This window comes from Streptosporangium sp. NPDC051023 (assembly GCF_040689595.1).
Classification (GTDB): Bacteria; Actinomycetota; Actinomycetes; order Streptosporangiales; family Streptosporangiaceae; genus Streptosporangium.
The window spans coordinates 1-40,374 of the sequence record NZ_JBFBCE010000088.1; the positions used below are offsets into that span (position 1 = coordinate 1).

General features: G+C 69.4%; 29 protein-coding genes. 8 read left to right on the forward strand and 21 right to left on the reverse strand.

Annotated features, from left to right (window positions below):
* Positions 1 to 158: 158 nt before the first annotated feature.
* The 7 genes from AB0395_RS38585 to AB0395_RS38615 form a co-directional block, all read right to left on the reverse strand.
* On the reverse strand, positions 159 to 920 hold the full coding sequence (locus AB0395_RS38585) for an amino acid ABC transporter ATP-binding protein (protein ID WP_366290066.1): 762 nt from the start codon (positions 918 to 920) through the stop codon (positions 159 to 161).
* Complete coding sequence (locus tag AB0395_RS38590; protein WP_366290069.1) at positions 917 to 1,744, reverse strand: amino acid ABC transporter permease; 828 nt, start codon at positions 1,742 to 1,744, stop codon at positions 917 to 919. Before AB0395_RS38590 ends, AB0395_RS38585 begins: the two co-directional genes overlap by 4 nt.
* A 289-nt stretch (positions 1,745 to 2,033) precedes the next feature.
* Positions 2,034 to 2,393, reverse strand: coding sequence for a hypothetical protein (locus tag AB0395_RS38595; RefSeq protein WP_366290071.1), 360 nt, complete (start codon positions 2,391 to 2,393; stop codon positions 2,034 to 2,036).
* A 2-nt stretch (positions 2,394 to 2,395) separates the two neighbouring features.
* Positions 2,396 to 11,224 carry a DNRLRE domain-containing protein gene (locus AB0395_RS38600; RefSeq protein WP_366290074.1) on the reverse strand — a complete coding sequence of 2,943 codons (8,829 nt, stop codon included), beginning with the start codon at positions 11,222 to 11,224 and terminating at the stop codon, positions 2,396 to 2,398.
* A 612-nt stretch (positions 11,225 to 11,836) separates the two neighbouring features.
* Positions 11,837 to 12,559, reverse strand: coding sequence for an ABC transporter permease subunit (locus AB0395_RS38605; RefSeq protein ID WP_366290077.1), 723 nt, complete (start codon positions 12,557 to 12,559; stop codon positions 11,837 to 11,839).
* A 98-nt stretch (positions 12,560 to 12,657) separates the two neighbouring features.
* The gene (locus AB0395_RS38610) at positions 12,658 to 14,715 is read right to left on the reverse strand and encodes an ABC transporter substrate-binding protein (RefSeq protein ID WP_366290080.1); all 2,058 of its coding nucleotides are present in this window, start codon (positions 14,713 to 14,715) and stop codon (positions 12,658 to 12,660) included.
* Between the two features lie 160 nt (positions 14,716 to 14,875).
* Positions 14,876 to 15,436: a helix-turn-helix domain-containing protein gene (locus AB0395_RS38615; protein WP_366290083.1), complete on the reverse strand. Its 561-nt coding sequence runs from the start codon at positions 15,434 to 15,436 to the stop codon at positions 14,876 to 14,878.
* A gap of 164 nt (positions 15,437 to 15,600) precedes the next feature.
* On the opposite strand from AB0395_RS38615, the gene AB0395_RS38620 reads away from it, so the two are divergent.
* Both AB0395_RS38620 and AB0395_RS38625 read left to right on the forward strand, forming a co-directional pair.
* On the forward strand, positions 15,601 to 16,152 hold the full coding sequence (locus AB0395_RS38620; protein WP_366290086.1) for a DUF4242 domain-containing protein: 552 nt from the start codon (positions 15,601 to 15,603) through the stop codon (positions 16,150 to 16,152).
* Positions 16,153 to 16,213: 61 nt separating this feature from the next.
* Positions 16,214 to 17,314 (forward strand): acyl-CoA dehydrogenase family protein, encoded by a 1,101-nt coding sequence (locus AB0395_RS38625; RefSeq protein WP_366290089.1) that lies wholly within the window; start codon positions 16,214 to 16,216, stop codon positions 17,312 to 17,314.
* A gap of 5 nt (positions 17,315 to 17,319) precedes the next feature.
* Here AB0395_RS38625 and AB0395_RS38630 read toward each other — a convergent pair whose 3' ends face one another.
* The 7 genes from AB0395_RS38630 to AB0395_RS38660 form a co-directional block, all read right to left on the reverse strand.
* Positions 17,320 to 20,757, reverse strand: a complete 3,438-nt coding sequence (locus tag AB0395_RS38630) for a DUF87 domain-containing protein (protein WP_366290091.1) — start codon at positions 20,755 to 20,757, stop codon at positions 17,320 to 17,322.
* Entirely contained in the window at positions 20,754 to 21,425 is a 672-nt protein-coding gene (locus tag AB0395_RS38635) for a hypothetical protein (protein WP_366290094.1), read from the reverse strand. Before AB0395_RS38635 ends, AB0395_RS38630 begins: the two co-directional genes overlap by 4 nt.
* 4 nt (positions 21,426 to 21,429) lie before the next feature.
* Positions 21,430 to 22,605 (reverse strand): DUF559 domain-containing protein, encoded by a 1,176-nt coding sequence (locus AB0395_RS38640; RefSeq protein ID WP_366290097.1) that lies wholly within the window; start codon positions 22,603 to 22,605, stop codon positions 21,430 to 21,432.
* A gap of 279 nt (positions 22,606 to 22,884) precedes the next feature.
* On the reverse strand, positions 22,885 to 24,195 hold the full coding sequence (locus AB0395_RS38645; protein ID WP_366290100.1) for a M20/M25/M40 family metallo-hydrolase: 1,311 nt from the start codon (positions 24,193 to 24,195) through the stop codon (positions 22,885 to 22,887).
* Complete coding sequence (locus AB0395_RS38650) at positions 24,192 to 24,929, reverse strand: GNAT family N-acetyltransferase (RefSeq protein ID WP_366290103.1); 738 nt, start codon at positions 24,927 to 24,929, stop codon at positions 24,192 to 24,194. Before AB0395_RS38650 ends, AB0395_RS38645 begins: the two co-directional genes overlap by 4 nt.
* Positions 24,930 to 25,164: 235 nt before the next feature.
* Positions 25,165 to 26,004 (reverse strand): ABC transporter permease subunit, encoded by an 840-nt coding sequence (locus AB0395_RS38655; protein WP_366290106.1) that lies wholly within the window; start codon positions 26,002 to 26,004, stop codon positions 25,165 to 25,167.
* Positions 26,001 to 26,963, reverse strand: coding sequence for an ATP-binding cassette domain-containing protein (locus tag AB0395_RS38660; RefSeq protein WP_366290109.1), 963 nt, complete (start codon positions 26,961 to 26,963; stop codon positions 26,001 to 26,003). The genes AB0395_RS38655 and AB0395_RS38660 overlap by 4 nt, the downstream gene beginning before the upstream one ends.
* A 124-nt stretch (positions 26,964 to 27,087) precedes the next feature.
* Between AB0395_RS38660 and AB0395_RS38665 the strand changes: the two genes are divergently transcribed.
* On the forward strand, positions 27,088 to 28,407 hold the full coding sequence (locus AB0395_RS38665) for a histidine kinase (RefSeq protein ID WP_366290112.1): 1,320 nt from the start codon (positions 27,088 to 27,090) through the stop codon (positions 28,405 to 28,407).
* Positions 28,404 to 29,051 (forward strand): response regulator transcription factor, encoded by a 648-nt coding sequence (locus AB0395_RS38670; RefSeq protein ID WP_366290115.1) that lies wholly within the window; start codon positions 28,404 to 28,406, stop codon positions 29,049 to 29,051. The genes AB0395_RS38665 and AB0395_RS38670 overlap by 4 nt, the downstream gene beginning before the upstream one ends.
* Before the next feature lie 91 nt (positions 29,052 to 29,142).
* On the opposite strand, the gene AB0395_RS38675 is transcribed toward AB0395_RS38670, so the two are convergent.
* Positions 29,143 to 29,769 (reverse strand): hypothetical protein, encoded by a 627-nt coding sequence (locus AB0395_RS38675; RefSeq protein ID WP_366290118.1) that lies wholly within the window; start codon positions 29,767 to 29,769, stop codon positions 29,143 to 29,145.
* Positions 29,770 to 29,993: 224 nt separating this feature from the next.
* Here AB0395_RS38675 and AB0395_RS38680 point away from each other — a divergent pair, with 224 nt between their 5' ends.
* The 4 genes from AB0395_RS38680 (at position 29,994) to AB0395_RS38695 (ending at position 33,530) form a co-directional block, all read left to right on the forward strand.
* Positions 29,994 to 30,581 (forward strand): helix-turn-helix domain-containing protein, encoded by a 588-nt coding sequence (locus AB0395_RS38680; protein ID WP_366290120.1) that lies wholly within the window; start codon positions 29,994 to 29,996, stop codon positions 30,579 to 30,581.
* Positions 30,578 to 31,765, forward strand: coding sequence for an MFS transporter (locus AB0395_RS38685; RefSeq protein WP_366290122.1), 1,188 nt, complete (start codon positions 30,578 to 30,580; stop codon positions 31,763 to 31,765). The genes AB0395_RS38680 and AB0395_RS38685 overlap by 4 nt, the downstream gene beginning before the upstream one ends.
* Positions 31,766 to 31,869: 104 nt before the next feature.
* The gene (locus AB0395_RS38690) at positions 31,870 to 32,895 is read left to right on the forward strand and encodes a sigma-70 family RNA polymerase sigma factor (protein ID WP_366290124.1); all 1,026 of its coding nucleotides are present in this window, start codon (positions 31,870 to 31,872) and stop codon (positions 32,893 to 32,895) included.
* A 221-nt stretch (positions 32,896 to 33,116) separates the two neighbouring features.
* Positions 33,117 to 33,530, forward strand: coding sequence for an SgcJ/EcaC family oxidoreductase (locus AB0395_RS38695; RefSeq protein ID WP_366290126.1), 414 nt, complete (start codon positions 33,117 to 33,119; stop codon positions 33,528 to 33,530).
* Between the two features lie 250 nt (positions 33,531 to 33,780).
* Here AB0395_RS38695 and AB0395_RS38700 read toward each other — a convergent pair whose 3' ends face one another.
* The 6 genes from AB0395_RS38700 to AB0395_RS38725 all read right to left on the reverse strand — a co-directional run.
* Positions 33,781 to 34,938 (reverse strand): 50S ribosomal protein L11 methyltransferase, encoded by a 1,158-nt coding sequence (locus AB0395_RS38700; RefSeq protein WP_366290129.1) that lies wholly within the window; start codon positions 34,936 to 34,938, stop codon positions 33,781 to 33,783.
* 4 nt (positions 34,939 to 34,942) lie between these two features.
* On the reverse strand, positions 34,943 to 36,103 hold the full coding sequence (locus AB0395_RS38705; protein ID WP_366290132.1) for a cytochrome P450: 1,161 nt from the start codon (positions 36,101 to 36,103) through the stop codon (positions 34,943 to 34,945).
* Positions 36,084 to 37,835, reverse strand: a complete 1,752-nt coding sequence (locus AB0395_RS38710) for a non-ribosomal peptide synthetase (RefSeq protein ID WP_366290135.1) — start codon at positions 37,833 to 37,835, stop codon at positions 36,084 to 36,086. Before AB0395_RS38710 ends, AB0395_RS38705 begins: the two co-directional genes overlap by 20 nt.
* A complete protein-coding gene (locus AB0395_RS38715; protein ID WP_366290138.1) occupies positions 37,832 to 38,587 on the reverse strand; it encodes an alpha/beta fold hydrolase in 756 nt (251 codons plus the stop codon). The genes AB0395_RS38710 and AB0395_RS38715 overlap by 4 nt, the downstream gene beginning before the upstream one ends.
* Positions 38,587 to 40,035 (reverse strand): condensation domain-containing protein, encoded by a 1,449-nt coding sequence (locus AB0395_RS38720; protein WP_366290141.1) that lies wholly within the window; start codon positions 40,033 to 40,035, stop codon positions 38,587 to 38,589. Before AB0395_RS38720 ends, AB0395_RS38715 begins: the two co-directional genes overlap by 1 nt.
* A partial coding sequence (locus tag AB0395_RS38725; RefSeq protein ID WP_366290144.1) for a phosphopantetheine-binding protein occupies positions 40,025 to 40,374 on the reverse strand: 350 nt, incomplete at its 5' end. The genes AB0395_RS38720 and AB0395_RS38725, both read right to left, overlap by 11 nt.

Consider the following 40,374-nt stretch of genomic DNA (forward strand, 5'->3'; position numbering starts at 1 on the left):
CGGGGGGCGGGGCGGCGGGCCCCCCCCCCCCCTCCGCCGGGGGCGCCGCCGACGTCGTGGCCTGCGGGGCCGAGGTCCCGCATCCGGCGAGTACGGCCACGGCGGCGACCAGGACGGAACCACGGGTTATGACAGACATGGACATGTCGCTCCTTGCTTTACAGGACGTGGGCCAGGAACGCGGCGGTGCGCTCCGAAGCGGGCGAACGCAGTACCTGCTTCGCCGGGCCCTGTTCTTCGATGACGCCTCCGTCGAGGAACACCACGGTGTCCCCCACTTCCTGGGCGAACCCCACCTCGTGCGTGACGACGAGCATGGTCATGCCCTGGCCCGCCAGGTCGCGCATGACCCCGAGGACCTCGCCGACCAGCTCCGGGTCCAGCGCGCTCGTCGGCTCGTCGAACAGCAGCACCGACGGGTCCATCGCCAGCGCGCGGGCGATCGCCACCCGCTGCTGCTGGCCGCCGGACAACTGCGCCGGACGTTTGTCCGCGTGCGCGGCCAGTCCCACCCGCGCCAGCAGCTCCCGTGCCCGTTCCCTGGCCACGTCCCGCTCGCGCCGCAGGACCGTCACCGGGCCAAGCATGACGTTCTCCAGCGCGGTGAGGTGCGCGAACAGGTTGAACTGCTGGAACACCATGCCCATCCTGCGACGGGTCATGGCCAGCCGCTTCGGCGACGACTCGACCAGCCTGCCGTCGCGCGGCTCATACCCGACCAGCTCGCCGTCGACGGCCACCAGCCCCGCGTCGAGCGTCTCCAGATGCGCGATGCAACGCAGCAGCGTGCTCTTGCCGCCGCCGGAGGGGCCGAGGAAGCAGACCACCTCACCGGGCGTGACATCGAGGTCGATGCCGCGCAGCACCGGGATGCCGCCGTAGGACTTGCGCAGACCCCGTACGCTCACCGCGCCCTTCACCGCAGCCCCCGCTCCAGGTAGTGCTGACCGATCGAGGCCAGGCTGACCAGCGCCAGGTACCACAGGGAGGCGACCAACAGCAGGGCGATGACCTGGTAGTTCTGGCCGTAGATCTGCTGGGCGCGGGTCAGCAGGTCACCGCCGCCGATGACCGAGACCATCGAGGTGCCCTTGAGGATGAGGATGAACTGGTTGCCGAGCGCGGGCAGGATCACCCGGATGGCCTGCGGCACGATGATCCGCCTCGACGCCTGCCCCGGAGTCATGCCGATCATGAGCGCGGCGTCCACCTGACCGCGCGGGATCGCGAGGAAACCACCTCGGATGATCTCCGCCATGTAGGCGGCCTCGTGCAGGGCCAGCCCGAACAGCGCGGCGATGAACGGGGTGATGAGAGTGTTGGCGTCGCCGTACCAACCGAGCGAGGTGCCGGGAATCCCGATGCCGATCCTGGGGAAGAGCAGGGCGAGGTTGAACCAGAAGACGAGCTGGACGAGCAGCGGCGTGCCTCGGAAGAACCAGATGTAGGCGGCGTAGGCCGCGCTGAGCACCGGGTTGCCCGACTGTCTCATCAGGGCCAGCAGCATTCCGATGAGCAGGCCGAGCAGCAGCGTGGACACGGTGAGCAGTAGGGTGACGCCGACCCCACTGAGGATGGGTTCGGCGAACAGATAAGACCCGATCACCGCCCAGTCCAGGTTGGGGCTGGTGACAACCGTCCAGAACAGCCAGGCGGTCAGTGCGAGCAGCACCGCGCCGAGCCCCCAGCGCGAACCCAGGCGCCGCCGCGGCGCTATGGGCATCTTCGAGAGTTCGTCGAGCACGCGACGAACGTAGGACCGCTCTCAGTGCCAAGGCTTGACGCTGGCTGCACTCTTGTGGGATCTCCCGGCACAAATGCCACGTCCCACTTGATCGTTTCGTCCGCTCACCCACCGAAGATCCGGTCGTACGGGCTTCTCGGGAGACCTACCGTCCCAGCACGCCTCTCTTGCGGTAGTGCCCTACAGGAGTCAAGTGATCAGGAGATGCAGGTGCCGCCCCACACTCACGATGCGAGGCGGCACACATTGCATTGCTCTCGAATATGAGTTTCGGAAAAGCAGCTCTAAGCTACTCGGTTCCCCTCAAGGGGCCGAACCTCGAAGGAGTGTGATGATCCCCTGCATCCTCATGCCAGGAGAATCCACCAGCCACCACATAGCTAGCTTTTCCATCGAGCAGGAAAAGTTGCTTCCCGATCACCTCTTCTGACTCATTTACGAGTATTTCCCTCTTTTCATCACCTTCGACACAGAAGATGATGAGCTTACTGTACGTTGGCCGAATCAGCATAAGTTCGACCCCTACGAATACCACATCGATTCGAGTCGAGAACCCCGCGACATTGACGCTCCGCAGGAGAAGAGTCGAATGACTCACGGAGTACTGCCAAACCTGGAATCCCCGATGCCACTCAGCGATCTTCTGCATTTTTATTTTCCCGGCTTAGGCCATGCCGCCGGTTCCGGAATGCTGACCGGGCGACCCTTCTGGTAAAAGGTGATGCTACTCCACGGCCGGTTTCCGAGCCGCACCGCCTTACCTATAATATACATCTCCCGCTCAGTGGCGAACCAGTTATCCCCCATCCCGTTCTTGTAGGCGGCCATAAAGAGCTCCGCAGGACTATTCCCCCCGGCAAACCCATCGAGCGATACGTGGATGTTGACACTGGGATCATTGGCGGCACGATGAACCAGACTCTGCCAGTTTGGATCATCCAGGTAATGCGTAAATCCATTGTCCGTGGCGAACTTCTCCAAGTTGTTCGCCTTTATCCCCAGCGCCACGTCAGAGCAAGGAACGGCGTTGTGAACCAGCAGGCTTTGACTGCCGGCCGCCACATAATATGTATGAAGGTCGGCAACCGTGAAGTTGTAGACCTGTTGATATGCGGTCCATTTTTTGATCGCGGTGATCTGGACGTAGGTGCCGGCCGATGTGCGCAGGGACATGCCAGGTTTAAGGTCCTTGGCGTTGACCCACTTGTGCAGTTCAGATACCCAGAAGGGGTGGATCTCGGTGGCGATGACCAGGCCGGTCTTGTTCCCCTTCCTTCCGTCGGTGTCGACGGTGATCTGGACGAGGTTCTTGTCGTCCTCACCGGTGATCAGCGCGATGACGGGTTTGGCCTCGGTCTTTCCTGTTTCAGGGTCGGTGGCCAGGACCTCGTCGCCGACCTTGACGTCCTCGATCGCCTTGCGGGTGCCGTCGGCCATGAGCACCTCGGTGCCCGGAACGAAGCTCTGCCGGCACGCCTTCGAGACCTTTCTGACCCTGTTCCCGGCACGAGCCGCCCTGCTGCCCGCTCGGAGGGCACGGGCGCCCACCTCTGCGACTTTGCCGAGCACGCCGGTGATGACGCCCACGGCGGCCCAGGCACAGCTGGTGCCGTCACCGTTGGCGCAGTCGACGTAGTCCGCCACGAAGAGGTCGTAGAGTGCGGCTACCTCGGACTTGCCCCAGTTGCACTTGTTCATCCCGATCTTCTGGCAGTGCTTGAAGTACGCGTTGATGTCCTCGCCGGGCTGGGGACTGGGAGTCACCTCCGCGGAGGTGGAGGACTGCTTCTTCGCGGGTTTCGGCGGTGATACCGGAGGCGGTGGGGTGGGTTTCGGAGTCGGTTTCGTGGCGATACCGCCGCCGTCCGACGAGGCCACGTTGAAGTGGCCGTCGATTTCCACGATGCCGACCGGGTTGCCGCCGGTGAAGGCGTAGCGGTTGGACGTCCAGGGGTCGAGGCCGAGGCCGAGGTCGTCCAGGGCTCCGTCGTAGGAGTCGAGGGTGAGGAAGCGGTTCAGGCCCGGGCTGTAGTCGCGGAAGCCCATGTCGTAGGTCTCGGTGGAGTTGTCCCACCGTTTGGCGTTGAACCGGTAGGGGTTGTACTCCTCCTGGGCCGTGGGATTGGCCGGATCCGGTTTGTCGATGCCGGTGAAGAGTTTGTCGTCGTTCTTGCCGTAGGCGGTGTAGCCGTAGGTGGCGCGGGTGTCACCGGTCTCCGAGGTCAGGGTCTCGACGTCGGTGTGGGCGTTGTAGCCGTAGTAGGAGGACTCCTCACCGCCGTCTGCCTTGGCCTTCACCTGGGACAGGCGCTCGCCCCACGGGCTGTACTGGAAGGAGCGGGTGAGCCTGCCCGCTACCTCCTCGTCCAGGACCTCGTCCGACATGCCGAGGTAGGAGTACGCCGTGGTCTTCGCCGCGGCCGTACCCGTCTTCTCGGTCTTGCTGGTGGTGCGGTCGAGCGGGTCGTAGGTGTAGGTGGTGACCGTGCCGGCGCCGTTCTCGCCGAGCTTGTCGTGCCTGACGATGTGGTCGAAGCCGTCGTAGGTGTACTTCTCCAGGGTCTGGCCGCCGCCGGTGACGGTGCGCAGCCTGCCGTACGGGTCGTAGGTGTAGGTCTCGGTCGCGCCCTCGGTGGTCGAGGTGGTCAGGCGGTCGCGGTCGAAGGTGAAGGTGGTCTTCTTGCCGCCGACCTCCTCCTCGTACACGTTGCTGTTGGCGTCGTGCAGGTAGGTCTCGGTCGTCGCCGCGCCACCACCGGCCGGAGTCTTGACGGACTTGGCGATCCGGTCGCGGGGGTCGTAGGTGTAGGTGTAGTCGTTCTCCAGGTAGGCGCCGGGGTTGTCGGCGTTCTGGATCTTGGACAGGTCGCGGGAACGCTGCAGGTTGCCCTGGTAGCCGACGGTGTGCTCGGACACCAGCGTGCCGTTGGGCTTCTTCTCGATGGAGTGCCGCAGCAGGCCGTCGAGGAAGTAGTCGTAGTCGACGGTGTTGCCGTTGGCCTTGGTCTCCCGAAGGCGTTCGGCCCTGGCGGTGTAGGTGTAGGAGGTGACCTTCGGCGCGGTGTCGGTCGCGGACTTGGCGTTGGTCACCCGCTCGACGAGGTCGCGCACGTCGTAGTCGTAGGTGGCGACGGTCTTGTCGTGGGTGCGCCTGGTCGGGGCGCCGTTCTCGTTGTAGGTGTAGGCGGTGGTGTTCTTCACCACGTCGTCGAGCTTCTCGACGATCCGATCCACCTGGTTGAGGCCGGTGTAGCCGATGTCCCAGGTGTCGATCTTGGCGGTGGCGGAATTGTCGAGGAGCCTCGTCAGGTTGGCGTTGGGGTCGTAGGAGTAGACGAAGTCCTTCTTCTCGCTGTCGGCCGCGCCGTTGTCGTGCACGAGCTTGACGGAGTCCGCGGCGACGATGCCGTTGGCCCTGTCGGTCAGGGTGACGCTCTGGGCGCCGCCCTCGGTGAAGGTGAAGGTGCCGACGCCGACCCACTCTCCGGCGCGGGCGCTCTGGTCGACCTTCGCGGTGTTCTCCGCGCCGTCGTGCTTGATCGTGTACGCGGCGTCGGTCGCGGTGGCTCCGGCCGGATACTTCACGTAGACCTTGTAGGCACCCCGTACCGGAATGGTGAGGTTCCAGGTGAAGGTGCTGCCACCGGAGCCCGCGGGCGCGGTGGCGTAGTCGAACCCGGTGAAATCCTTACGGAGGCCAACCGAAACGGGGGCCGCCTTCCAGGAGCCGGTCGCGGCGGTCTGGCCGGTGTCGGAGTTGTCGGCGAGCACCACGTCCACGTCGAGCGGGACGCCGTTGTCGGCGTGGGTCTTGAGTTTGCCGTCGGGGAAGTAGCTCCAGGTCACGGCTCGCTGGGAGGAGCCGCCCGCCGAGGTGACGGTGCGGTTGGTCTGCAGGCCGAGCACATTGTAGTCGTAGGCGGTGGTGATGTCCCACGGGTCGGTCGAGGTCTTGGTCCAGCCGGTGTCCCAGTACGACATCGTGGTGACGTTGCGGACGCTCTGCCCTTGCGAGGGCGGCGTCGAGATCTCCTTCAGGCGGGAGACCTCGTCGTAGACGTACTTCACCGAGTCGGGGGTGTTGTACCTCGGGTCGTCCCGGTCGAAGGGGGAGATCTCCTCGACGGGCCGGTTCAGCTTGTCGTACTTCGTCTCGGCAATGAAGTCCGTCGGGTCGTCGGTCGTCTCGACACCCCGCGGGGTGACGGTCTGCGTCTGGTTTCCGGCCTGGTCGTAGACGAACCGGGTGGTCACGTACTTGACCGCGCCGTCGGCCTCCGCGTGCGGGACCCGGGTCTCGACCACGTCGCCGCGCTTGTCCAGGGTGACGAGGGTCTTGTTGCCCTCCTCGTCGGTGGTCCCTTCGACCAGGCTGTCGAGGTCGTAGTCGGTCGTGGTCCGGTTCCCGGCGGCGTCCCTGGTCTCGACGGGCCGGTGGTCACGGTCGAAGACGTAGGTCGTGGTGTAGTCGTCCGCGTCCGGGGTGGCGTTCTTGCGCGGGTCGACGACCTTGACGGTGTTGCCGACGTTGTCGTAGGTGTAGGTGATCTTCTTCTGGTCGGCGTTGATCACGTCGGTCAGCTGGTAGATCGGGTCGTAAACGTACGTGGTGGTGAAGTCGCCCGCCTGCGCGGTGAGGTTGCCCTTGGGCTCGACCTGGGTGAGCAGGTTGCCCGCGAGGTCGTAGGTGAAGGACGCCTTGCGCTCGGGGCCGTCGTCGGCGTCCTTGGGCAGCAGCGACTCGACCAGCTGGTCGGCCCTGTCGTAGACGGCCGTGGACACCGCCCCGTTGGGCGCGGTCATCGTGGTGACGTTGTCGTTGGGGTCGTAGACCGGGGCGGGGGTGACGACGAACACCCCGGCGTCCTGGTCCTTGGGAGTCTTGCTCTCCAGGGGCCGTTCGAAGAGGTCGTAGGTCTGGGTGGTCCTCTTGCCCAGCGCGTCCGTCACCGACAGCACGTTGCCGCGCGCGTCGTAGGCGGTCGTGGTGACCTTGCCGTAGGCGTCGGTGATCGTCTGCGGATAGCCCGTCGGGTGGTAGGAGCCGTAGGCGGTCGGGTTGCCGTTGGCGTCGGTCGCCTTGGTGAGCTGGCCGAGCGGATCGTAGTCATACGACGTCGTGTAGTCACCGGCCGCGGGTGTCGAGACGCCGAGCGGGTCGACGACGGTCTTCAGGTTGCCCTTGGCGTCGTAGCCGAAGGCCCACCCGCGTCCCTGTGGGCTGGTCTTGTTCGTCAGGTCGGCGACGTAGCCGTTCAGCGCCGTCTGGTAGCCGAGCACCGTCGCGGGGGTGCCGTTCCGTACGGCCTCCGCGTCCCGCAGCTCCAGCGGGTAGCCGGTCTTCGGGTCGTACCTCCAGGTCGAGGCGGCGCCGTTGGCCTCGGTGAGCTTGGTGACGTTGTGGTCGTCGTCCCGCTCAAGGGCCGTGGTCTCGTTCTTGGCGTTGACGATCGACGCGGCTCTGCCGTACCCGTCGAGTGTGTAGGTGCTGCCGTGTGACAGCGGGTCGGTGACGGTGGCCCGTACGGCGGTGCCGCCGAGCGAGACGTAGTTCAGGCGGGTCACCCCGCCGAGCCGGTCGGTGATGGTCGCCAGCTTCGACCTGCCGCTGAAGTCGGACGGGGAGGTGTGGTAGGCGAAGCGGGTGGCGTTGCCGCGCGGGTCGGTGACGGAGGTCAGCTTGACGTTGCAGCTGCCGCGCGGAGCGTCGTAGGTGAACCGGAACGTCTTGGCCTGTCCGTCGCCCGCGCCGTCGACCAGCCTGGCCAGCTGCCCCCTGGCGCTGTAGGTGAAGGTGACCTTCCGTCCGGCGACGTCGGTGACGGAGGCGATGTTGTCGGCGATGTAGGGGTTGGTCAGCCGGGTGCCCTGCACCTCCTGCCCGTCGTCGCCGATGTAGGAGTATTTCTGGCCGCGCTTGTAGTAGTCGAGGGTCAGCGTCCTGCGTCCGGCCGCGTCGGTGATGTAGCGCAGGTACTTGCCGGGCCGGTTGCCGCACAGGGCCCGCTCGTAGGTGAACGACATGGCGTTGCCGTTCTTGTCGACGATCGCCGACTGGTAGCCCTCGTCGTCGAAGAAGAACTGGGTCCGGTCCGGCTTGGTCATCACCCAGGTGCGGCGCGGGTCCCTGGAGTCGGTCTTCTGGAGGTACAGGTGGACTCCGCGCGGGTGGACGTAGTCACAGGTGGCCGCCGTGCAGGTCCGCGCGTCGCGGCCGTGGGTGTCGAGTGTCCACAGATGGCTGGTGCCGTCCCCGTCGGTGAGCCGTACCTTCGACGGCCACGACGTGCGCCACGGCAGGAACTCCAGCGGCGAGCCGAGCCGCTGCAGCGTCGAGGTCTGCAACGACCAGCCGTGCCCCATCGCGGAGGTCGAGGTGTCCAGGGAGTTGTAGGTCGCCCTGACGAAGGTGGAGATGCCGCGCGAGGGGTTGGACAGCGCGTTGTAGTTCCAGACCAGGTTCCCGGTGTGCGGGTTGACCAGCGCGGTCGACCCGGCGCCGGTGTTCTTACCGGTGTAGGAGTAGAACTTCTCCGACCCCAGGAAGTCGCTGGTGGGCCTGACGATCCGGATGAGCTGCGGCAGCCTGGGGAGGTGCTGGGAGGAGGACTTCCAGGTGCCGGTGAGCGTGTCCTGCACATCCCAGGCCAGCGTGTACGGCTCCGCCGCGTTGTCCTCCCCTGAGCCCGCGGGGGCCTTGACCGCGGCGTCCACCATGACGGTCTCACCGGGCGCCAGGTCCCTGGGCAGCCGGGTGAGCGCCTGGTTGGAGGCGTCGGTGACGTCGGTCTCGTCCGGTAGCTGCCACCGGTAGCCCAGGGCGGTCGAGGCGGCGGGCCAGGCCTGGTCGGTGGTGTTGGTCACCGCGATCCGGACCGTCTGGCTCTCCCCGGCGTCCAGGGTGGTGGGCGTCTCCGGGGCGTAGAAGGCGGAGGCGCCGTCGGTCTTCTCCAGGTAGGTCACCCGGAGCCTGGGCCGGAGCACCGGTTCGCCGTCGGCCTCGCCGGACAGGAACGACGCCGACTGCTTGGCGCTGCCGGCCTCGTTGGCCACCTTCACCAGCAGCCCGTTCGCCGACGCGGGAGTGGCGATCCAGTCCCTGGCCGCTCCGGTGACGGCCCAGGTGCGCCAGCCGGGCGTCGCGCCCAACCCGGTCACCGTTCCTAGCGCGGCGGCGGCGAAGTCACCGCCCGGCGCCGCCCAGGCGGCCGAGCCGTCGGCCTTCGCCCAGGTGGCGTTCTCGTCGAAGGCGCGGGTGAGCTTGTGCGCGGTGAACGACGCTCCCGAGCCGGTGGCTCCCACGTTCCACAGCGACAGCGTCGCCTCGCTGACCTGCGCGTCGGCCGGGATCTCGGTGGCGAAGTCGTCGAACTTCAGCACGGCGCGGGTGGTCGCCGGAGCGGTTGTCGTGTTGCCGGCCTGCAGCAGCTTCCTGCCGCCGATCGTGTCGTGGCCGGTGGTGGGCTCGCCGGAGGCGAGGGTGGTGTCGGCGCCGCCGTACAGCATCTTGGAGATGTGGCCGGGCTTGGGCATGACCACCGTCAGGCGCTGCGACGGCGACTCCCGCCCGTCCTTCGTCCTGACCACGATCCAGTAGGTGGCCTCGTGGATGTAGGAGGGGTCGGCCACCGCCTCGGGGTCGCCGCCGCCCGTGGTGTCGGTGTAGGAGGTAACGTCGGGCGCCAACGGGGTGACCAGGGTGTCGGCTCCGACGCCGCCGCATCCCGAGGGGCACTCGCGGTGCACCTGGTACTCCACCAGGTCGTCGGAGTCATCGCCCGGTGTCGGGTCCTGGTACGGCGTCCACGAAAGGCGGGCGCCCGTCGCCGAGACCGTGGTGACCGGGTTGAGGGTGACCGAGGGGGCGCCGTAGGTCACCAGCAGGCGCGGCATGGTGGTGGTCTCGCCCGTCATGCCGTCGCCGCCGTAGACGTCCTCGCCCGCCTCGTAGACCGGCCCGGCGATCTTCGCGGCGGCGCTCTCGTCGGCCGCCTTGAGCACGAAGCCGTTGGCCGGGGTCTCGACATCGGCCAGCCACCTGTTGACCACGCCGGTGACGTTGAACGAGTGCCACCGGTTCAGCTCGCCGGGCTGGCGGGTCACCGACGCGGTGACCGTGTTCGCGAAGGCGGGCTGGTTGTTCCAGGTGACGTCGAAGGAGTTCCAGTCCGCGGTGATCTCCCGCGCCTCGACCGTGACGGGTCCCGTCTCGCCGAGCGCCTGGTCGAAGTAGGTCTCAAGCCGGGCGTCGGAGACCTGCGCGCCGATCGGCAGGTCGGTGAGGTTGAAGTACAGCAGTGCCCGGCTGACCCCGCTTGAGGAGATCCTGCCGACCGGCAGCTTCCAGGAGCCGTCGTAGTTGGTGGTCTTGGCGGCGGAGCTGACGTAGGCGTCCATCCCGCCGAAGCCGTTGGCGACGATCTTGACGGTCGGGTCGACGACCACCGGCCACTTCCGGTCGGCCACGGCCAGCCAGCCCGCGTCGGGCTTCAGGGTGATGGTCGCCTGGTCGCCCTGCTGGGCCAGGTTCTGGGCGACGGCGTCGGAGTGGCGCCTGCCGTACGGCGAGGCGGCGTCCGGCTGCGCGTCGAGCATGAACGGCCTGGGCACGGAGAACACCGGCTCGTCGCCCGCGGTGAACACGATCGACCCGTCGGGCCGCTGCTCGGCCCGCACTCCGTCGGAGCGGACGGTGAAGGCGAACGAGGCGTCCAGGGCCGGGGCCTTGGAGAGCACGATGTACTCCTTCACCCCCGCCGGGGTGACTTTGAACACCAGGTCGGCGCCGTCCCAGATGCCGCGGTAGGTGACCTTCGACCCGTCCACCTTCGGGGAGACGGGCCGGGCCGGGCCCGCGAGACCGAAGGTGACCTGCCGGTCGCCCAGCCTGACGTTCAGCAGCCTGTCGGTCGCGTTCCCGAACCGGGAGCCGAACCCGGCGTTGTCGTTGCCCGAGACGAAGCCCTCGCCCAGCCCCTTGTCACCGGCCTTTCCGCCGGGGGCCGCCGTCACGGTGGTGTCGATCTTCTGCCACTTCCCGGACGGGTCCCGGTAGTGCAGTGGCGTGGCGGACAGCTCGGCCTGCCGCCGCCCGTCCTCCAGCTCGTAGACGGAGCCGAATCGGGAACGCTGGTCGGCCAGTTCCCTGACCCGCTTGCCGGGCGGTTGCGTCCGGCCCGCCACCGTGTCACGCCCCGGCAGCTCCGCCGTCTCGCGCGCGGGGCGCATTCCGCCCGGCGGGTCGTCCGTTTCGCCGGCGAGGGCGCCGCCCGCCCAGGCGGCGGCTCCCCGCAGCAGTTCGTCGAGCTTGATCGGCAGTTCGGGAGGACCGTCCGTCTGGGCCAGCGCGGCGGTCGGGGACGCGGAGGCCACCAGCGCGCACAGCAGGACGGTGACCAGTAATCGGAGGCGGCCGGGCGGGCGCCCGTCCCGGCGACGGCCGGGTGCGGTCTTTCTTCGATACGGATTCGGCAGATTCATGTCCATCTCCAATGGATCGAAGAACACAAAACGCCGTGATCGTAAAAAACCAGTCAATTCCTGTAAACAGTGACAGTGGGTGATCTTTTATGTACACCGTAACGCCGGGGATCATCCGAGCGATAGCACAATTCAATTGACGAACTCATGGAACGTTCCATTGCGGCGACCCAAGTAATTCGCCGGACCATAATCACGGCAGGGGTGGTCACCCTTATCACGGGAAGCAATCGGATAAGCACCTAAAATCAGGGCACGGGAAAATCTTCGATGCCGAAAGAACATGCTGCATCCGCCCGCGACTCTCGGGCTCCGGACCCTGCGTAGCCGCAGGTTCTCGCTGCGTCCGACGGAAAGGAGCCGATGTGTCGACCGCGGGGAATATCCCCGGAAGCGACACCGGGAAGCGGAGAACCCGCCGGATGAATCCCCCTTCTCCAAATGTCGGTATTTGGCGGTGTTATTCGCGGCCCACCATGCTGGGCAAGCGGTTTTATGAAAGGCCCGGAAAACACCGGGCCACGGTATCGAAAACTCCACATGCCTTACGTGAATGCATAGAACATCGACCGGAGCAAGGGAGAGACATTTCTCCGCCCGCTGGTTCGTTCGTCAGTGAGAACGGTGTCCGCTGAGAATCCGGTCGAGCAGGAAACCGATCGCCCCGATGAGCAGCATCGTGGCGGCCAGCCTTTCGTAGTCGAGGTTGTCGCGCGCGTTGAGGATCAAGTAGCCGAGCCCGTCGGAGACCCCGAACATCTCGGCGGGCACGAGCACGACCCAGGCGACGCCGAGGGCGACCCGCAGCGCCGTACGGAGTGAACCGGCGAGGCCGGGGATGACGGTGCTGCGGACGACCTCCCACCGCGTCGCCCCGAGCGAGCGCGCGACCAGTGCCGCGCCGGGATCGAGCGCCCGCGTCCCCGCGGACACCCCGAGCACGATCGGCCACACCGCGGCGAGCGCGATGAGCGCGATCACGGGGGCGTCGCCGGAGCCGAGCAGAACGATCACGAGCGGCGCCCACGCCAGCGGAGACGTCATCCGCAGGAACTGGACGACCGGGGCGGTCGCGTACTCGGCCAGTGCCCTTGAACCGAACAGCAGCCCCAGCGGCACCCCCGCCGCCGTCGCGGCCAGCAGACCGAGGAGCAGCCTGCGCAGCGACGCGGTGACCCCCGAGAGGGTCGAGTGCTCGCCGAGCGCCTCCGTCAGTGCCGCGAACGCCGAACCGGGTCCCATCCGGGACAGGATGGCGTTGTCCGCGAAAACGACCCGGGTGGCCAGCCACCACAGCGCGACGACCAGCAGGACCACACCGGCACGCGCCGTCACCCGCGCCGCCGTCCCCCCGCTCCGGCCGTCTCTCGCAGGGCGTCCCTCTCCTTCAGGTTCCCCGCCGCGACAGCGCGCCACGGGTCCGGCCAGGGCGCTCACGGCTCGACGACTTCCGTGCGGGTCCCGGCCGCGCCGAAGACCCCCAGGCCGCCCGCGCGTGCGATCGCCGCGGATGAGATGTCCACGGCGACGAGGTCGCGGTGCACACTCGATGGATCGAGCGCGCCGAGCCAGCTCACGTCCGCGTCCACGGTTGTCTCCTTCATCGCCCTGACGAGTTCGTCGGTGTAGGTGGGATAGGGATGAGGCTGGAAGTCGATGCGGTTCGACCGCCACTGCGGATGCCGTACCGCGCCGGACGTGACGTAGGCCGGATCCTGATGCGCCGCGAGGGTCCGCTTCAGCGCGGGCAGGGGCTGGGGGAGGTAGCCTCCCGCCGACAGGCGTTCCGCCGCTCCGTCACGGTCATTCCTGATCGCGAGCTGCGCCGCGACGATGGCCTCGGTCGCGCGCAGCGCCACATCGGGCCGCTCGCGCACCAGCGACTCGCGCACGACCGTCACGCAGCACGCGTGGTCCTTCCACACATCGCCGGTGAACCGCAGGATCTTCCCGATCCCGCGCACCTCTCCGACGGCGCAGAACGGCTCGGCGACGATGTATCCGGAGATCGAGCCGGACGTGAGCGCGGCGGGCATGTCGGCGGGCGGGATCACGACGAGCTGGGCCGTACGGGAGGCCGCGCTCGGCGGGGTGTCGATGACGGGGGTGATGCCGGCCGCGCGCAGCAGTTTCTGCAGGACCACGTTGTGCACGGAGAACCAGGCGGGAATGGCCACGTTCGCGCCCGCCAGGTCCTCGACCGAGCCGATCCTGTGGGCGACGGTCAGCGCGGAACCGTTGGTGTGGTTCCAGGCGAGCACCTTCACCGGCACCTTGGCGTCGTAGCGCAGCTGGATCGCGAGCGGCATCAGCAGGTGGACGAGGTCGACGTTGCCGCCCTGGAACGCCTCGACGAGCGGGGCCCAGCCCCGGTAGAGGGTCGGGGGCGGGGTGGTGATGCCCCGGTCGGTGAACTGGCCCGAGTCGTGGGCCAGCAGCAGCGGGGCCGCGTCGGTGATGGGCAGGTAGCCGATACGCAGCGTCGCGGGTCCCCCACCCGCGGCCGCGGGTCCTCCTCCGAGGGCCGGGGAGCGCGCTGCGGTGTCCGCGCCCCCGCGCGTCGCGGCACCGGCCCGCTCGCCTGAGGTCAGTACGGATCCGGCGACGGGCACCGCGAGCAGGGTGAGGGCGCCCGCGACGACCAGCGCCTCCCTGCGGGTCGCGCCCGCTGCTTGCGCCGGCGTCGCGGTTTCTGCGTCCGGTGCCTGCGCCGGTGTCGCGGTTTCTGCGTCCTGGCCGCCCAGCTCGGACCGTTCCGCGTGGGAGGTGAAGTGCGCCAGGAGGGCGCGCCTGGCCGAGCCGTCGGCGAGTTCCTCACGTCGCGTCACCGGGGAGGGCAGCACCTCCAGCGGCTCACGCCCGGTGTGCAGCAGCCCGATCCGGTCACCGAGGAGCAGCGCCTCGTCCAGGTCGTGGGTCACCAGGACGGTCGAGAGCCCCAGCCTCTCGTGTACGGCGCGCAGCCAGTCCTGGAGGTCGGCCCTGGTGAGAGGGTCGAGCGCGCCGAAGGGCTCGTCGAGCAGCAGCAGCGAGGGGCTCGCGACCACGGCCCGTGCCACCGCGACCCGCTGCGCCTGTCCGCCCGACAGCTGTGACGGATAGCGGTGCGCCAGGTCGGCGATGCCCAACTCGGTGAGGACCTCATTCACCCGGCGGTCGGCCGCCGCCCTGCCCCCGCTCTCGCGTCCGCCGTTCGCGCGGTACTCCAGGCCGAGGCGCACGTTGCGCGCGACCGTCCGCCACGGCAGCAGATGCGGCTCCTGGAAGACCGAACGGGTCGCCCCGCCGTCGTCCTCCGGGCGCCGTACGGTGCCGGAGGCCGGGGTCTGAAGCCCCGACAGGACGCGCAGCAGGGTGGACTTGCCCGCTCCGGAGGGGCCCACGAGGGCGAGGAACTCCCCCGCCTCCAGGCGGAGGTCGATGCCGGTGAGGACGTCGTGACGGCCGTAGCGGACGCTGACGGCGGAGAGTTCGGCGATGTTCTGCGACATGTGACTGTCCCCTGGAAGGTGGCATGGCCGGTGAAAGCGACGGCCGCGTGGGACACCACGGCGGTGGACGCACGGCAACGGCGGACGCATGGCGCGAAAACTCGCCTGCCAGAAAAACCTACCAGACAGACCTGTTTTTATTGAAGACCCCTGCGGGGCTTCAGGAGGACAGCAGCTCGCGTGCCATCTCACGGGCGAGGGCGATCGGCGCCGTCGAGCGCGCGGCCTTCATCCCGGCGATCCCGCCGTCGTAGAGGATCTGAACGCGGTCGACCAGGGCGGCGCTCTCCGCGCCTCGCCCCGCGAGTGCCTCCGCCCATCGGGCGCGCACCCAGGCGCGGTGCGCCTCGACGGCCTCCCCGACCGGATGGCCAGGCCCGGGGAACTCGGTCGCCGCGTTGAGGAAGACGCAGCCGCGATAGGAGCGCCGCTGCGCCGAGGCGACGGCCAGGTCGAAGGAGACGAGAACCCGGTCGACCGGGTCACCGACCCCCGTGACCGCCGCCCGGTAGACGGCGCGGTCGGTGGCGTCCTGCCGTTCGAGGTAGGCGACGACGAGAGCCTCCTTCGACCCGAAGGCCTGGTACAGGCTCGCCTTCGCGACCCCGGCCTCGGCAATGATCTGATCGATCCCCACCGCGCGGATGCCGTGGAGGGGAAAGAGCAGGCTCACGGTCTCCAGCAGGCGCTCGGCGGGTCGGGGAGACGAGAGGGCGGTCACCACGGCAGTTTACGCTTCCGCGGCAGACGGGGTTGTGCCCGGCGAGGCGTGGCGTATGCTCCACTTGTTCATAGACAGATCTGTCTATGAACAAGCGCGGATTCCCGCCGCGGTTCCCCGTCCCCGCACCCGGACCGGGTGCGCCCGCCCCGAAGGAGGGCACGATGGCGCTGTACCTCATCGAGCTGAGCATCGGAGTCACCGACCGGCCCGCGGTCGAGGCCGCGATCGCCGAGGTCTCACGGCAGGCCGCAGAGACAGGTGGCGAGCTGATCGAGTCCCAGGTGACGGGAGACCTGTCGCGCGCCTACGTCGTCGTCCAGGCCGGCGCGCACGCGGACCTGCGCCTGGACCTCTCCCCGGTGCCCGGCGTCACCGCGGTCGCCGGGCCCGACGAGGTCAGACTCGTCGGCGCGGAGCTTGAGGACATCAAACGCGCGAAGGGCTCCGCGGACTATCTCGTCGAGTGGGACATCCCCGAGAATCTGGGCATGGACGACTACCTCGCGAGGAAGAAAGCCCGCGCGCCGCTGTACGCCCAGGTTCCCGAGGTGAGCTTCCTGCGCACCTATGTGCGCGAGGACACCGCCAAGTGCCTGTGCTTCTACGACGGCCCCGACGAGTCCGCGGTACTGCGGGCCCGCGAGGCGGTGTCGACGCCGGTGAGTCGCCTCTTCGAGCTCGACCGCGGACTCGACGGCGGGACGTCGCGGTGAGCGGGAGACCGGCTCCCTCACGGGCGGTCCCGCTTTCCGCATCCGCGCGGAAGGCGACGCGGTGAGCGAGAACACGACCGCTTCCCGGACGGAAGGCGAGGGAACGGCCGCTTCCGAGGACTGGCGCGAGCACCTGCCCGGTCTTCGCGAGTACGTCGCGGGCCGGGCCGCCGCAACGGACCGGGGCGAGACGGACCTCCGGGACACCCTGCGCCACCTCGGGGAACGGAACCTGCTCGGCCTGGACTCCGCAGCGGGGAGCACGGGCGTCTCCGACGTCGCGGAGGTGATCGAGCTGATCGCCACCGAGTGCCTGAGCTCGGCCTTCTCGTTCTGGGCGCACCGGATGGTGATCGAGTACCTGCGCGGGGCCGCGCGGGGCTCCGTTCTCGGACGGCTGCGGGACGGCCTCGTCGCGGGCGTCGAGGTCGGCTCGACCGCGATGGCCGCGGCTCTCCAGGAAGCCGCGGGCATGCGGACCGTCCCCATCGTCGCCACCCCCACGGGGAACGGTTTCCTGCTGGACGGCCCGATCCGATGGGCCTCCAACCTCGTGCCCGGCGCCTGTGTGGTGCTGCCCGCGCGGATCGGGGACACCGAGGACCGCGTCGTCGTGGTGGTGCGCACCGACGACCCCGGCGTCTCGGTCGCCCCGCCTCAGCGGCTGCTCGCCCTCGACGCGACGGCGTCGTCCTCGGTCGCCCTCTCCGGTGTGCGGGCCGACGCCGAGCACGTCGTCACCGACGACCTGCGCGCGTTCGTCCGGCGTGCGCGCCCAGTACTCCTGCTCCTGCAGACCGCGTTCTGTGTCGGGCTGGCGAGCCGGGCGCTCGACGAGGCCCGATCGGCCGTGACCGGCGAGGGCTCCGTGCTCGCGCCCGACGTCGAGGATCTCACCGCGCGACTGGCCGACGTGGGCGAACGCGCCCGCGACGCCCAGCGGGCGCCCGCCCTGGCCGATCCACGCGCGGTCACCCGGCTCCGCTTCGACGCCGCGGCCCTCACCCTCGCGGCGACCCGGCTTGAGGCGACCGCGCGTGGCGGGCTCGGCTACGTCACCTCAAGCCCGACGAACCGCAGGCTGCGCGAGGCGGCGTTCCTGCCCGCGCAGTCGCCGAGCGAGATCCAGCTCCGCTGGGAACTCTCCCGGCCGCCCGGCTGACCGTCTCACTCCCCTGGGGCGTCTCGCCCGTCGCACGCCCTGGCGACGACCTCCTCCGCGGTGAGAGGGGCCTTCGGATGGTGGGTGAGACACAGCGGGACCAGCGTCTTGGCGAAGGCGGTCCCCTCCGCGGCCAGGTAGAACTGGCCCGTCGTCAGCCGGGAGACGTCCGCGACCTCGCCGCCCTTCGACCTGGCCATCTCCTTCGCCGCCTCGATCTGGATGGGGGCGTTGAGCAGGCCGAAGAACTGGGTCGCGGCGTTTCCCGGGATCCAGTTGTGCAGTCCCTTGGGGGCCTGGGTGGCGAACACCAGGCCGAGGCCGTACTTGCGGGCCTGGGCGGCCAGCGCCAGTGTGCTCTGTGTGCAGGCGGTCGTCGCCCCCGAGGGCGCGAAGGTCTGCGCCTCGTCCATCACGAACAGGCCGCCCAGCGGACGGTCACCGGCCGGGTGCCTCCTGATCCAGGCGAACAGCGCCATCTGCAACTGGTTCACGAAGCCCTGACGCTGCTCGTCCGACGGCAGGCCGACAAAACTGATCACCGAGACCCGTGCCCGCTTGCCCGGCGGCGGGGTGAGCAGGACACCGGGATCGACGGGAACTCCGGCACCGGCGAACAGCGGGTCGTTGACCATCGCCGCCTTGAGCGTCTGCGCCACCTCGGCGGCGATCTTCTCAGCGTTGGCGAGCCCGCTCACGCCGTACGGCAGAGCGGCGAGCAGGTCGATGAGGCCCGGCATTCCCCGCCCGCCCCCGCGCCCGTAGTACACGACGGCCTCTCTGAGCACGGCCAGCCCGATCTGGGCCTTCCCCGTTCTGGAGTTGAGCTTGGCGCGCGGCGCGAGCGAGGCGACGGCGGCGTCGACCGCCACGCCGAACTCGTCCGGGTCGGCCGCGACGCTCGCGAAGTCCGGCAGGGGCTGGAAGCTGAGCGGCCGTCCCGTCGTACGGCGCGGCGTCCAGACGACGACGTCGGTGGCCGCGAGGTACTCCGCGGCCTTCTCCGCGTCACCCGGCCCCCACTGCGACGGCGGCTCGGGCCAGCCGTCCCCGAGCCGCGCCAGGTCGTTGTTCGGGTCGAGCACGATCGCCGAGACGCCGTTGAGCGCGCACTCCTCGACCAGGCGGCGAATGAGCACGGTCTTCCCCGACCCCGATCCGGCGAAGATCACGGTGTGTTTCCTGAGGGCTTCCAGCGCGATCCCGACGGGCCGCCCGCCGGGGAGGGTGCGGCCGAGGGGGATGTACGGCGCGCCACCGTCCGCCGCCTGCGCGGCCACGGGCCTGGTGACAGCGGGTTTGGCGGCCGTCGGCGCGGTGACCGCCGGTGTGGTGACCACGGGCTTGGCGGCGGTGAGCGCGGCGATGGAGCCGGTGCCCAGGGACGCGGTGACGGTGGGCACGGTGACAAGGGGCGTGGTACCCGCGGACGCGGTGACCACGGGCGTGGTGACGAGGGGCGCGACGGCCTGGGGGACGGAAACCTCGGGGACGACGGGCTCGGTGCGCGCAGCCTCGGTGGGCACGGGCCCGGCGGGCACAGTCTCAGTGGGCACGGGCCCGGCGAGCACGGGCTCAGTGGGCACGGGCTCAGTGGGCACGGGCTCAGTGGGCACGGGCTTTGGGTCGCTGTCGTCACCGGTGTCGCCGATGCTCTCGCACAGCAGCTTGACGTCGTGCGCGGGTTTCCGTTCGGCGAGCCAGGCCCGCAGGTTCGGCGGGTTGTCCGCGTACAGCTGCCGCAGCGCGGCCAGGATCCTGAGATCCTCCCTGTCCACCATGAGCACCCTGCCACCCGCCTGCTCGAACGCGGCGACGGCCGCGACCGTGCGGGGTCCCTTCGACCAGGGCTCGTTGCGCAGCACGAACAGCCGTCGCCGGGGAACCTGGGCGTTCAGCCCCGCCGTGACGGAGGCGGCGCGCAGGCGGCTGAGAGCGGCGATCGGATGCATGGCGGCGATGGCGCGGAAGGCCCAGTGCGCCTCGTCCTCGGTCTCCTCGTCCAGGGTGCGCCGCAGACGGGCGTGGAGCGGGGGCTTGCTGCTGGGCGGCGGATCGACGCTGAACTGGCGTCCCGCATCGCCGAGCCCGTCGATCCAGGCAGAAAGGCCCGCCGCCAGCAGGGCGGGCATCACGGTGTCCTCGACGGCGGCGTCCAGGGCGTCGTCCACCGGCGCCTGCTGCCTGAGCTCGGCGAAACGAGCGTCGAGGACCGTGAAGTCGGAGATCCCTCTGGTGCGTGAAGGACGCTGGTCGGCACTCTGGTCGAGGCGCTCGAGCTCCCGCACCTCCTGGTCGTCCTGGCAGGCGTCGATGTGCGCGTCGATCTTCACCAGGAGCTGCCGCGGGGTGTACTCGCTGGCGCCGTCGAACGCGGTCGGCCGTACGGGCCAGGTCGGATAGGGCGGCTCGAAGCCGAATTCCGCGAACCTGGCCGCGAACCGTTTCTCGACCAGGGCACGAGCGCTCTCCGCGTCGGGGAGCGGCTTGAGGTTGGGCATCTTCCTGAACCGGTCGCGCGCGGTGTCGGTGGCGAACTTCTCGACGAGGGTCCAGGTCTGCTGCAGGCAGGAGACGACCGTCAGGGTTCTGCGGGTGACCTCGCGCAGCGCCATGAAGCCGCCCGCCACCTGATCCACCACGATCAGGTCGTGCCAGTCGTGCGACACCGTACCGTCGGTGGCGGCCACGGACTGCGCGACGAGCACGTCGATCTGGTCGACGGCAATGACGGACGGGCCGGTCAGCGCGAGGAGATGGGAGAGGTCCTTGACGATCTCCTGTGGTGTCTTCGGGAGCTGCCGGATCCCCCAGGCCGCGCGCTCGCCGAGTTCCTCCTCGGGCAGCGCGGCCAGAAAGCCGTAGCCGATGTCCTGGGCGGCGTAGTCGGCGCAGGCGCGCAGCACGAGCGCGCGCAGGGTGTCCTTGGCTGCCTGACCGACGTGAGGATTGAGCTTACGCACCCCCGCGACGAAGGCCTCGAGGCTCTCACGTGTCACCGACCGGTTCCCGATCACCTCACGCTGCACCCCGCGCGGCATGTCGGCCAGCTCGGACAGGCGCCGCAGCAGGATCTTGAGCTGGCTCTCCCCCTCTCTGCCATCGCGTGACAGACCGTCGAGCATGGAGATCAGCATGCTTTCCCAGAAGGTCCGTGCGTCGAGCAGGCCGACCAGGAAGAAGTAGCCGCCCTCCTGTTGGATTCTCTCCCGGACCCAGCCGAGCAGATGGGTCTTGCCCGTGCCCCGCTGTCCGCGCAGGACCAAGCCGATCGGGCTGGTCGCGCCGCCGTTCGCCACGTCGGCGAGCCCGCTGAGGATGGCTCGTTCCACGGTCCCGTTCAAACCTTCGACGTGGAAGGCCGAGGGGCTCCACACGTCCTCGGGCCCCTCGACATAGTTGAACCTGAGCGCCTGGAGGACCTCGAGTTCCCGGCTGTTCACAGTGCCTCGATCGAGATCAGGTGCTTTTCCTGGTCACCGATGATCACCGCGGCGGCCCTGCCTTCCGAGGTGAGGACCTTCTGGTTGCTCTCCGGAATGATGCTCACGTCCGGCAGGTGGATCATCCCCTTGAGCGTCCTGTCCACCTCCGTCCTCTCGGCGTCACCGAGCAGCGGTCGCAGCCGCGCCAGGCTGACCCAGGCACCGGGCTCGGCGGCAAGTTCGGTGTAGGCGGCACGAATGCGCTCGGTGAGCTCATCCCCGTCTTCGGAGGGAAGTGCGGCGGCCTCGGCTTCGGAGGCCAGAGCGGCCGGAGCACTCTCGGGGAGATAGAAGTAGTTAAGCGGCTGCCCGGTCCGTGCCAGGATCCTACGAACCAAGGACACCAGGGCGAGGTTCATCGCCCCGGCCACACCACGGGGCATGGGGATGCCGGACTCGATCTCCTCAGCCACCCGGCCCCAGCCGTCGCTGGTCAGGAGGTGAACAAACGCGCGGCCCTGCTTCCGGCTCTCGACAAGCTTGAGGTCGTTCAGTTTCAGACGCGACTCTCCAGTAAGGGTCACACCATAACGTTCTTTGAGGTCGATGTTGGAAACCTGCTCCCCTTCAACCAACAAAATCACCAAAATCGATACTTCGGCGAACGAAAGCCCTTTTTCCGACATAGCTCTACCCTTCGTACGTGCCACGGTGAGTTTGGAGGAACCGCTTCAACTCGCGAAGTACGGCCGGCATATCGGCCAGGACACGCTCGTTGGTGAAACGCATGACCGCGTAGCCGTCGCCGCCGAGCCGCTCGTCTCTCGACCGGTCCGCGGCGAGTCGGTCCGGGGTACGGTGCTCGGGGCCGTCGAGTTCGACGACGCAGCGCTCGTCCCGCCACAGCAGATCGACCCGGATGGGGTTGGCCAGCGGGTGCGGCTGGTAGGTCTGGTTCCAGGCCCGTCCCGCCGCCCAGGCGTGGGGGCTGAGTGCCCGTTCCAGGGCCGACTCGACGGAACTGCCCGGGTGCGGACGCCCGGCCACGGCCGGGGAACCCGCGATCCGGGACTCATCCGCCGCGGGCGACGGGGACGGCGTGGCCGATACAGGCCGCGAAGACGATGCCGCCGGTGTGAGTCTCGGAGGCAGTGCCGCCGGCGTGAGTCGCGAGAGCGGGGCGGGCCGTACGGTCGGGGCGGGCCGTACGGTCGGGGCGGGCCGTACGGTCGGGGCGGGCCGTACGGTCACCGTACGGATCCGGTCGACGGCGACCGGCGCCGAGCCGGTGAGCCAGACGCCGAGGCCGCCTCGCTGGGCGAGCCATTCCCCGGCCGAGACCAGCGTCTCCTCCTCCGCGGGGGACAACCCCTCGGGCACCTCGACGAGGACCGCCGTACCGGGACGGCCGAAACTCGCGGCGAACGCCGTGGCCAGCCCCTCGGCGCGCAGCTCGGCCGCGCCCGGATAGCGGGCGCGGGACTCCGCGCCCGGGTAAGAGATGCGGAACGCCGTGCCCGCCAGGGACCGGGTGGCGAGATCGGCCAGGAAGGGGGCGAGGTGTCGGCGCCCGGGAACCGCCCGCCTGGCGAGTTCGCGTACCGCGGGCAGGGCCGCGCCGCCGGGACCGGCGATACCCTCTGCCCCGGGGAGCCAGGCGGGGAAGAGAGCGAGAACGGTCGTCTCAAGTTCGTTGAGCACGTCGGCGACCGTTTCCCGTACGGCCCGCCCCTTGCCCGCGACGTAGGTGAATATCGCGGGGAAACCCTCGGGTAACGCGTCCGCCGAAACGGTGACGATTGCGGAATGCGACTCACGGACCCAAACGACACGGCGCTCCGGCAACTCGGCCCACGACTGCGCCACGCCGTTTCCCTTTGGTGTGCGGAGTTTCGACCCTGCAGAGGTTAGGGGAGCGCGCAGATCGATGTATACATTTCCCGGAAAGTACCCCTTTGGTTAATCCTTTGGTCAGGCACCACCGTGAGCCGAGCACCGCCATACCGACCCCCACCGGCCGCCGAGCCGGTGGGATGCCATCGAGGTCAGCTCACCACGTTCCTCCAGTATGGATGCCCCATCCTTCAGGGCGGGGAGGAGATGCGGAACGGTCCCTCATGATGTTCTCTGCGGGGCTGGGAACGTTCAGCACGCGCGTAGGAAACGGTCGAGGACACGGGTGCCGAACTCCAGGGCCTCGACCGGCACGCGCTCGTCGACGCCGTGGAACAGCGCGGTGAAGTCCAGGTCCGGCGGCAGCTTCAGCGGCGAGAAGCCGAAGTGGCGGATGCCGAGCCGCTGGAAGGACTTCGCGTCCGTGCCCGCGGACAGCATGTAGGGCAGGATCCGGGCGCCCGGGTCCTCCGCTCCGATGGCGGCGGCCATCGCGTCGACGAGCGCGCCGTCGAAGGTGGTCTGCACCGGGGGCAGGCTGTCCCACTCGCGGATGATCTCCGGGCCGAGGATCTCGGCCAGCTCTGCCTCGAAGGCCTTCTCTCGTCCGGGCAGCATCCGGCCGTCGACGGTCGCCCTGGCCACCGAGGGGACAACGTTGGCCTTGTAGCCGGCCTCGAACATGGTGACGTTCGCGGTGTCCCGGAGCGTCGCGCCGATCATCCGGGACAGGTTGCCGAGGCGGGCGACCGCGGCCTCGGGGTCGTCGGGGTCGAACGGGACGCCGGTCAGCTCGGCGACACCGGTGAGGAGCTCGCGCACCGGGTCGGTGAGCACGAGCGGGAAGCGGTGCTGTTCGAGACGGGTAATGGCCGCGGCCAGCTTCGCCACCGCGTTGTCGGTGTGCAGCATCGACCCGTGCCCCGCCGTACCGCGGGCCACCAGCCGTAGCCACATCACGCCCTTCTCGGCCGTCTCGACGAGATAGGCGCGCACGTCGTCGGCGAGCGTGACCGAGAAGCCGCCGACCTCGCTGATCGCCTCGGTCGCGCCCTCGAACAACTCGGGGTGGTTGTCGACCAACCATCGGGCGCCGTAGAAGCCGCCCGCCTCCTCGTCGGCGAGGAAGGCGAAGATCAGGTCCCGGGGCGGGACGACGCCGTCGCGTTTGAAGGAGCGCGCGACGGCCAGCGTCATGGCCACCATGTCCTTCATGTCGACCGCGCCGCGCCCCCACACGTAGCCGTCGCGCACCTCCCCGGAGAACGGATGCACCGACCATTCCCCGGGGTCCGCGGGCACGACGTCGAGGTGGCCGTGCACCAGCAGTGCGCCCCTGGACGGGTCGGCTCCGGGCAGCCGGGCGATGACGTTCCCTCGGCCCCGGGCGCCGGACTCGATGTAGGTGGGCTCGTAGCCGACCTCCGACAGCTTGGCCGCGACGTACTCGGCGGCCGCTCGCTCCGTGCCCTGCGCGCCGGGGTCGCCGGTGTTGGTGGTGTCGATCGCGATCAGCTCACTGGCCAGCGTCACGACCTCGGCGACGGCGGACTCCGCGCTCATGCGACCGGGACGCGGTCGGGCACGCGCACGGCCAGGAACGTCGTCCTATGGCGGAGCCTGAAACCGAGCGATTCGTACAGCCGGATCGCGTTCGTGTTGTCGGCCGCCGCGTGCATGAACGGTGTCTCCCCTCGGTTCCGGATGCCGTGGGCGACGGCGAGCACCAGCCGGGTCGCCAGGCCCTGCCCGCGGAAGGCCTCGTCGGTGCAGACGGCGCTGATCTCCGTCCAGCCCGGCGGGTGCAGGCGTTCGCCCGCCATCGCGACCAGCGCGCCGTCACGGCGGATGCCGAGGTAGGTGCCCAGCTCGATCGTGCGGGGCAGGAACGGGCCGGGCTTGGTGCGCTCGACGAGGTCGAGCATCTCCGGCACGTCCTTCGCCTCCAGCAGGACGGCCTCCTCGTCCGGCGCGGCGGCGACACCGTCGTCGACGAGCTGGACACCCGCCAGGCGCATCACCACCTCCCATCCCTCGGGCGGCGGAACCTTCACGCCGGTGAGCGGGACCAGCGCGCCGGGACCGGCCAGCGCGGCGATGTCGTCCCAGTCGGCGGCGTCGGGTTCCTCGGGGAGCGCGGTGAACGTGGCGACGTCGGACGGGTAGCGCAGCACGTTGCCGCGCCGCTCGGCGAAGTGAGCGTGCGGCCCGGTCAGGGCCGCACGCGCGGGACTGTCCAGAGGATGCGGCTCGCCCATCGGGCCCTCGTGTTGGGTGAACGCGTACGCCTTCGGCATCCGGCCTCTCCAATACCCTGCATTCCTACATGAATAGTAGAGATAATCGCGCCGCAACCGCCGTTATTCCTCCGCCCGTTATTCCGCTCCCCCGCTCCCTGGCTCCGCCGCCCGTTCCTCGGCTCCTCCCCGGTTTCCCCCGTTCCCCGCCTTCCCCGTTCTCCAGGTTCCTTCCCCGTTCTCTCGGCCGCCGCGACGCCGTACCGCGCGCCCCTCCGCCGCGATCCCGTACGGCTCAGGCGTCGCGGCGGCGCAGCACCAGATAACCGCCCGCGAGGGCGAGGACGACCCAGAGTCCGAGGATGCCCATCCCGGTCCAGGCGTCGAAGTCGCGGCTGAACCTCGGGTCCCCCGGCGGCCCGGCGAGGTGCATGATCACCGCGGCTACCTGGTCGGGGAGGTACTGGGTGACCTTCTTCAGCCCCGGGACGTTGCCGAGCCCCTGCGAGCCGAGGAAGAGCAACGGCAGCAGGATGGCGAGCGGGCCCGTCGAACCGCGCAGCATCGCCGCGACCCCCATGGCGAACACGCAGATGAGCGTCAGGTAGAGGCAGGCGCCGACGACCGCCTGCGGCACCCCCTCCGCGCCGAGGGAGGTCGCGTACGGCCCGAGCCCCGCCTGTGCCGCGAAGAAGGTGGCGGCCACGGTCACCACCGAGGTGCAGAGGGCCGTCAGCAGCCCGGCGAGCGCCTTGCCACCGTAGAACAGGCCGCGTCGCGGCACCGCGGCGAGCGAGACCTTGATCGTCCCCGAGGTGTATTCGGTGCCGACCAGGAGCACCCCGAACACCACGAGGGGTAGCTGGCCGAGGGTGAGGCTGTAGAAGGTGGCGAACAGCGGGTCGAAGGTCTCCTGTTGTTGGGGCGTCATGTGAGTGAAGCCGCCGGCGACGCCGGCTCCGACCAGGTAGCCGAGACCTGCGCCGAGAGCGAGGGTCAGCAGCAGGGTCAAGAGTGTCGACCGTACCGTCCAGATCTTGGTCCATTCCGCCGCGGCGACCGCCCGTAGTGCGGTGATGTGCCCTGCCGCCTGCTGCCGGGACCGCGCCGAAGCCGATGCCGAAGCCACGTTCATCGCCGCCCGCCCCCGGCCCGGTGCTCCACATGGCCACCGGCCAGGTGTTCCGCGTCGCCCCTGGCGCGATATTCCACGTCACCTCCGGTGAGTCTCATGAACGCCTCCTCGAGTGAGGCCCGCTGTGTGCTGACCTCGTGCACCGTCAGGCCGTTCGCCGCGGCCAGCTCGCCGAGCCTCGCCGCCTCCGTCTCGTGGGCCTCGAGTGCTCCGTCGACCGCCTGCTCGACCCTGATCCCGGCCGCGGTCAGCACGTCGCGCATCCGCTCCGGCTCGGGTGTGCGGATCCGCACGTGCGAGCGGGAGTTGTCCTCGACGAACCGCCGCACGGTGGTGTCCGCGAGCAACCGGCCCCGGCCGATCACCACGAGACGCTCGGCGGTGAGCGCCATCTCGCTCATCAGGTGACTGGAGACGAACACCACCCTGCCCTCCGCGGCCAGCCCCTTCAGCAGGTTCCTGATCCACAGGACGCCCTCGGGGTCGAGCCCGTTGACCGGCTCGTCGAGGAGCAGCACCGGCGGGTCTCCGAGCAGCGCGGCGGCGATGCCGAGCCGCTGGGTCATGCCGAGCGAGAAGCTCCTCACGTGTTTCCCCGCCACGTCCTCGAGCCCGACCGTCTCCAGGACCTCCCGCACCCGTGTCCCGGGGATGCGGTTGGTCCGCGCCAGCCACAGGAGGTGGTTGTAGGCGCTGCGACCGCCGTGCACGGCCGACGCCTCCAGCATCGCCCCGACCCGCCGCAGCGGTTCCGAGAGCGACCGGTAGGGCTCGCCGTCGATGAGGACCCGCCCCGCCGTGGGATGGTCGAGGCCCAGCATCATCCGCATCGTGGTGGATTTTCCCGCCCCGTTCGGCCCCAGGAAGCCGGTCACGTGACCGGGCCCGACCGTGAAGGACAGGTCGTCGACGGCGGTCACCCTCCGGTATCTCTTCCTGAGGCTCTGTACTTCGATCACCTGTTCAGGTTAGGAAGCGGGAAGATCGGAGACAGTCCTCGAAAGTCGTCGATCCGGGCGACGAAAGTTGCCGTGTTCCGGCGCGTAGCCTGCCTGGCAGGGTCCGGCGCGTAGCCTGCTTGGCATGGGCCGAAACCTCCTCGCCGCCGTCGTGGTCATCGCGGACACGGCTCTGTTGGTGGCCGGGCACCGGAACGACCTGTCCCTCTGGGGTGCTCTGGCGTACGCGCTGGCCGCCGTCCTGGTGGTCGCGCTGCGCCACCGGAGTCCGGCGGCCGCGTTCGTGGCGGCGCTGGTGCTCGCCTCGCTGACCGGCGGCGCGTACATCCTGCTGCTGTGGAGCGCCTACCAGGCCGGGCAGGAGATCGTCTCCCGGTCGGGCATGGCCGTGGTCGTCGGCGCCGGGCTCGGCGGCCTGGCCGTACGACTCTCCGTCCAGCACGCGAACCCGCAGATGATCGCCAACCTCCTGTCGACCTACGTCGTGTTCGTGGCGCTGCCGCTGCTCGTCGGCCTCTACCTGGCGCAGCACCGGCGGCTGGTCTCCGCCCTCGACCAGCGCAACCGGCAGCTCCGCCTGCAGCGCAGACTCCTGGCCGAGCAGGAACGGCTGCGCGAACGGCTGCGGATCGCCCGGGACATGCACGATTCTCTCGGGCACCGGCTCAGCCTGGTCTCCGTCCAGGCCGCGGCGCTTGAGGTCTCCGCGCTGCCCGTACGGCACCGGCAGGCGGTCGGGCAGCTGGCGGAGGCGGCACGCACCGCGATGAACGAGCTGCACGAGCTGGTCGGGGCGCTCCGCAAGGAGGAGGACAGGCCGTCCAGGTCGCTGACGGTCGAGGCGATCGGCGACGTGGTCGAGGAGTTCCGCGAGGCGGGGGTTCCGGTGACGCTGGTGAAGCGGGGGGAGCCGCGCCCACTGTCCTTCGCGGCCGGGCAGGCGGCCTACCGGGTGGTCGAGGAGGGACTGACCAACGCGGCCAAGCACGCCCCGCACCAGCCGGTCACCGTAAGCGTCGAGTGGGAGTCGGACGCGCTGCTGCTCACCGTCGCCAACCCTCTTCCTGACGACCTGTCCGCCGTCGGCGCCACCATGGCGGGACACGGTCTCACCGGTCTGGGCGAACGGGTACGGCCCGCGGGTGGGGTCCTGGACCACCGGCTGTCGGACGACGGGTTCCGGCTCTTCGCGATGCTGCCCTCCGTCGCCGAGGAGCCCACGGAGGAGCGGCAGGCGGCCCCGGTGACGGTCCGGGTGGACGGGCGGGCGGTGAACGGACGGGCGGTGAACGGACAGGCGGTGGACGGGCGGGCGGTGGACCACGTGGCGGACGAGGGTCTGCCCTCCGTCGGTGGAATCCGTACGGTCGCGCTCGGCGCCGTCGTCGCGATCCTGATGTTCGCGGCCCTGCCCGCGAGCCTGCTGCTGGGGGTGGCCAGGTGATCAGGGTGCTGGTCGCGGACGACGAGCCGCTGATCGCGGCGGGCATCCGCACGGTGCTGGAGTCGGCGGCCGACATCAGGGTCGTGGCCCAGGCGGAGAACGGCAGGGCGGCCGTCGAGGAGGCGCTCAGGCATCGCGTGGACGTGGCGCTGATGGACGTCAACATGCCGGTGCTGGACGGGCTGAGCGCGATCGAGGAGTTGCGCAGGCAGGTGCCCGCGCTGCGGACCCTGGTGCTGACGTCGTTCGGCACGGAGCCGAACGTGCTGCGTGCCCTGCAGAACGGCGCGGCCGGGTTCGTGCTCAAGAACTGCACGCCGGACGAGCTGATCCGCGCGGTCAGGGCGGCGCACGGCGGCGAGGCCTACCTGTCCCCCTCGGTGACCCGGCTGGTGCTCGACATGGTCACCCCCGGCGAGGCCGGGCGCAGGCGGGAGGCGTCCGGGCTGCTCGAGACGCTGACACCCCGCGAGTCGGAGGTTCTGCACCTGGTGGCTGAGGGCATGTCGAACGCCGAGATCGGCCGCGGGCTGCGGATGAGCGAGGCGTCCGTCAAAACCTATGTGAGCCGGATCCTGACCAAGCTCAACTGCTCGAACCGCGTCCAGGCGGCCCTGCTGGTCAGAGACGCGGGCCACGGCTGAGACCATCGTCGCGGTGGGGCCTTGTCGCAGCGGACAGACGGGACAGGGCCTGGCCGCCGGGCCAGACCCGCCCCTCAGAGGTGGTTCACCCTCACGAGCACCTCGCCACCTGGCAGATCTTGGCGAGCATTCTCTCCGCGTCCTTCGTCTGCGGCGCGAAGTCCGCCTTGTCAGGTGCGCCCCACTCACCGGACCTGGCGTAGACGACGAGCGCGTTTCCCCTGCGGACCAGGACCACTCGCTCGCCACCGAGCGTGGCCTTTCCTCCCTGGTAGAGCTGCCCCGTGACGACCAGCCCCTCGTCGCCGAGCCCGACGGCGACGCCGGAGTACCGGTAGGCCGTCTGCGCCGTCTGGATCGCGGGACACCGGGCCAGCGCCTTGCGCACCTCGGCCAGGGCCTGTTCCGCCGCCCTCGTCGAGGAGTAGAGGATCACCTGCTCCGATCTCTGGTCGGACACCGCGGTGTAGGTGACCGTACGGGCCGCGATCCTGCCCGCGACGGCCAGCGACCCGCTGTGGCAGGGGTCGACCGCGAGCTTGGCATTCTTCCTCCGGTCAACCGACCAGAGACCTCTGCCGGTGGCGTCCTTCTTCGTGGCCGCCTTCTCGTACAGCAGGAAACCCTCGGGGATCGCCTCGGCGGAGGTGGCCGCGAGGGTGGGAGTCGTGACACCCATCATGACAAAAGCGAGGGCGAGTGCTGTCAGGATCTTCACGGAGATAAGACGCCCCTCACGGCTCGATCGGTTCGAATGATCGGCTTCTAGAACAATTAGGTATGAATCACGCCCTTGGCTGCCGACTGGAACGCACTCACCCGCTCCCGGTGCACCCGCCGTCGCCGCGAGCCGCGAATGCCAGGAAAGATGACACCGTGTTAGCTCGCGACCCATCCTAAAGAATCCTTGCGAAAGGTTTCTTGTCTCATCATAATGGCGCCATGGACGAGCACCCCGCCATCACCGATCCTCGCGCATTGCGCGCCCTGGCACACCCCATCAGGCTCGCGCTGCTTGAGGCCCTCGGAGTGCTGGGAACGGCCACTGCGACCCGGTGCGCGGAGGTGACAGGAGAGAGCGTCGCCAGTTGCTCGTTTCATCTCCGCACACTCGCCGAGTACGGGTTCATCGAACGGGCGCCCTCCCACACCAGGGAGAAGCCGTGGCGGCTGGCCAAGCCTGTCCAGTCCATCGCGAACGCGGCGGAGAACACCCCGATGGGCAACGCGCTCACCGAGGTGTTCCTCGAGAAGGAGTTCGCACGCCTGCGCGCCTGGCGGAGCCGGATGGAGCGTGAGCCCGAGGAGTGGCAGAACGCGAGCCTGATCCTGGGCGCCACCCTGTGGATGACCCCGGCGGAGCTGTCCGAGTTCAGGGAGTTCCTCAGGTCGATGGTCATGGGCTACCTCGACCGGGTCGAGAAGGCGGAACTGAGGCCGGAAGGAGCGCGCCCCGTGCGACTGTTCATGGCCAGCAGCGCCGAGCACTACCCGGACCCGACCGACGAGCATCCGACGGTCCTGCCGTGAGCGCTCTCGCCGATTCACGGTTCCGCAGGCTCCTGGCCGGGCAGTCGCTCAGTTCCTTCGGGGACAGCGCGCTCTACCTCTCGCTGGGCATCTGGGCCAAGGACCTGACCGGCGAGAACGCGGCGGCCGGAATGGTCTTCCTCTGCCTGTCCCTACCGGTGTTCCTCACCCCGTTCGCAGGGCACGTCGTCGACCGATTACGCAGAAAGCCACTGCTCACAGCGGTCAACGCCATCGCAGGCCTCGGAGTGCTCGCCCTGCTCGGGGTGCGCTCCGAGGCCGATCTCTGGATCCTTTACGCGGTGGCGTTCGGCTACGGCGTCGCCTTCACGGTGCTGCGGCCCGCCCAGATCGGACTGATCAAGCAGATCCTGCCCGGTGAGGACCTGGCGGGTGCGAACGCCGCGATACGCACGATCGGCGAGGGGACCCGGCTGCTCAGCCCGCTGGCGGGCGCCGCCGTCTACACCGCGGTCGGCGGCCACACGCTCGCCGTGATCGACGCGCTCACCTTCGCCGTCGCGGTCATCGTCCTGCTCACCCTGCGCGTCGAGGAACCCGCCCCGACCCCACCCCAGGAGCGGGAGCCGTTCAGGCGAGAGATCATGGCAGGCGCCCGGGAGATCGCGCGCACCCCCCTCGTGGCCTTCACCACCGCCGCCGTCGCCGCGAGCTTCGCGGTGATCGGGCTGCTGGACACCGTCGACTTCGCCGTCATCGAGTTCGGCCTGCACCGTCCTCCCTCGTTCTTCGGGGTGCTGATGTCGATCCAGGGCGCGGGAGGCATCTGCGGCGGGCTGGTGGTCGCCAGGATGATCCGCAGATACGGCGAGGCCAGGACGGTCAGCGCGGGCCTCCTGCTGGGCGCCGCGGGCACGGCGCTGCTGGCCACATCGAGCCTGCCCGTGGTGATCGCGGGATTCGCGCTGATCGGCTGCGGCGTGCCGTGGCTCGTGGTCGGCTACACGACGGCGTGGCAACGCTCAACGCCGCAGCAGGTCCTCGGCAGGGTCGCCGCCGCGGCCGACCTGTCCACGATCGGGCCGCAGACGCTCTCCATCGCGCTCGGCGCCGCGCTCATCGCGGCGGTCGACTACCGGATCCTGCTGGCCGTCTGCTGCGGGGTTCTCGTCCTCTCGAGCACCATGCTGCTCCGCAAGGCCCCCCAGCTCGCCGACGTCTGACCTTATTCTTTATCCACAATCCAGGACGTATGCCGCAATAAGGCCGTTGATGGCCGTGTGGTGATCTATCCGCCTATAGCGGATTATCACTGCGGTCGCCAAGTATGGTGGTTGCGGCGGCAGCGAAGACGGAGCGGGGCGTGATGACGGGGGAAGAAGGCTTCGATCGTCGGATCGAACCGTTCCGGACGGAGCTGCTGGCGTACTGCTACCGGATGCTCGGCTCGGCTCACGACGCGGAGGACTTGGTCCAGGACACGTACCTGAGGGCGTGGCGGGCGCGGGAGCAATACGACGAAACTCGCAGCTCCCTGCGCACCTGGCTCTACCGGATCGCGACGAACGTCTGCCTGACCGCCCTGGAGGTTCGTGGCCGCCGACCGCTGCCGTCGGGACTGGTGGCCGCGTCGGATCCGCTCGGGCCGCTCGTCCAGGGAGAGCACGCCGCCTGGCTCCAGCCCTTGCCGGACTCGTTGCTGGACACGGGCGATCCGGCCGGGGCCGTGATCGACCGCAGCAGCCTGCGCTTGGCGTTCGCCGCCGCCCTGCAGCACCTGTCGGCGCGTCAGCGCGGTGCGCTGATCCTGCGTGACGTGCTCAGCTTCTCCGCGTCCGAGGCGGCGGAAATCCTCGGCACCACCGCCGTGTCGGTGAACAGTTCCCTGCAGCGGGCGCGTACCCGGGTGAAGGAAGTCGGCGTCCGGCAGGAACCTCTCAGCGAGCCGTCAGCGGCCGAGCAGCGCGCCTGGGTCGAACGCTACATGAAGGCGTTCGAGCTCGCCGACGTCGAGGGCCTCAAGCGGCTGCTCACCGAGGACGTCATCATGGAGATGCCGCCGATGCTCAACTGGTTCGTCGGCCCCGGCAACTACGGCCTGTTCATGGAATGGGTCTTCGAGAAGGCCGGGAAGGACTGGCTTCTCAAGGAGGTCGCGGCCAACGGCGGCCAGCCCGGATTCGCCGCCTATCAGCGCGTCGGCGACGGGTACGCCCTGCACACGCTCCAGATCTTCACCGTCACCAGCCGGGGCATCGCCCGGAACTCGGTGTTCCAGGACTCCAACGTCTACGCGACCTTCGGCCTGGCGGCCAGGCTCGACGACCAGGGACTTGCCATCTCCGAGGCCTAGCCGGGCGAGGGTGGGGACGGCTCGTCGAACGTGGCCGTGATGCTTGGGCCATGTGTTGGTTCGGGCTGATGGGGACGGAAAATTCGGCACGGCGCGGATGGGCGCTGAGCACGCCTCGACATCTCTTGAGCACAGGCGCGATGAGTTCCGACCTCGCCGCCGGTATGTACTGACGAGTTCGCCGGGACACCTCGGGCGAACCGACCACAAGGGAGAATCCGATGTCGAACATTCGTGTCGAGGACGAGGCCGCCATCCAGGCCGTACTGGTTGCCTCCTACAAGGCGTGGGAGGCCGGCGACGCCGACGGCATGGTCGCCAACTACACCGCGGACGCGACCGCCATCATGACCGGCTCGCTCCGCGGCAGCCGTGACGTGATCCGTCAGAACATGGCCCTGGCCTTCGAGGGGCCGCTCAAGGGCAGCTCGACCTACAACAAGCAGCTCAGCATCCGCTTTGTCGGCAGGGACGGCGCGATCGTCATCAGCGAATCCGCCATCCTGTTCGCCGGCGAGACCGAGGTTCCGGGCGACCCGCGTAAGGTGAACGCGACCTGGGTCTTCGAGAAGCGGGACGACCAGTGGCTGATCGCCGCCTATCACAACAGCCCGGTGCTGGTGCCTGAGCAGTGAGCCGGCGGCTGCGCGGCGCGGAGTGAGCCTCGGGACGTTCGATACCGAGCCGGTCATCGAACGTTTCGATCACCGATCCCACATGCCGGCGCAGCCACATCGGTCGTGGTGAGCGAGACCGGCGTCAGGTTCAACGTGGGGCGGCCACCAACCTCATCTTCGTCGCGGGAATGCTTCGAAGAGAAGGGTGGTGGCCGTGCGGTCCGCTCCGGCATGTGCCCACGCCGACGGCCCGGGTTTGGGACACGTCTCAGGACAACGAGGGCAGGGTGAGGGTCACCAGGGCGGGAACCACCTCGTGGATGCCGCGGGCGCGCAGATGGCCGATCAGCCGCGCCGCCTCGTCAGCGCTGTCCGCCATCAGACAGCCGGGGTCGAGCCTGCCCCTGGTCACCGCGTCAGGGGAGATCGCCAGCGGGGAGCCACGCAGCTCGGCCACACCGACGTCCGGGTCCTCCGGCAGCCAGCTCCGCACCAGCTCCGTCGCCGACGGCCTGTCCCGCGGCACCTCCACGATCAGCAGTACCTCGGCCACCCCACCCGGGCGGAGCACTCTCGGCATGGCGGTCACCACGAACCTGAGCGCGTGTTCCGCGGTCATCCATCCGATCTCCGCCTCCGAGTGGTGCGCCGGGCCGGTCGGGCTGTTGAAGATCAGGTGGTCCGCGAGACCGTCCACGGCGAGACCGGACCGCAGATCCGCGAGGTGGAACTCGGCCCCCGCCCCGGACTCGACGCCCGTTCCGAGGTCGGCACTCGCCCCGGACCCAGCGCCTGCGCCGTTGACCAGGGCGTTCACCTGGGAGTACGCGACCGCCCTCGGGTTGAGGTCCACTCCGACGACCGACGAGCACCGCTCCCGCAGCGCCAGGGCGAGAACGCCGCATCCGCATCCGACGTCGACGAGTCTCCCGCCCACGGCACCGAGGTTGTCCAGCAGTTCGAAGCTGGAGGCGTGCGGCGGCATGACCAGCGTGGACCTGCGCGCCATCGCGACTCGCGTGTCGCTTCTGAACAGCTGGTCGGACAGGAAGTACATGGAGCATCCCGGCGAGACGGAGACCGCGGGCGTCACCGCGTCACCCTCCTCAGAGACCAGCCCGAGCGTCGCGAGCAGCCCGCGCAGCGCGGCGGGCACCACCTGCGCGTAGCGATCCCGTGGCACGTCGCCGTTGCGCACGAAGAGCTGGATCATGACACCGGCCGGACTCATGACCAGCTCTGAGACCTGGTCCGCCGAGCAGAAGGCGTAGAACGCCGTGTTGCTCAGCAGCTCGGCGGGACTCTCCGCGGACAGGGCCCCGGTCGCCGCCTCCTCGGTGAAGCCGACGTCGCGGAACGCCTGCGCGAGCGACCGCAGAGCCGAGACCCCGCGCGCACGCGCCACCTGGGTGTCCGGGTTCCACACGGCGTCACCGGCGATGCAGGCGGACGGGAAAGGAGTCCAACCCGAAGTTGATGATGGACTGGTTGTACTCGGGCGCGCCGAGCGGCTCGACCTCGGCCACGAGCCTGGAGAGCACCGTGAACAGCACCCTCAGCTCGGTCCGTGCCAGCGGCCCTCCGATGCAGTAGTGCTCGCCCCAGCCGAAGGCGATGTGCCGGTTGGGATGCCGGGCGAGGTCGAGACGGTGGGGATCCTTGAAGACAGTGGTGTCTCGGTTGGCCGCCGGAGTCCACACCACGACCCGGTCCCCGGCCCGTACCCGCCGCCCGGCGAGGTCGACGTCCGCCTTCGCCGTACGCAGCACGTGGAGCCCGACCGAGGTCCACCGCAGGAGCTCCTCCGTCGCGAGCTTCGGGTCGGCCTTCTCGCTCAGCTCCCGCCACGCGTCCGCGTGCCGTACCAGGGCGAGCATCGCCATGGCGGCCGTGTGCCGCACGGTCTGTATGCCACCGACGATGATGTTGTCGCAGTTCAGCACCACCTCGTCCAGTTCGAGCGTGGTGGCGAGCGCGCTGATGACGTCGTCACCGGGCGCGTCGCGCCGTTCCATCGCGAGCTGGAGCAGGTACGGCAGCAGCCGCTGGTGCGCGGCGCGGCGCTCGGCCGGATTGTGTCCGAGGAACGCCTGGTCGCACATCCCCATGACCTCGTCGCGGTCATCGTCGGGGATCCCCATGAGATCGCACATCACGGTGAGCGGGACGATCGCTCCGATGTCCCTGACGAAGTCGATCTTCTCGCAGACCAGCAGCCGTTCGACGACCTGCTCGGTCAGCTCACGGATGCGGTCCTCAAGGCGGGTCGCGTGCCTGGCGGAGAAGAACGGCATGACGGGATCGCGGTACGCGCGGTGCTTCGGCGGATCGCTCAGGGCCATCATCCGTCCCGCTCCCGCGGGCGGTCCGTGGCCGGTGCCCAGCAGCGAGCCGCCCTGCGAGCTGTACGACCTCGCGTCACCGAGGACCGCGAGGGCCTCGCGGTGGGTGAGCACCGCCCACAGCGGGCCCTCCTTCGCGGACTCGTGCCGCTGGACCGCGCCCTCGTCCCGTATCTCGTCGAGGATCGCGTACGCGTCCTCCCTGGCCCAGAACCCGGGATCGGTGAGGTCATGGGTGTCCAGCAGCATTGGGGTTCCTTTCCGCCGGCTGAGACGGTGCGCCCGCGAGTTCGTGGTCGATGTGGGCGGACAGCTCCCGCAGGGTCGGGTAGTCGAACACGGCCCGCACCGGCAGCTCGACCCCGAACCGCTCCAGCACCTCGGCCGTGATCTGCGGCGCGAGCAGCGAGTAGCCGCCGACGGTGAAGAAGTCGTCATCCGGTCCCGCCTGCTCGCAGCCGATGACCTGACACCAGATGGATCCCAGCGCGCGTTCCGTCTCCGTGCTGAACTCGACCGGCTCGACGCCGCGGTCACGGGCGTCGAGGGCGTCGGGGGCGGGCAACCGGAGACGGTCGATCTTGCCGGTCGAGGTCAGCGGCATCTGGTCGACCACGACATACGTGGCCGGGATCATGTAGGTGGGCAACGTCCGGGTCAGCCGCCGATGGAGCGCGGGGACGTCGATCACCATGCCGGGACGCGGCTGGACGTAGGCTGCGGGACGCAGTTCCTCAGGGTTGTCTCCGTAGGTGCGGACGGCGGCCTGGGCGACCGTCAGCTCGCGGTACAGGGCCGCCTCGATCTCGCCGAGTTCGACCCTCGCCCCCCTGATCTTGACCTGGTCGTCCGCCCTGCCCGCGAAGACGAGGCCACCGTCCGGCGTGCGGCGGGCGAGGTCACCCGTGCGGTAGGTACGCTCCGGCAGGAAGACCTCCCGCGTCTCGTCGAACCGGTTGAGGTACCCGTGGGCGAGGAACCTGCTGCGGACGCGGATCTCCCCGACCTCCCCGTCCCGCACCGGCTCGCCGTCGCCGTCGGTCAGCAGGATCTCCCGTCCCGGGATGGCCCGGCCGAGCAGGATCGGGTCGGCGGCGTTCTCGGGCACAGGCTGCGAGGTGGCGAGGATGCACTCGGTCGGCCCGTAGAAGTTGTGGACGGCCGCCTTGGAGAAGTGCTCGCGGGCGGCGCACACGAGGTCGGCGTGCAGCGACTCGCCGAACAGGCTCAGCACCCGCACGCTGTCGACGGGGCCGACGCCGTAGGAGGCGTCCAGCAGATGGCGGCAGAGGCTCGGCACGGTCTGCAGGTGCGTCACCTCGTGCTCGGTGATCCACTTGTGGACCCGGGCCGGGTCACCCTTGACCTCCCCCGGCGGGACGACCAGGGTGGCCTTGCCGTGGAAGGCGGTCAGGATCTCGACGTAGGCGGCGTCGTAGGTGAGCCTGGCCCACTGGAACATGCGCGACCCTGGACGCACGTCGAGCTCGGTGACCAGCCACCGCGTGAGCTGGTCGAGGTTGCCCGTGCGCTGCATGATGCCCTTCGGCGTCCCGGTCGAGCCCGAGGTGTACACCACGTACTCGGTGCCCGGCGGCACGACCGCCTCCACTCCCTGGTCGGCCACCCGCCGTACCACGACCGCCTCGTCGCCCTCGACCTGGACGAGCGCCGCGGGGAAGGGGTCGGAGCCCGAGGGCGCGAGTACGGCGCGCGGAACGCAGTCCGCCACGATCGACAGCTGCCGCTCGAGGGGCTGGTCGGCGGTCAGCCAGGCGAACGGGGTGCGCGCCCGCTGGACGGCCAGGAGCGCGGCGACGGCGTCAGGACCGTCGGGCACGGTGACGGCGACGACGTCGCCGGGCCGCAGCCCGGCGCGGATGAGCGCCGCGCTGTAGCGGGCGACCCGCTTCTCGAGTTCCTGATACGTCAGGACACCTGACTCCGAGATGACGGCGGGGATGTCGTCGTGGCGGTTCATGCCGCCCCCGCCCGAGTGTGCAGGAAGTCGGCCACGGTCTGCGCGAGCAAGGCCCCCGCCGCCTGGACCACCAGGTGTCCCCCGGAGAGGACCCGCATGCTGAACGGTCCCGTGGTGCTCCGCGCCCAGCCCGTCATCTGGTCACCGTTCACGGTCGGGTCGTCGGCGCCGACCAGGCCGAGCACGGGACAGCTGAGCGGCGGCTCCCACTGGTGCAGGTAGTTCTGGCACAGGTTGAGGTCGGCGTGCACGACGGAGAGGATGAGGGCGCGCAGGTCCGGATGAGCGAGGACCTCCGTCACGGTCTCGTCGATGGAACGCAGGAAACCGACGACGTCCTGCGGGCCCGTCGGCCCCGGAGGGCCGTGCCACAGGTGCGGCGGCAACAGCGCGGCCAGCACGCACGCGGTGGGGGGATTCAGTGAGGAGAGCTCCCTGGCCACGTTGTAGGCGACGAGCGCGCCCAGACTCTGTCCGAGCAAGGCGTATCTGCCGGAGACGAACGGCCGCATCGCCGCACTGACCCAGTGGACCAGTTCGTCGACGTCGGCCGCGTGCGGTGCGGTGAACCTCCCGCCGCGCCCGGGCATACGCACGGCCCACACCTCGATGTCGGGTGGCAGCGCCCGGCCGAGATCGGCGAAGGCGGGCGCGTCCCCGCCCGCGTGTGGAAAGCAGAACAGCCGGATCTCCGCGTTCGGCCTGGGCACCGGCACCCAGAACCACTCGGTCACCAGCATCGGCGACGCCATCACATTCCCCCGTTCTCCGTGTTGTCTTCATCGGCTCCGCCACGGCGAAGCCCTTGCGCGGCGCGGCGTGAGGAGACCTCCAGCTTCGACAGCGGCAGGTCGGGGTTGGTCGCGACCTCGGCGAGAAAGGCCTGGTAGTCGAAGACGAAGTCCTCCGCCGAGCTCAGGTCGAACAGGTCGGTGCGGTAACAGAGCAGCGTTTCGAGGGTCTCGGCGGAGGTGTCGAGCAGGTGCAGTTCCAGATCGAGCCGGGTGACCTGCTGACGCACCCCGTCCCACTCGCCGACCTCGACATCGTGCCACCGCACGGGCCCGGCACGGTGCGGCGTGCGAAGGAGCTGAAACCCCACCTGGGCGAGCGGGTTGCACGCCGGGTTCCGCGGGACCTCGAGGTGGTCGACCAGCATGTCGAAGGGAATCGAGTCGTGTTCGAGCGCCTCCAGCGTGGCCGCGCCGACCAGGGCCGTCGCCTGCCGGAAGGTCGGGTCTCCCGAGAGGTCGCCGCGCAACGGCACGGTGTTGACGAAGAATCCGACGGTCGACTGGAACTCGGGCTTCGCCCGGCCGGCGACGGGGATGGCGACGACGATGTCATGCGTCCCGGTCCAGCGCGCGAGCAGCATCATGAAAGCGGTGAGGGTGGTGACGAACATCGTGCACCTGAGCTCCGCGGCCAGCCGATGCAGCCGCTCGGCCACCTGCGGCGCAACCGTGCTCGGCAGCTCGCCACCCGCGAGCGACCGCGCCGCGGAACGGGGCCGGTCGGTCGGAAGGTCGAGTACGGCGGGCGTCCCCGCCAGTCGCTCACCCCAGTAGACGAACTCCCGCTCCAGATGCTCGCCTCCCAGCACGCCACGCTGCCAGGCCGCGTAGTCCGCGTACTGCGCCTCGGGAACCGGCAGCTCCACCGCCTCCCCGCGTACGTGCCCCGAGTACAGAACGCCCAGCTCCGCGAGGATGATCTGGACGGACCACGCGTCGACCACGATGTGATGCAGCGTCAGCAGCAGGATGTGCAGGTCAGGGCCGAGCCCCAGCAGATGGGCCCGCATCGGCGCGCCGTCGGCGAGGTCGAAGGGCCTCGCCACCTGGGCGGCGGCGAACTCGGCGGCGCACGCACTCACGTCCGTCTCGTCGGAGAGGTCGGTGTACGGCAGCGGCATCCGCTCGCCCGGCGGCCCGATCCGGATCCCGGGACGTCCCCGCTCTGCGGGAAAACTCGTGCGCAGGGCGTCGTGTCTGGCGACCACCTCGGTCAGGGATCGCTGCAGGGCGGCGACGTCGAGCGCGCCACGCACCTCGAAGCCGAGGCACACGTTGTACTGCGTGGACCCGGGGTCGAACTGCTGGAGGAACCAGAGCCGCTGCTGCGCGGGAGACAGCGCGAGGCGGTCGGCGTCATGGTCGGCCCCGGTCGCGGGCGACGCCTTGGCGTGCTCAGCGCTCATCGGGAGACTCTGCCGGGGGCGTCACCTCGTCGGAGACCACGGAGCCCACGCCGACGGGGAGTCGTTCCTCGACCCGTGCGCTGAAGGCGGCGAAGTCATCGGTTTCGTACAGGTCTCGCAGCGTCAGCTCGGCCTTCAGCCGGTCACGCACCAGGAACAGCAGGCGTACGGCGGCCAGCGAGTGCCCGCCCAACGTGAAGAAGTTGTCCCCGAGTCCCACGGTGGGTACTCCCAGAACCTCTGTCCATATGTGGGTGAGGGTGTGGTGGAGGGGGGTGGCGGGGTGGCCGGTCGTGGGTGTGGCGGCCGTGGTGGGCAGGGGGGTGCAGGTGTGGGGTG

Excerpts from the sequence above, each read along its gene's own strand:
- AB0395_RS38705 (WP_366290132.1), bottom strand. The coding sequence starts at position 36,103 with ATGCTGCTGGACACCCATGACCTCACCGATCCCGGGTTCTGGGCCAGG.
- AB0395_RS38665 (WP_366290112.1), top strand. The coding sequence starts at position 27,088 with ATGGGCCGAAACCTCCTCGCCGCCGTCGTGGTCATCGCGGACACGGCT.
- AB0395_RS38720 (WP_366290141.1), bottom strand. The coding sequence starts at position 40,035 with ATGAGCGCTGAGCACGCCAAGGCGTCGCCCGCGACCGGGGCCGACCAT.
- AB0395_RS38690 (WP_366290124.1), top strand. The coding sequence starts at position 31,870 with ATGGTGGTTGCGGCGGCAGCGAAGACGGAGCGGGGCGTGATGACGGGG.
- AB0395_RS38595 (WP_366290071.1), bottom strand. The coding sequence starts at position 2,393 with ATGCAGAAGATCGCTGAGTGGCATCGGGGATTCCAGGTTTGGCAGTAC.
- AB0395_RS38635 (WP_366290094.1), bottom strand. The coding sequence starts at position 21,425 with ATGTCGGAAAAAGGGCTTTCGTTCGCCGAAGTATCGATTTTGGTGATT.
- AB0395_RS38645 (WP_366290100.1), bottom strand. The coding sequence starts at position 24,195 with ATGAGCGCGGAGTCCGCCGTCGCCGAGGTCGTGACGCTGGCCAGTGAG.
- AB0395_RS38715 (WP_366290138.1), bottom strand. The coding sequence starts at position 38,587 with ATGGCGTCGCCGATGCTGGTGACCGAGTGGTTCTGGGTGCCGGTGCCC.
- AB0395_RS38695 (WP_366290126.1), top strand. The coding sequence starts at position 33,117 with ATGTCGAACATTCGTGTCGAGGACGAGGCCGCCATCCAGGCCGTACTG.
- AB0395_RS38610 (WP_366290080.1), bottom strand. The coding sequence starts at position 14,715 with ATGTCGCAGAACATCGCCGAACTCTCCGCCGTCAGCGTCCGCTACGGC.
- AB0395_RS38650 (WP_366290103.1), bottom strand. The coding sequence starts at position 24,929 with ATGCCGAAGGCGTACGCGTTCACCCAACACGAGGGCCCGATGGGCGAG.
- AB0395_RS38655 (WP_366290106.1), bottom strand. The coding sequence starts at position 26,004 with ATGAACGTGGCTTCGGCATCGGCTTCGGCGCGGTCCCGGCAGCAGGCG.
- AB0395_RS38600 (WP_366290074.1), bottom strand. The coding sequence starts at position 11,224 with ATGAATCTGCCGAATCCGTATCGAAGAAAGACCGCACCCGGCCGTCGC.
- AB0395_RS38680 (WP_366290120.1), top strand. The coding sequence starts at position 29,994 with ATGGACGAGCACCCCGCCATCACCGATCCTCGCGCATTGCGCGCCCTG.
- AB0395_RS38710 (WP_366290135.1), bottom strand. The coding sequence starts at position 37,835 with ATGAACCGCCACGACGACATCCCCGCCGTCATCTCGGAGTCAGGTGTC.
- AB0395_RS38620 (WP_366290086.1), top strand. The coding sequence starts at position 15,601 with ATGGCGCTGTACCTCATCGAGCTGAGCATCGGAGTCACCGACCGGCCC.